We start from the raw sequence: 56,237 nt of genomic DNA, 5'->3' as shown, positions 1-56,237 counted from the left end.
CAGCGCCTGCGCCTGGATGCCGTAGTAGTCCATGAACGCCAGCGCCTGCTCCGGCGACCAATCCGGCGTCGGGTACCCGCCGATGGTGACGTGACCGTGCTCGAGCAACGCCGCCCGGTAGTCCGGCGGGAGGAAATGCGCGTGCAGGTCGATCCGGTAGGTGCCCGAAGGCGCAGGTTGCCGAGTGCGAAGCGGAGTCGCCCGCGCGACCGTCGCCATCGCGGCGGCGCCGAGCGTTCCCGCGAGAGCGCCGCCCAGCGCCCCACGCCTGCTCATCTTCCTGCGGAATCGGGAATCGGTCATCGAAGTCCTCACTTGTCCGGACGGGGAGCGGCCGAGCCGTCGATGCTCGCCCTCACCACCCGCCACGACGTTATCCGAGGAAATCATCAACTAAGACGAAATCGTCGTCAAGAGTCGATGAAGAAATACTCAGGACCGTGGAGAGTCTCAACAACTCTCCCTTGCGGCGAGGCTTCGAGACGAAGCGGCGAACCCTTCCGGGAACTGTCCCGCGTGAACCGCCTCCCAGCGGGACGGCTCAGCCCTGCACGGCATGCGGCGCGGCGTCCGCTTCGTATCGGCACGGCCGTGGACCAGCCGTAACGACTCGGTGTCCGCCCTCGATTGCCACATGACCTTCGAAAGGAATTCGAATGAGCTCTACGACAATCGCCGCCGCACGAGTCGCGGCCGCCGCCGTGTCGGTTCTGGGCTTCGCCACGGTAATCGGTTCGGGCGCAGCCCAAGCCGCGCCACAGGACTGTGTCGTCACGCGAGACCTGTTCAATGCGACGGCGACCTGCCACGACGAGGATGCGCCCCCCGGCAGGGAGTACACCCTGGTGGTCGAGTGCGTCGGCCTGCACGGGGTACCGAACGCGTTCCCGCTCATGGCCATCGGCCCTTACCGAGGTTCATGGAGCGGCTCCTTCAGCCCCTCCGGCCAGGGCACCGCCTCCTGCTTGGGCCCCACCAGCATCGGCACCACCACCAACGCCTACGTCGCGATCTACCGCGACTGATCGGATCGCGGCCGGACTGCTGTTCGGCCAGGGAAATGGCCAGTCCCACAGTGCTTTTCATCTCAGCGACTGCCCACGCTCGAAGGCGGGAAGCGAAAGTCGGGGTGCGCTTCCCGCCGACCAGCCGAACAGCTGGCGAGTCGCGCCGTGCCGCACCAAAGAACCGCCTCGAGATACCCAAAGCCTGACCGGCAACCCATCGAATGGTGTGCAGAGGAGCACACGGACCGGGTGGATCGCTGATGCGACGGCGTGGGTGCGCGACGCGGTCACGGGGGGGAAACCGCCGTAGCCGTTTTCAGCGCTGGTCGGTTCAATTGTCGTAGGACGCGACGCCGATCGGGCCGACTCCCACGCACAGGTTCAGGCCCGGTGTGGCGGTGGTGATTCGCAGTGCCGAGCCGCTGCCGATGAGGCGAACGAAGACGGTGTTGGGGCCCTTTCTGACCGGCGCGGTCACCGTTTCGCCTTGTTCCAGGGCGACGGTGATGCGGCCGTCGCGGCTGGCGAGGTAGTTGAGTTGCGCTGTCCATTTGTTCCCGAGCATCGGGCCGTCGAGGGGCAGGCGAACCGGGGTGGTGCCCTCGATCCGGTAGCCGCAGCCGGGCTCCGGGCCGGGGAGGATGATCCGGTTCCACCAGACCGCCGCCTCGACGATCTCACCGTTGTCGGTGATCATCCGCAGATGGGGTGTCGAGTCCGCGAAGGTGCCGGGAGCGGCTATGGGAGCCAGGACGTTCCTGGTGAGATTCTGCGGGTAGGCCAGGGGATTCAGCACATTCCACGGCACCTCCTGCTCGAGCAGGGGCGCGCCGTCGGATGCGCTCAGCCCCGATTTCACGTTGGTGATGTAGGTTTCGGTCGGGCCGGCACGCCAGGATCGCACGAACGTCCAGGTGGACCAGAGACTGCTGACGACGAACACCACCGTCACGGCGATCGTCACGGACCGCCCGGGAAGCGCCGGGCCCCGGCACGGCCGGGGGCGGGCCCGCAGCATCAGCGCACCCGCGGCCGCCGACACCACCGCCGTGTCGGCGAAGTAGCGCAGCGACTGCATCAGCTCCCCCGCGGTGTTCGGTCCGCCGCGAGCCAGCGCCACCGCCAGCTGAGCGATCAGGATGTACGCCGCGGACGTCAGCCAGACCGCTCCGATCCGCCGCCGGGCGCGCATCGTCAGCGCTACGACCGCGCCCAGCGCGAGCCAGGCCGACACCACCGCCCACCCCGGCGGATCCGCCCACGGCGTCGAGGGTAGCCACCGCTCCCACACCCAGGGGCCGCCGAACAGGGCGGGCACGACCCCCAGGGAGGCGGCTCCGGGCAGCAGGTCGCGCAACTCGTCCCACCTGTCGGGCAGGCCGGGACCGTCAACCACCACGAGGTAGATGATCGACCAGCAGGCCAGCACCGCGCCCGATCCGACCCACAGCGCCGCACCCCGCCGGGCTACGGTGCGCATCGGGGCCGCGCCCCCGTCGACGTAGCGGCCCAGCGCCGTGATGGCGAAGGCGACGAAGGGCACGACCGCCGACTTCTCGAAGAACAGCAGCGCCACCGCCAGCACCGCGACCCCGGACAGCGCGTATCGGCGGCGACCGGTCCGGACGAGCAGCACCGCGTCCCCGATCACCCAGGCGAGGGCGAACTGTAGCGGCAGTGCGTTCAGAGCGGCGGCCCACCAAGCGAACGCCGGGATCGTCAGAGGGCAGAACAGATAGAAGACCAGCGGAAGCAGAATCGGCCATCGTGGGCCCACCACCAGCAGCAGCATTCGTACCACGGCTACCGACGCGCCGAGCTGCATGATCAGCAGCACCGTCACCGGTCCGGCCCAGGCCAGCGGCGCCACCGCGTTCACCGCCCAAGCCGTGGCGAATGCCAGCGGCATGAAGTGCCCGTCGTGGTCGTGCAGCAGCAGGTCCGTAGACCACAGCCCGAATCGGGCCGCCCGGCCGACCAGGATGAAATCGTCCCAATAGAAGTAGCCGCTGCCCGCTACCCACCAGCGGACCGCCAGCTGCAACACCACCAGGCAACCGGCCACGATGACCAGTGGCCGCGCGTTCCGGATCCGCCGCAGCCGACCGCCGGCCGCCGCGGGCCGAGGGGCGCGCGCGGGCTCCGGCACGGCGAGCACAGCAGTATCCATGTCATCCCACCGTAGCGGGGGCCCGTCGCTTCGCGGCGATGGGAATTGCCGGTCGCGCCGATACGACAGGCCGCGCGAGGGCAATGCGCGGAGTATTCGCGCGCGAGAACAGCGACGGCCGCTAGGTGAGTGTGTCCATCACGTACGCGGCAGCTTCGGCGAGGAGAGCCTGATCGTAGGCGGCATCTCGGGTGGCTTTACTGGACATGATCGCGACGACGAGTGGCGCGGCATCCGGGGGCCACACGACCGCTATGTCGTTGAGTGTGCCGTAATCGCCGGTCCCGGTCTTGTCGGCCACCCTCCATCCCGGTGGGGTGCCGGCCCGGATCCGCTTGGCGCCCGCGATCGTGGCGTTGCGTTCCAGCAGATCGCGGAGGAAGTCGCGCTTGTCGGCCGGAAGGGCGTCGCCCAGCACGATCCGGTGATAGAGCTCGCCGAACGCCCTCGGCGAAGTCGTGTCACGCGGGTCCCCGGGGGTGGCTTCGGTGATCGCGGGCTCGATCCGGTCCATCCGGGTGACCGGGTCGCCCAGACTCCGGGCGTAGGCCGTCAGCTCGGCCGGGCCACCCAGATCGCGGAGCAGGAGATTGCCCGCGGTGCCGTCGCTGTGCCGTATCGCGGCGTCACACAGCTGACGGATCGTCATTCCCGTGTCCACGTACCCAGGGGTGACGGAGGCGTTCTTCAGCAGATCTTCGCGGGTGTAGGTGACGACGGTGTCCAAGTGCGACAGCGGATTACGCTGTAGCACCGCCGCCGCGGCCAAGCCCTTGAACGTCGAACAGAACGCGAAGCGTTCATCGGCTCGGTGCGCGATGGTGACGCCCGTGCCGGTGGCGCGGGCGTAGACGCCCAGGCGTGCGTCGAACCTTCGTTCCAGCTCGATCAGCTGATCGTGGCGCTCGTCCGCCTGGGCGGTGGGCGCGGCGGAGGAAGAAGGCCCCTTCTCCGCAGCGCACCCCGCCAGCGGTAGGAGTGCCGCCGCGGCCAGAAGCGTCCGGCGGCCGATGGGCGACTGCGTCATACTCGTCCTCTCCCGGGGTCGATGTCGCGGTGAACGGGCTCACCACCGCGACCATCGTCCGCTGTCCCCACCGACGAGAGCCGAGGGTCAGTGTCCCAGCACACCGCTCACTTCGTTCGGCGTGCTCGGCAGCGTGACGCTCGCCGTCTTCGCTCCGGTGCCCAGGTCGATGCGGTGCACCTGCTTCGTCCCGGGGTCGGAGACATAGGCGGTGGCGCCCCGGACGAACAGCGCGGGTCGAGGCTTCTGCCATTCCAGCGGCTCCTGCCAGGGATCCGTGACCGGGATCGTGCGCACGACCGCGCCCGCGACGGGATCGATCACGTGAATGCGGCCATCGGTGCCGAGGACCACGGCTTCGCCGTGCGGGCCCCGCGCCAGCGACCGGAAGGTGTAGCTGGTGCCCAGATCGACCAGGCGCAACGTGCCGGTGACCGTGTCGATCAGTGCGACCTTCCGCGGGCGTTCGAGTTCGGCGTCCTTGTCCTGCTTGTAGTCGCCGAGGACGACCGGCGAGGTTTCGCTGCCCGCCTGGTTGCCGATCCGGCCGTACTCGGTGGGGCTGGTCACCTTGGTGATCGCGCCGTCGCGATAGACGAGCACGCCGTTCTCACAGCCGATCACCACGGCCTCGCCCGCGGCGGTCGCCTCACCGTGCACGCCGGGGCAGTTCTCGTTGCGCGCCCTCTCCCTGCGGTTCTCGTCGAGCACCACGATGCCGGTCCGCTTCTCCTCGGTGCCGAGGGTGAGGACGAGTTCGCCGTTGGCCAGTTCGATCGCTACGCCGTGGTGCGGGGCGGCCGCGCGGTAGGTGTCGGTCTTCGGCGCGCCCTTCGCGAGATCGGCGGAGTCGAACGCGACGACTTCGCCGGTGCCGTCGCTGAAGAGCACGGTCCGCCCGGCATGCCGGACCACGTGCCCGGAATGGGGGCCGGGAAAGTCCGTGCCGGTGAATTCGGCTGTGACGGCGTCGAAGACCCGGAAGCCCGCTTTGGTCGAGACGATCAGGTGCCGGTCGTCACCAGCGGGGTTGAGCCGGTTGAAGCCGTCGAGCTCGACCGTGCGCGCGAGTTCGAGGGTGGTTCCGTCCAGTACGTGGATTCCGCCGTCGTAGGTGATCGCGACCGGATCGGTGATCGGTGTGCGCCGGGTGTCTTGTTCCGGGGAGGCATCGGCGCCGCATCCGGCGACGGTGAGTACCGCGGTCAGCAAGCCGGTCAGGGCGGCCGATTTCGTGGTTGTCGATCGAACAAGCATGGGCGACTCCGTCTTTCGTTGCATGGGTCGGGCTAGGGGGTGGCGAGGCCGCGCACGATCGACTCGGTGTTGGCCCGCATCATTTCCAGGTAGGTGCCCGCGCCGCCGCCCGGCTCGGTGAGCGACTCGGAGTACAGGGAGATCACCTGGACACGCACCCCGGCCTGGTCGGCGAGCACCCGGGCCAGGCGATCGGGTTGCGAGGCGTCGGCGAAGATCGCGCCCACCCCGGCGGCCCGGATGGTCCCGGCGAGGGCGGACAGATCCGACGGGCTCGGTGACGCGAGGGTGGTGCCACCCGGAATCACCGCGCCGACCACCTCGAAGCCGAATCGCTGTGCCAGGTAACCGAAGACGTGATGGTTGGTGACCAGCTTCCGCCGTTCGACGGGGATCGTCGCGAACCGCTCGGTCATCCAGCGATCCAGCCGGTCGAGCTCGGTCAGGTAGCGGTCGGCTCCGGCGCGGACCGCCGCGACGTCCACGCCGGGGACGTGGTCGACGATCCGGTCCCGGATGACCTCCACCGCCCTGCGCACCCGGCGCGGATCGGTCCAGAAGTGCGGATCCGGTCTGCCGTTCGCTTCCTGCGCCGCGTAACCGATCGGGTCGATGGCCGCGCCGACGGATAGGCCCGCGACCCCGGACTTCTCGGCCGCCTCGACGTTGCGCAGCACGCTCTCCTCGAGACCGAGACCGTTGTAGACGATGAGGCTCGCGCGTTCGAACCGGGCGGCCTGCTGGGCGGAGATGGCGAAGAAGTGCGGGTCCGCGTTCGCCTGCATGAGCACGGTGACCTCGACCGCATCCCCTGCGACGGCGCGGGTGAGATCGCCGAGGATATTGGTGGTGACGAGGACTCCGCCTCGGTGGGCGGCGGAGTTCGAGCATGCGGTCAGTGCGAACAGCGCGGCGACGATCAGCGCGCACAGGCGGGCAGCGAGTCTCATCGGCCGGTCTCCGCCATCGAGGTGGGCATGATGTCGAGGCGGAACGTGCGCGCGGTGCGCAGGTTGTCGGTGTAGTCGATCTCGTGGATCGCCCGCGCCACGGGATCGTTGAGGTAGGCGCGGTGTTCGTCGACGAGGATCAGCGGCGCGGGCGTGCCCTCGGCTACCGGGGCGGTCAGCGGGCGCGCCACCGCCGACTCGCGGCCCGACGCGGCGTCGTAGCTGTGCAGCAGGCCGTCCGCGGTCAGCACCAGCAGTGCGGCGCCCTCCCCCGCCGTGTTCGCCGCGACCACCGGACCGGTGTCGACCGATGTCCAGGTCTTGCGCCTGATGTCGAGCACCCACACCCCGCGCCGACCGGCCGCGGCCACGAGCGTCGCGCTGCCGCGGCGGTGGCGGAACTCGACCGCGCGGTCGGCGTCCACGGTGCCGGGCGGATAGGGGATCTTCTCGGCGGTGAACGCCGCGTCGCGTGCCGTCACCAGCAAAGCACCGTCGGCGCAACCGAAGACGACGCCCCGCCTGGTCACCGCCGAGCCGCGCGGATGCGGGCACGGCTGCGCGAGGTCCGAGGCGTGCGCGCCGTCTCGGGTGCGGACCTCGACGCGCGCACGGGAGGGCACGGCCACGAGCAGGTGCTCGGCGTACGGCACGGCGGCGGCGTCCGCGATCACGCCGCGCTCGCGCACCGACCCGGTGCCGAGCGCCGACCGGTCCAGCAGCGTGGTGCTACCCGCGTCGGAAACGATCGCCGTGATCGCGCTGTCGGCGTGCGCGACCGACACCGGGCCGCCGGTGCCGACGCCCAGATCGCGGGCGGGTGCGCGGTAATAGTGCACGTGATCGCCGTGGTCGACCGTCCACGCACCCGCGTCCACGATCCGCATCCGGTCGCGGGCGGACAGGAACGCGAAGCGCCCGTCGGTGCTCATCCGGTCGACGCCTTCCATCCGGCCGAGATCGATCACGTCCTCGGTGACGAGGTCGACCACCCGCACGTCACCGGTCGCGTTGTCGGCCACCACCAGACGCGGCTGCGCCTCGTCGGCCTCCTCCGCGCCCGCCACGTACCCGTGCGGCGTCGGCTCCGCAGGCTCGGATTGTTTTGTCGCGCAACCGATCAAGGGCATGATCGCGGCGAGGACCAGCCCGAGCGCCAGTGGTTTCGTGGTCGTGCGGGAGGCGCGGATCCGCTCGCGCAGCCAGGACGACAGCGCCGAGACGAAGAACAGCGCGACGGCCGTCGCCGCGATGGTCGCCCCCGCGGCGGTGCTCGCGTGCCACGAGATCAGCAGCCCGGCGAAGGTGGACAGGGCGCCGAGCGCCGCGGCGGTGAGCATGATCAGCGGGATGCGATGCACCCAGTAGACGGCGGCCGCGGGCGGCGCGATGAGCAGACCGAAGACCAGCAACGTGCCGACGATGTGGAAGGACGCGACGATCGCCAGGGTCACCAGGCCGATCAGGGCGATGTTCGCCATCCTGGGCCGCAACCCGAGGGTGTGCGCCTTGCGCGGGTCGAAGGTGAGCGCGACGAACGCCCGGTAGCCCAGCACCGAGATCACCGCCGCGAGCACCGCGGCCGCGACCAGATACCAGAGGTCACGCGCCCCGACGGCGAGTACGTCACCGAAGAGGAAGCCGGTCAGGTCCACCGCGAACGAGGGCGAACGCGACACGATGATCACGCCCGCCGACAGCATCCCGACGAACAGCAATCCGATGCCGGTGTCGGCGGCGAACCTGGTGCCGCGGCCCAGCACCGAGACCCCGACCGCCATCGCCGCGGCGCTGCATGCCGCGCCCAGCACCAGGTTTCCGCCGAGCAACGCGGCGATCGCGACGCCCGGCAGCATGCCGTGCGCCATCGCGTCGCTGAGAAAAGCCATGCCGCGCAGCACGACCCACGTGCCGGCCAGCGCGCACAGGCACGACACGAGCAATCCGCCCCACAACGCCCGCTGCACGAACGAAACCTCGAACGGGGCCAACCACTCCATGAGGCAGCACTCTACAATGATAACGGTTTTCATTTCAATGAGGTGATCGGAGTTCGCCCATGCCGCCGTCCGCTGTCCATCTCGCCGAGGTGACGGCCGGTTACCGGGGAAGCCCGGTACTGCGCGCGTTCACCGCCACGATCCCGGCCGGACAGGTGACCGCCCTCGTCGGGCCCAACGGGTCCGGCAAGTCCACCCTGCTCGGCGTGCTGGCCGGCGTCGTCACGCCCACTGCGGGAACCGTTCGCCGACATCATCTCCGGCGTCCGGCATTCGTCGTACAGCACAGCGGTGTCCCCGCGACGCTGCCGATCACCGTGCGGGACACAGTCGCCATGGGACGGTGGGCGCATCGCGGCGCCTGGCGGCGTCTGACCCGGCAGGATCGAACGGTGGTGCGCGCGTGCCTCGACCGGATGGCCATCGCCGACCTGAGCGAGCGCCGGCTCGACACCCTCTCCGGCGGCCAGCGCCAACGGGCGCTGCTCGCGCAGGCTCTCGCGCAGGAGTCGGACCTGCTGCTGCTCGACGAACCGGCCACCGGCCTGGACTCCGCCGCGCAGCAGGAGATCTCCGAGGCCATCCGCCGCGTCGGCGCGCGTGGCGTGACGGTCGTGCACGCCACGCACAGCCGCGAGGACGCCCTGCGCGCCGACCACTGCCTGCTGTTGCGCGACGGTCGGCTCACCGGCCAGGGCGATCCGCACGACGTCCTACGCGAGCAGATCACCGAGGCGGTCGACTAACGCGGCACCCCGGGCATGCCCGCGAAAAGGATCTGGAAGACCTTGGGCGCGTTGGGCACGACCGCGCTGGACGGAGTGAACGGCGCGCCCGCGTTGGTATCGGTGACCACGTAATCGGCGTGGCTGCCGGGAACCCGGTCGAGGATCCCGTCGCAGCGGGGCCCACCGGTCGCGTTCACCTTCGGCAGGTCGTCGGGATACCGATAGGGCCGCGCGCCGTACATGAAGCTCGCGTTGAAGATGGCTCCCGGCTCGTACCCCCCGATGATGGCTTCGGCCGCGGGAAGAGCTTTCGCGATGCCGACGACTACGCAGTAGAGCACGGGTGAGTACGTATCCAGCAGCGAACTGGTGGGCCGCAGGAGCGCGGTCACGGCGGTGAGATCCCCCTCGTTGTCCGTGAGCACCGACCGGGTCGTGTCGGCCAAGCCGATGAGATCGAGCAACACCGCGTCCAGGTCCTGCGCACCCTGGGCGACCGTCGCGCCGGTCGCAGTAGCGTTGCCCGCCGTGCGCAACAAATCGGAGGTGGTGTCGGCGTAGAGCCCGGTGACCTGACCGGCAGACGACAGGTCCCGCCGCAGTGCGGGCAGGCTCGGATTGATCTGCCGCAGGTAGTCGTCCGCACGAGCCAGGACATCGCCCAGCCGGTCGCCGCGCCCTTGCAGTGCGGTGCCCAATGCGGCCAGGGTGGCGTTGAGCTTGCCCGGCTCCACCTCGGCCAGGATGTCGCTGAGACGCTGGAACAGCGTGTTGTATTCGACGGTGACCGATTCCGCGCGGATCGTCGCCCCGGGCCGCATCGGCGTCGGCGAGGGCACGCCCGGCACGACGAAATTCACGTATTTGGCGCCGAATACGGTGGTCGAGCGGATGTTCACCGTCGCGTTGGCGGGCACCAGCCGCAGCAGCGCTGGATCGAGCGCGAGACGCAGGCGCGCCCGGTCACCATGGAACTCCACGGCGCTGACCCGACCCAGTTCCACCCCCCGCATCCGCACCTTGGCGTCGGGGTCCAGAACCAGTCCGGTTCGGGATGTCTCGACGGTGACGGTCTCCGTGGAGCGGAAGCGTCCGGCGTACATCGCGACGGCGACCGCGACCAGCGCGGCGACGAGCAGGATCAGCACCGCCCCGGCGACCTTCAATCGCACAATCCGCCACGTCACCGACATGGCCTGCCTGCCGACATTCATCTTCGAATCCACCGATCACTTCTCGGCGCGGGCTGTGCGGCGACGGCGGCACCCGCGGTCCTGACGCCCGGCCCGCACGACGGCGAACGTGGCCCTGCCTTGCCGGACGCTCGCTAGCCGTAGTACTGTCCAGACACGTGTCCATCATAAAACTTGGACACTTATCTGGGGAAGGATTTCCAATGACTCTGGTGAAACCACGGCGGGTATCCGGAGGCGACCACGAGCACGGTCATCTGGAGGAGTTCCGCGTCGACCCGATCGGCCTGATGCGCCGGGTCCGCGCGGAGTGCGGCGACGTCGGCTCGTTCGATCTGGCGGGGCGCCAGGTCATCCTGCTGTCGGGCGCGGAGGCCAACGAATTCTTCTTCCGCTCCGGCGACGAGGACCTCGACCAGGCCGCCGCCTACCCCTTCATGAAGCCCATCTTCGGCGACGGCGTCGTCTTCGACGCCAGCCCGGAACGCCGCAAGGAAATGCTGCACAACCAGGCTCTGCGCGCCGAGCACATGCGCGGGCACGCCGCCACCATCGCCCGCGAGGTCGAGCGGATGCTGGCACGCTGGGGCGACGAGGGCGAGATCGACCTGCTCGACTTCTTCGCCGAACTGACCATCTACACCTCCTCGGCCTGCCTGATCGGCGTGAAATTCCGCAACGACCTCGACGACCGCTTCGCGCACCTCTACCACGATCTGGAACGGGGCACCGACGCACTGGCCTACGTCGACCCGTACGCCCCGATCGAGAGCTTCCGCCGCCGCGACCAGGCGCGGGCCGAGCTGGTCGAGCTGGTCCAGGCGATCATGGATCGCCGGGCCGCCGCCCCGCCGACCGGCAAGGACGACCGGGACATGCTCGACGTGCTCATCTCGATCCCCGGCGACAACGGCGAACCGCGCTTCAGCGCCAGCGAGATCACCGGCATCTTCATCTCGATGATGTTCGCGGGCCATCACACCACCTCCGGCACGGCGGCCTGGACGATCATCGAATTGCTGCGCCACCCCGAGGTGCTCGGCCGGGTCGTCGCCGAACTCGACGAGCTCTACGCCGACGGCTCCGACATCAGCTTCGGCGCGCTGCGCCAGATCCCGCACCTGGAGTCCGTGCTCAAGGAGACGCTGCGCCTGCACCCGCCGCTGATCATCCTGATGCGGGTGGCCCGTGGCGAGTTCGAGGTCTGCGGGCACCGCATCGAACCCGGCGACCACGTCGCGGCCACACCCGCGATCTCGAACCGGATCCCGGAGGACTTCCCCGATCCGGACGCGTTCGATCCCGGCCGCTACATCGATCCCGGCCAAGCCGATCTCGTCAACCGCTGGACCTGGATTCCGTTCGGCGCGGGCCGGCACCGCTGCGTCGGCGCTGCGTTCGCGTTGATGCAGTTGAAGGCGATCTTCTCGCTGCTGTTGCGGGACTGGGAGTTCGAGATGACCCAGCCGTCGGAGACCTACCGCAACGACCACTCCAAGATGGTCGTGCAACTGGCGCAACCGTGCACCGTTCGCTACCGCAGGCGCCGCAAGGAAGGCAACGGCTGAGAGCACGGCCTGCCCCACGCGAGTTCCCCGCCACCCGGTGACGGGGAACTCGCACCCGGACCTACTCGTAGCGCACTCGCCAGCTCTTGATGCCGTTGATCCAGCCCGACCGCAGCCGCACCGGCTCGGCGACCTGCCGCAGATCGGGCATCACGTCGGCGATGGCGTTGAACATCAGATCGATCTCCAGCCTGGCCAGGTTCGCGCCCACACAGTAGTGCGCCCCGGTGCCGCCGAAACCCACGTGCGGGTTCGGGTTGCGCAAGACGTCGAAGGTGAAGGGATTCTCGAAGCCCTCCTCGTCGAAATTCGCCGAACTGTAGAACAAACCGAGCCGCTCACCCTGCCGGATGCGCTGCCCGCCGAGTTCCAGGTCTTCGGTCGCGGTGCGCTGGAAGGCGGTCACCGGGGTGGCCCAGCGCACGATCTCGTCGGGCGCGGTGCGCGGACGCTGCTGCCGGTAGATCTCCCACTGTTGCGGGTTGTCCACGAACGCCTTCATCCCGTGCGTGATGGCGTTGCGCGTGGTCTCGTTGCCCGCCACCGCGAGCAGGATGACGAAGAAGCCGAACTCGTCGGAGCCGAGCGCCTCGCCGTCGAGGTCGGCGTGCACGAGTTCGCTCACGATATCGCCCACCGGGCAGGCGCGGCGCTGCTCGGCCATGTTCCAGGCGTAGCCGAGGATCTCGGCCGAGGCCGTCGCCGGATCGCCGTACTCGGGGTCGTCGTAGTTGAGCATCTGATTGGACCAGTCGAACAGCTTGCGCCGATCCGCCTGCGGCACGCCGATCAGCTCGGCGATCGCCTGCAACGGCAGTTCACAGGCCACCTGTTCGACGAAATCGCCGCCGCCGGATTCCTTGGCGCCGTGCACGATGCGCGCGGCGCGCTCGGTGAGTGCGGCGCGCAGGTTCTCGACCGCCCGTGGCGTGAAGCCTTTGGAGATGATCCGCCGGATCTTCGAGTGCTTGGGCGGGTCCATGTTCACCAGCAGCGCTCCGGTGAGCGCCATCTGCTCCGGCGTGATGTCGCCGGGCAGCCGGATGATCGCCCCTTTCCGCTCCGAGGAGAACAGTTCCGGATGCTTCGAGATCTCCTTGATGTCGGCGAGCTTGCTGACCACCCAGTAGCCGCCGTCGCGGAAACCCCCGGAGGTCTCGTCGGATTGCGCGTTCCACCACACCGGGGCGGTCCGTCGCAGCTGCGCGAACTCTTCCACCGGACTTCGGTTCTCCCACAGCGCCGGATCGGTGAAATCGAATCCGACAGGTAATGCCGATGCGGCCATTGCTACCTCCTAGATGAAACGGGCGAGCCGGTCAGCGCGGCGCGGTCCGCCGCGCGAGGTCGGGATCGGCCACGGCGGACGAAGCGCCGTCGGCCCAGCGCAACGGGGCGGCGGCGCGACCCGCGACGAGCGGCAGGTCGAGAAAGGTCCGCACACCCGGTTCGGCGGCGACGACGTAGGGAATCGAGTTCACGCAGTGCATGGCCGTGGCGACGATGCCGGGGTTGCGCGCCAGACCGGCGGCGGCGCTGTGCGCGTGCATGCCGGTGAAGGTCACCGTCGCGCCGGGATCACCGACGATCTCGACCTCGTACCGCTCACCCGCCGGTCCGAATGTCCATGGTGGATCGAGGTTCTCGGTGCCCATGAACCAATTCACCGCCGCCGTGATCACCGGTGCGCCGCGGACGGTCCCCTGCCAGCGGAAGCGTTGCGCGGCGACGCGTCCCGGCGCGATCGGCCCGATCGGCGAGTCGATCGGTGCGGTCGCCAGCGCCGTCTCGTGCGTCACCCGCAGTCGCTCGTCGAGCGCGATGCCCAGCGCCTCCGCGATCATCCACACCGATTGGCTGTAGCCGCCCGCGAGGACGTCCGCCATCACGCCGGTCGCGGCCTGCTCCGGTGTGGCGCCGAACCGCATCCAGTCCCGGACCACATCCGGCGCGCCATAGGTGCGGATATCGGAGAATTCCTCGGCACGCACCTCGGTGATCGCCCCTGACAGCGCCGACACCACCAGCGGAATCTTCTCGGTGATGCCGCCGGGATGGATTCCGGCGCCGTGCAGAGTGACTCCGGCGGCCCGGCACAGCTCGTCGTACCGCTGCCGCTCCGCGCGGCGCGGATAGAACCAGCCCAGCGGTGTGACGATGTTCTTGCCGGACCGCAGGATCGCGCGCACCGTCTCGGTGTCGGCCATGAACGGGCTGTACAGCACGCACTCGGCCGGTGTGGCGAGCAGACGCTCGGCATCGGTGCTCGCGCGCACTCCGATCGGCGCACGGCCGACCAGCTCACCCAGATCCACACCGTCCTTGTCCGCGCTGTGCACCCAGGCCCCGGCCAGTTCCAGATCGGGATGGTCGAGAATGCCCTCGATGGCGGCCCGCCCGACTCCGCCGGTCGCCCATTGGATCACCCGGATCATGTCAGTCCGCCTTGTGGTCGGGGCCTCGGCCGGCCACGTACTGCTTGGCCCACCGATAGTCGGGCTTGCCGCTGGGCGCGCGCACGATGGCATCGGCGACCCAGATCTGTTTGGGCACCTTGTAGCCGGCCAGGAATTCGCGCACGTGCGCGTGCAGGTCGGTGAACTCGACCGGCCCTGCTCCGGACAGCGACACCACGGCGGCGACCTGATGGCCCCAGCGTTCGTGCGGCACGCCGAGCACCACCGCGTCGTAGATCGCGTCGTGACTCTTCACCACGCTTTCGACCTCTTCGACGAACACCTTCTCGCCACCGGTGTTGATCACCATGTTGCCGCGACCGATCAGCGTGATCGATCCGTCGGTCTCGGCGCGGGCGCGGTCGTCGGTGACGACCATGCGTGTGCCGTCGACGGTCTTGAACAGTTTGTCGGTCTTGCCGGGGTCTTTGTAGTAGCCGATCGGCACATTGCCGGTCTTGGCCAGCCAGCCTTCCGAACCCGGCGCGACGGGGTGGCCGTCGTCGTCCACGACGACCGCGCCGCGACCGGTCTGCACGCGGGGCCCGCGGGCGGGATCGTCGTGCTTCTGGGCGAAACCGATACCGCCGAAACCGGTTTCCGACGATCCGATGGAGTCCGAGACGACCGCCCACGGGAACAGCTCCAGCAGCGCGTTCTTCACCGGCTGCGACAGCAGCGCGGCGCCGGAGGCGATCGCCAGCAAGGACGAGGCGTCCACCGGCTCACGCTCGAACGCCTCGAGCAGCGGTCTGGCCATGGCGTCACCGGTGATCACCATGACCTGGGGACGCTGCTGGGCGACGGTCCGCCAGACGCTACCGGCGTCGAAGCGGGATTCGAAGATCACGGTGTTACCCGACCACAGCGCGGTGAAGGTGGGCATCATGGCCGCGGCGTGGATCAGCGGTGGCAGCACCAGCCAGGCGCTCGGATCGACCTGGGCGCCGGTGCGGGACTGCTGGAACTCGTCGGCGACCGGTTCGCCGGTGTAGAAGTCGATGCCGCCGCCGAGGACCCGCCACATGTCCTCCTGCCGCCACATGACGCCCTTCGGCATGCCGGTCGTCCCGCCGGTGTACATCATGAACAGGTCGTCGGGACCGCGGCGGACCACCGGGCGGTCCGTCGGCTCCCCGGCGAGGGCGGCCTCGTAGCCCGTCGACGCGGAATCCGTGTCGCTGAACTCGTCGGCTACGCAGAGCGTGTGCCGCAACGCGGTCGTCCGGGCTTCCTGGACGGCTGCGGCGTAACAGGAGTGGTGCACGAGCACCTCCAGATCCGCGTTGGCGTAGACGTAGGCCAGTTCCGCCACGCCGTACCGGTAGTTGATGTTGATCGGCACGGCGGCGAGCTTGAAGCACGCGATCAGCGTCTCCATCGTCTCGATGCTGTTGTGCATCTGGAAACCCACGTGCGTTCCCGCGCCGACGCCGAGGCTCGCCAGATGGTGTGCGAGCTGGTTGGCGCGGGCGTCGAGCGCACGGTAGGTCACGCGGCGGCCGGACTGGATCAGCGCCACCCGCTCGGGCATGGCGTCCACGGAGTGCTCGAAGAGGTCGGCGAAGTTGTTGGCCATCTCGTTCCATCTCTGGGTGGGGCTGTCACACGACGGTGAGCGGAAGGGGGATCCCCCGGTCGGTGAAGGTGAAGGCGGCGCCGGTGCTGAACCGGGTCAGCGCGACCTCCGTCGCCTCCCGGAACGCCTTGTCGCCGAGCGTGACGGCGGCGCGCCACCCGTCCGCGTCCACCGCGACGACCTCGGCGGAGAAACGCGGGTTCACGCCGCGGACCAGGGCGTTCAGCGGCTGAAGGTGCTCGGGGTCGAGCATCGACGGCCACACTGCGTCGGTGTGCGCGCCGCTCGCGGCCGGGAACGTCACCGTCACCGTGTCGCCGGTCTCCGCGATCTCGATACCGGTGTAGGGCAGGGGATTCAGAGCGGGATGTAGCCGCAGTACCGTCGCGAGCGCGGCGGCGTCGTCACCGAGGCCGAGGCAGTTGCGCAGGCGCTCACTGGTGAGCCCGGCGATCCCCGCGAACTGTTTGCGTCCGATCTCCAGCGCCGCGGCGGCGTCGGTGCGAGCCCGCACCGCGATCATGAAACCGAGGGTGAGCAGATGATGTTGCAGGCAGACCTCGTCGGCGAGACGCACCAGCGCGGAGCGGGAGAAGTCCGCGAATCGCACATCGCTGAGCAAGGGGCCCGTGTAGTCCGGCCGTCCCTCGTCGTCGCGATCGATCGCGGCCAGCTCCAGGCCCGCCGCCACCGACCCGGCGACCAGCTCGGCGTTGGGCGGCACCGGCGGCGGCACGTGCCCGGGATCGATGACGACCGTCCACGCGCACACCGGCTTCCGGTCGGCCGGATGGCGGGGCGGGCGGTGGATGGGCCGGACCTGCGCGTGCGGGTTGGTGGCCAGCGCGGTCGCGTCGAAGGTCGGGTCTTCGATGTCGTGGCACATCGACACGACGAAGTCCTCGCCCATCGGTTCCACGTCGGCCAGCGCACCGCAGTGGTCGAGCCAGAACTCGCCGTGGTGGTGGTCTTGCACCCGGAAACGGAAGTCCATGAACTGCGGTGGAGCGCCGATGTCCAGTTGCAGGCCCTTGAAGATGGTCTCCACGCCGTCGCCTGCGAAGCCCAGCGCCCGCTGCATGCGCCGGGTGTAGACCGGGCTGGCCACCTGCCACTCCTCGATGGCGATCTCGGTCATGCCCTCCCGGCCGAACGCGGCGATCGAATGCGCCATGCCGGAGCGGTCGATGAGGTGCCCGCACAGGAGCAGTTCGGGAATCAGCGCAGCCAGGGTGTCCCGGTCCAGGTCGGCGAATCGGCTGTGTGGTTCGGCCATGTCGGTCACCACAGCGGGACGGGGGATTCGCCGATGCGGTACCAGCCGGGCAGCGGTTTGCCGGAGACCGAGCGCTCGATGCGCTTCTGCATGCCGGGTGTCAGCGCCTTGTTCGTGATCATCTCCAGGAACATCGCCGAGACGTTGCCGAAGTCGAAGAAGTCGCGCTGCCAGGACCATTGGAAGTCACCGCCGTAGCGGAACCAGCTGCCGCCGATCCCTTCGGGCGAGTAGTTGCGCCCGTCCGGCCGCTCGGCCTCGCTGATCTGCTTCCAGAGTCCGATGACGTTGCCGGTGCGGTCGTCGACCACGAACTCCTGGTAGGGGTAGGTCCAGCCCTCCAGTCCGGCCATCTCCTGGCCGAGGGCCAGATCGCGGATCTCGTCGCGTCCGACGGCCATGAACTCCTGGGTGGGGCCGTAGTTCCAGCCGTAGGTGGCGTCCTCGGTGTACATCTGCGCGAGCGGCTTCCAGTCGCCCTTCTCCTCGCAGCGCTGGTTCTCCACGATCCAGCGCTGGATCATCTCGTCGAGCTCGGCGCGGTCGAAAGCTGGCATCAGTCGGTACCTTTCGGGGAGTGGTCGGTCGCGTCTTCGTCGGCGATCGACAGGGCTCGAGTGGGGCAGTAACGGATCGCGTCCGCCACGGCGGGCCGCAGACCGGCGTCCGGCACGTCGTCGAGGATTTCGACCCGGCCGCGTTTGGGCACGGTGAACACCTCCGGCGCCTCGGCCTGACAGACCGCGTGCCCCTGGCACAGATCGAGGTCGGCCAGGATTCTCATGACCGGCTCCGCACGGCCCGGCTTCGCGACCCGGGTATCCGCATTCGTTCGGCTCATCGGGTCTCCACGGTGACGGGAAGGTGGGCGAAGCCGCGCACATTGGACGAATGCACGCGTTGGATGCCGTCCGGAACGATGTCGAAAGCGGTGACGCGAGAGGCGAATTCCTGCAACGCGACGGTCGCTTCCAGCCGCGCCAAGTGCGCGCCCAAGCAGAAGTGCACTCCCGCACCGAAGCTCGCCAACCCGGACTTGTCGGCACGATCGATACGGAAACTGTCACCGTCATCGAACACCGCGGGATCACGATTGGCCGAACCGATCAACAGCAGCACCTTCGCCCCCGCCGGAATCACCCCGTCGTGGTAGGCCAGGTCCGTGGTGGCCGTACGGGCGACCATCTGACTGGAGGTGTCGTAGCGCAGCGTCTCCTCCACCCAATCCGCCACCAGATCGGGAGCCGCGACGACCTTCGCGTACTCCCCCGGATTACGCGCACCCCAATACAAGGCATTACCCAGCAGTTTCGTAGTGGTCTCGTTCCCGGCCACCACCATCAGGAACAAGAAACCGATGATCTCCTCATCGGACAACCGATCCCCTTCGATCTCGGCATCCAGCAACGCCGACGTCAGATCATCCCGCCGCGCACGCCGACGCTCGGCCACCATCTCCGCGTAATAACCCAGCAGCTTGACCGACGCCTCGACCGCCGCCATCGGGACATCCAGCACGCCGTCCTCCCGGTGCACCACCAGATCCGCCAACCGCCGAATCTCCACCCGGTCCGCGGCCGGAACACCCATCAACTCGGAGATCACATCCATCGGCAACTTGCCCGCGACCTCATCGATCCAGTCGAAACCCGCACCGGCCAGCGCCGGTTCCAGATACGACACCGTCAACTCCCGGATCCGCACTTCCATCTCCGCGACCCGTTTCGGCGTGAACCCCTTGAACACCAACCGCCGCATCCGCATATGCCGCGGATCATCCATCGCCAGAAACGACATCACCCGATGCGCGTGCGGCCCCCACGCCGCCGGATCCAGCGACACCCCATTCGCACTCGACAAACGCACACTGTCCCGAAACCCCGAGACCACATCCGCGTGCCGCGACAACGCCCAAAACCCCAGATCCGCATTGTGATACAGCGGCGCCTCGTCACGCAGCCGCCGATACGTCGGATACGGGTCCTCGTGAAACCCGTAGTCATACGGATCGAACGTCACCGGTTCCACCGCGGCGGTCATCACCCACACTCCGAATCCGATAACACGTTCTCAACGGGAAGCAGCCCGGCTTCCACTCGCAGAGACACATAGCTGGACATGTGTCTGGACGGTACCACCGACAGATTTTCAGGACAATCCCGAACGAACGATCTCTTCGAAACCGCGACCCGGTGCTGCGGCGCACGCACCGCCGGACCGCAAAACGAGAACGCGTTCTTGCAGGCGGTATACGATCGGACTAGTGTCCGAACAGCTGTCCATACCGTGGGCTGCCGAGCCGCACCGGTGTCCCCCACCCGGTACGCGCGCCATCAGCAGCGCCGAGGCGCTTACCGGCAGAAGACCGAGCACCACACCGAACGACCCGACAAGACAGGGGTACCCATGCGATTCGGCATAGTCCTGTTCACCAGCGACCGTGGCATCGCCCCCGCCCCGGCCGCCCGCGCAGCGGAGCAGGCGGGATTCGACTCCTTCTATGTCCCCGAGCACACCCACATCCCGGTGGCGCGCAGCGCGGCGCATCCGCAGACCGGCGACGCGTCGCTACCCGACGACCGATACCTGCGCACGCTCGACCCCTGGGTGGCGCTGGCCATGGCAGCCGCCGTCACCGAACGCATCGAACTGGCCACCGCGGTCGCACTCCCGGTCGAGCACGACCCGATCACCCTGGCCAAGACGATCGCCTCACTCGACCACCTCAGCGGCGGCCGGGTCCTGCTGGGCGCCGGATTCGGCTGGAACACCGACGAACTCGCCGATCACGGCGTGCCCGCGAACAAGCGGCGCACGGTGCTGCGCGAGTATCTGGCGGCGATGCGGGCACTGTGGAGCCAGGACGAGGCCTGCCACGACGGCGAGTACGTGAGCTTCGGGCCGAGCTGGGCCTGGCCCAAACCGGTGCGCCGCTCGGTGCCGGTGCTGATCGGCGCGGCGGGCACCGAACGCACGTTCCGGTGGATAGCCGAGTCCGCCGACGGCTGGATCACCACACCGGGGGAAACGGAGATCTCGGATCGACTCGCCCTGCTGCACGACATCTGGCAGCAGGCGGGGCGGACCGGACGTCCGCGCGTGGTCGCTCTCGACTACAAACCCGACGCCGCGCGCCTGGCCGAGTGGGAGCACGGGGGCGTCACCGATGTGGTGTACGGCCTGCCGGACAAGGACGAGCCCGCGATCCTCGGCTACCTCGAGCGGTTGTCCGGCAAACTCGCGGACATCGGCCGGCCACTCGGCGTGCGATAACCAGTCGCGCGGTGCACGCACCCGTCGAACAATTCCCTCGTGGCCGGAAACACAACGATTTCCGCAGCGTGCACGTTGCTCGAACAGAATAACGACACTACTATCTAGACACATGTCCGAAAGCGATTCCAGAACCGTCGAGGCGACGCGGCGGCGCTTGTCCGGAAAACAGGCCGACACCGTCGAGAAGCTCACCAGGTCGGCGCTGGAAGTGCTTTCCCGGGAGGGGTTCGCGGGCATGACCATCCGAATGGTCGCCGCCAACGCGAAGGTCGGCACCGCCACCGCGTACACCTACTTCTCGTCCAAGGAACACCTGGTCGCGGAGATCTTCTGGCGCAGGCTGCGCGCGACGCCCTCGCCGGTGAGCGAGGACGCGGATGCCACCGTGCGCGTGATCGCCGAGCTCCGCGGCATCGCGTTGCTCGTCGCCGACGAACCGGAATTGTCCGGCGCGGTCACCAGCGCGCTGCTCGGCCGCGATCCGGATGTCGAACATTTGCGCGCGCGTATCGGTTTGGAAATTCGCGCCCGTCTGGCGCATGCGCTGTCCGGAAGTCCCGACGAGGATATTCTGAAATCGCTCGAATTACTCTACGCGGGCGCGCTGGTGCACGCCGGGATGGGCTACGAATCGTATTCGGACATCGCGGACCGCATCGAGCGGTCCGCGATGCTCATTCTGAAGTGACGCAGCGCGTTTCGCGTCACTGCCCCGCGAGCCCCAGTTTCAGCGACGCCCCGCCGTCGACGAACATCTGCAAGCCGGTCACATAGCGCGACTCGTCGGAGGCCAGGAACGTGACCGCGTGGGAGATGTCCGAGGCCTCGACGAAGGGAATCGGCATGGCCTGCATGAACGGAAAGGTGACCTCGGCGTCCTCCCGCGTCGGGTGCTGCACGTCCGGACGGAAGATCTGGTACATGCCGGGGTTGTGCAGCATGTCGGTGTCGACGTTGGTCGGGTGCACCGCGTTGATCCGGATCGAGCTCGGCCCCAGCGTCAAGGCCAAAGTCTGCGTGTAGGAACGGATCATCTTCTTCGACAGACCGTAGCCGTCGCCGCCCGGGCCTTGCAGCGCCTGCTGGCCGTTGAATCCGGTCTGCGGCACCAAACCCGCCACCGAGCCGGTCACGATGATCGAGGCGCCCGCCCCCAGATGCGGCAGCGCGGCGTGCACGGTGTTCACCACGCCGACGAAGTCGACGTCGAAGGCGTCGACGAATCCCTGCAGCGGCACGTGGTGGCCGAGCGGGCAGATCCCGGCGTTGGCCACCACCACATCCAAGCGCCCGAGTTCGGCGACGGCGGCCCCGATCGCCTCGTGCAGCGCGGGACGGTCCCGCACGTCGACCTTCCGGGCCACCACCCTGCGGCCGGTCTTCGCGACAAGGTCCTCGGTCTCGGCGAGGTCCGCCTCGGTCGCCAGCGCGTAGTCGTTGCTGGCGATGTCGGCGCAGATGTCGAAGGCGATGATGTCGGCGCCCTCTTCGGCCAAGGCGAGTGCGTGACTGCGGCCCTGCCCCCGCCCCGCGCCGGTCACCAGGACGACCTTGCCGCTGACCCGATTCATGTTTCCTCCACCGTGCTCGTCACCGGTTTCCGATCCCCCCGCGACGCGCGCCGCAGGTCTATGGAATAGTAACCGGACATCTGTCTGGACGATACTACGGACAAAGGTATGGATCAATCACTCTTCACCGCGGCCGATTCGAGCTCCGCACCCCGTTCCCGCCCGGCCGAGCGGGGCGTCCGATGACGCCGAACCGCCCGCGCAATCTCGATTCGCCGCTCGTCGGGGCGCTCATCAAGTACATGTCGAAGGCGCAGGTCTGGGTCTTCCGCCGGACCGGAGGACGCATCGGCGGGCGATGGCGGATCGGCGCCGGCTTACGGAAGCCGGTGCCGACCTTGCTGCTCGAGCATCGCGGCCGCAAATCGGGCAAGGTGTTCACCGTCCCGCTGCTGTATCTGGTGGACGGGCCCGACCTGGTGGTCGTCGCCTCGCAAGGGGGGTTGCCGAACCATCCGCAGTGGTACTTCAACCTCTCGGCGCATCCCGACACCCGGGTGCAGATAGGCCCCGAGCACCGCCGCGTTCGCGCCCGCGTTGCGACCCCGCAGGAGAGGAAGCGCCTGTGGCCCTTGCTCGTCGCCCTCTACGCGGACTTCGACGCCTACCAATCCTGGACGGAACGCGAGATACCGGTGCTGATTCTCCAGCCGGGAGACCAGGCGCACTGACCTCGCGCCCGGCGCGTCGAGTGGGGTCCGCACCCACACTCCCCCATGATGTTCAGCGTTCCCGGCGCGGCGGGGCTCGCCCGCCGCGGCAGTGCGACGCAATCGATCGACTCGACAGAGGATGGGAGAGCGTGTGGCGAAAATGGGTAGGCGGAAACGGTCCAGGCTGATCACCAGCGGAATGCTGCGGGAGAAGCGCCAGGCCGAAGAGCACGAAGCGCCTGCGGCACCGGAGGTCATCGCGGACGAGGCCGAGGCGGCTTTCGGGCTCGATCTCGACGCGCTCGCCGCGCGCGTGCGCGCGCGGCGGCGGGAGATGAAGTGGACCCAGGCGGACGTGGCGGGCAACGGCGGCCCGCCGGCCAAGGTGATCAGCGAGATCGAGCGGTCCCGCAATCCGCGGCCCAGCGCCGAGGTGCTCGACCGGCTCGACGCGGCACTCGATTGGCCCCCCGGCACCAGCGCGACGATCCTGGGCGAGCAGCAGGCGAGCGAACTCGCCGCAGCGCGCTGATCGCTCGAGGCGAAACCCGGCCGGTCGGAGAATTTTTCGATATCTCCGACCGGCCGAGCCGGAACGCTCATAGGTAGCTGTAAGCGCTGCTAGGCTGCTCAGCGACCTAGACGACCGCTCTTGCGCCGCCGGAGTGCGCGGGTCCGGCCGTGCTGGACGCAGGTGTGAACCCGATGAAGGAATGGACGAATCATGCAACTCCGCGGCATCACTGCGGCAGCGATACTCGCCATCGGCTCGCTGACCATCGGCTCCGGCGTCGCTCACGCCGAGCCGGCTCCCGACATCACCTACTCGGCCAGGATCGTCGAACAGACGGTGGTCGCCGCGCTCCGGGGCGGAACCTTCGAATTGTCCAAGGCGCTGCGCGATCAGCCCGCCGGCGAGGAGAACGCTCGACTAACCGAGCGCGACGGGGTGCTCGTCGACCACACCGGGGCCCCCGCCGACATCGCTCGAGTGATCGACGTGGTCGACATCCGCGACGAGGACGGCCACGTCGCCATGACATTGCCGCTGGACTTCCGGATCGCGGGCACCGCCATTCCCGTGCATCCCGAAGTGAAGAAGGACAGCACGGTGCTGGAGCTGAAGCCGACCAGGCCGGAAGGCATCGCCCCCACCGAAACACTGGTCGCCAAACCGGTCGCGTCCATGACCGAGAACCAGCGTGCCCGTGACGAATTCGCCAGCCAGTTCGGACTCGCCACCGCCATCGGCGGTTTCATCGGCACCGCCATCGGCGCCACGATCGGCTGCCTGGTCACCATCCCCGTCGGGTGCGTGGCCGGCCTGCTGACCGGCGCGAGCCTCGGCGGCATCCTCGGAACCATCGCGGTCGGCGGACCGACCCTGGTCGTGGCGGGTGTCGACCTGCTCACCACGCTGCAGGCAGCCGAGGGCACCACCCGCTTCGCCGACAAGCCGGTCCAGGTCACGCCCGCACCGCCCAAGTGACCTCGTCGCGGCGGCGGCCACGCCGCCGGGACGAGACCTCCGACGACCGCGCCGCTACAGCGGCGCGGTCGTCGTGTTCGAGCGGCCTACGCGCTCATCGTTGATCAGGTGGTAGGCGCGCCCCAGGTCGTCGAGCGCTCGCTCCCATCTGGTGTCCGCGTCGTGGCCGCGCGGGTTGCGGCTGAGCAGCAGCAGTGTCTCGGCCGCGTCCGTCGACCGTGCGGCGGCGTCCAACAGGACCGGCACCGGTTCCACGGTGGTGCCCGCCGCCAGCGCGCCGATCCGGTCGTGCAGCCAGTGCGCATCGAAACGCACCTGCTCCGTGGGGTTCTCGCCGTTCACCGGGAAGGTGCTCACCGCGGCGGCCTTGGCGGCCTCCTCCTCGTCCATCGTCGTGGTGACGACCTGACGCAGTTCGCTGCTCGCGATCCGGTGTAGCAAACCGATCAGCAGGACCCGTTCGGCGTCCGGACCGCGCAGACCCGTGCCACCCAACCACCCGCCGACCTCGTCCGGGTCGACGCGCAGAATCGACAGAACCGCTCGTAACTGCGCAATCGTTACCACTTCGTCCGCCCCTCCTCATCGTCGCGGCCCCACCATCACACCTCGGCGACAGCCTGCCAAACCCGAGGCGCGTTAACCGTCCGGTAGCCCTTTTGCCGATCCGGCGTGTCTCCGCTCTGCGGCCCAGGTCACCTCGAACCGCAGGATAAACCGGGGGCCTACTTGGGTACTCCAGAATCCATGAGAGCGATACCGGCGCGGGTCACTGGTGACACGACCACGTCCGCAGTGCGCGAGTCCGAACACGGCGGTGCGATCGCGAGCACGAAATGGCGACGTATCAGGGAGGTGATCGCCACCAGAACCGTCGCCGATGCCACCCGAGAAGTGTCGATCGAGGTGGGGAAGCCGCAGATGGCACCGGGCGCCACCGGCGTCGTGTGCGGATTCCGCATCCAGGGCATCGGCGAGCGATGGGCGCACGGCCCCGACTCCATCGCCGCGCTGTACCGCGCTTTCCAGGAGATCGCGCAGGAGCTGCGGCAAGCCAACAGCCACGGCGCGCATTTCGCGGTGACCGAACCGTGCGACCCGGGCTTCCCCGCCGCCCCCACCCGCCCTTCGTGCGCCGCCACGACGGCCGAGCACGAGTCGCAAGCTCTGATCGCTGCCCGTACGCTGCGCGATGCCGACAGCTCGTTGTCGATCATCATCGGCAGGCCCTACCTCGCGGCCGACCGGCGCGAGCATCTGTGCCGGTTCCACATCAGCGAGCAGGGTGCCTCGCTGGCCAGCGGTGTCGACGAGATCCAGGCGCTGCACTCCGCGATCAGCATGATCAGCGAACGCCTCGAGCTACCGCAGGATTGGCCGGTCAGCCGCCTGTCCTGAGCCCGAGACGCACAATCCGCGGCGAACCGCCCAGCCGGTCCGGATTCGGCATCGAATCACCGGTTGGTGGATCGTCGTTCGACCGGCGTGGGTAGCCGCGCCATGAGCAGTCCGGCACGTCCGTCGCCGACCTTCCCCACGTCCTGATCCAGACCGTGGCGGAGTCGCGGCGTCGCCAGGAGGGAACTGCCCATGGAATTCATCTCGCCGGTCGACGCCCTGTTCCTCATCGCGGAATCACGCGAGCACCCGATGCATGTCGGTTCGCTGTCGATCTTCGATCCCCCGGACGGCACCGGATCGGAGTTCGCCCGCCGCGCGCACGCGACGCTGGCGGCCGACCAGGACTTCCACCCGATGTTCCGCAAGCGCCCTGCTCGCCTCCTCGGCACTCCCCAGCTGGCCTGGACCGTGGACAGCGCCGTCGAACTGGACTACCACGTCCAACGGTGGGCGCTGCCGGAATCGGGTGGCCTGGACGCCCTCACCGAGATGGCCGCCGGCCTGCACAGCACCCTGCTCGACCGGCACCGGCCGCTGTGGGAGGCGCACCTGATCGAGGGGCTCGCCGGCGACCGGGTCGGGTTGTACGCGAAGATGCACCACGCGCTCATCGACGGCGTCGGCGCGCAACGCCTGTTACAGCGCACGCTCAGCACCGATCCCGAGTCCGGCACCGCGCTGGTGCCCTGGCATCTGCCGCCGTCGACGGAGCACCGGGAGCGCGCACCGCGCAGGCACACCCTCGGCACCCGCGCGCGTGCGCTGCTCGCCGCGGCGGGCTCGGCCTCTTCGGCGCTGCGCCTGGCCCGCACCGCGCTCGTCGAGCAACAGCTGACGCTGCCCTTCGCCGCGCCGCGCACCATGTTCAACGTCCCGATCGGCGGAGCCCGCCGCTGCGCCGCCCGCTCCTGGCCGCTGGACCGGATCCGCCAGGTCAAGAAGATGACCGGCACCACGCTCAACGACGTGGTGCTGGCCATGTCGGCGGGCGCGCTGCGCACCTATCTGCTCGAACACCTCGCCCTGCCGGACAAGCCGCTGATCGCCATGGTTCCGGTCTCGCTGCGCCCCGAATCCGACGACGGGGGCAGCGGGGGCAACGCGGTGGCGGCGCTGCTGTGCAATCTCGCCACCGACCTGCCCGACCCGGCCGCGCGGCTGGCGGCGATCAGCTCGTCCATGCACCGCAGCAAGGAGATCTATCGCACGCTCTCCCCCGTGCAGGCGGTCTCGCTCTCCGCGCTGACCCTCAGTCCGCTCGCCCTGTCGCTGCTGCTCCCTGCCACGGTCGCGCTGACCAGCCCGCCGTTCAACATCGTCATCTCCAATATCCCGGGCCCGCGCGAACCCCAGTACTGGAACGGCGCGCGCGTCGCCGCCAGCTATCCGCTGTCGATCCCCCTGGACGGGCAGGCGGTGAACATCACCCTCACCAGCAATGCCGACAGCCTGGACATCGGCATCGTCGCCTGCCGCCGCAGCGTGCCGGACGTGGCCAGGCTGCTCGACCACCTGGAATCCGCGTTGGCCGAGCTGGAGGACACCGTCTACTGACCGAACCCCCAGTAGCGAGCCGACACGGCGGCCGGGCGGCCGGATCGCCGCTCGGAGGTCAGGACGAACTCGCCGTCCCGAGCCCGTTGATCGACGGCGGCAGCTCCGGCTTCGCCGCACCGGGGCCGGCCAGCAGGCGCTTGAGGATCTTGCCGGTGTCGCCGCGTGGCAGCGCCGAGAGGAAGGTGACGTCACGCGGGACCGAGAAGCGGCTCAAGCGGTTGCGGATGTAGGTGCGGACCATGTCCGAATCGAGCCCCGATCCTTCGCGTTTGACCACGAAGGCCACCAGCCGCTGACCGAATTCATGGTCCGGCACACCGACCACCGCGACGTCGCTGACCTGCGGTAAGTGCGCGAGCGCCTCTTCGACGGGGCGCGGGAAGACGTTCTCGCCGCCGGAGATGATCATCTCGTCGTCCCGGCCCGCGATGAACAACCGGCCCGAGGCGTCCAGATAGCCGAGGTCGCCGGTGTCGAGCATGCCGTGCGCCTCGTCCGGCGGCGCCGAGTTGACGTAACCGTCGAACAGCATGTGATTGCCGACGAAGATGTGCCCGGTGGCGCCGATCGGCAACCTGCGGTGGTCCGGCCCGAGCACGGCGACCTTGGTGCCCAGCGGGGGGCGCCCGGCCGTGGTCGGCGAGGTGTGCAGGTCATCGGGGGTCGCGATGGTCGCCCACGAGACCTCGGTGGAACCGTAGACGTTGTAGAGGACGTCGCCGTATGCCTCCATGAATCGCTCGACGGTCGCGCCCGCCAGCGGCGCGCCGCAGCTGATCATGTGCCGCAGGCTGGAGGTGTCGTAGCGGGCGCGCACGTGCGCGGGCAGATCGAGGATGCGCTGCACCATGGTCGGCACGACGATCACCGTGTTGACCCGGTGCTCGGCGATGCTGCGCAGGCAGTCCTCCGCGTCGAACCGTCCCGTGAGCACCACGGTCGCGCGCAGCGCGGTGCTCAGCTGTAGCCCGGCCAGCCCCCAGGTGTGGAACAGCGGCGCCGGGATCAGCATGGTCTCGTTCATCTGCATCGGGATGCGCGACAACAGGGCCGCGATGGACCCGAAGCCCTTCGGGTGCGGCCTGCGCGCTCCCTTCGGCGTCCCGCTGGTCCCCGAGGTGAGCACGATGAGCCGCCCAGGCTGGGCGGGCGTGCGGAAGGTGGTGTGCCCCTCGGCCACGAGTTGATCCACGGTTGTCCGCTCGGGCACCGGGGGGCGTTCGTCGGTGTTGTAGCGCGGGATGTCGGCGTGCAGGTAGCGCACCAACTCCTCCAGGTCGCCGTCGACGAACAGCGCCGAAAGGCGGTCGCGCTGGACGATCTCCTCGATGGTGCGGCCCGCCAGCCCGGCGTTCAGCAGGGCGACGTCCACACCGAGTTTTCCCGCGGCGACCATGCATTCGACCATCGCCGCGTGGTTGCGTGCCAGCAGTCCGATGGCGTCACCGGGGCCGAGACCGTGCGCGGCCATCGCCCCTGCCAGCGCATTGGTCCGCTCGTGCATGTCGGCGAAGGAGCGGGTGCCGTGGTCGTCGATGATCGCGACCCGGTCCGGGGCGTACGCCGCGCCCGCCGCGTATCCGCCCGCCAGGTTGAAACCCCACTTCGCCAGTGAACGCAGTTGTTTGAAGCTGCGATCGAGGCGAACCGGCAGCACGACGCCGCTGGCCACCATCTGCCGCGCGACGCCCGCGTTGCGCCGGATCGGCGAATCCTCCCCGTTGACCACCAGGGAGGTCCGCGCGCCCTTGGCGACGTCGGCCACCCGCTTCAGTCCGCTCTTGGTCCATTCCGCGATCGCCACATTGGACAGCTCCGCCACGCGGGGGTGCACGCGGCTGGGCGCGAAATAGGTGATCGTGACCTTGGTGCGCTCCTCGTCGCCGTGTAGTCGCACCGACGCGAAGCTGCCCAGCGCGGCGTACTGCATCTCGAAGCTCTCATACCAGCGGCCCACGCTGATTCGGATCTGGTGGGTGCGGATACCGGACTCGTAGGTGCCGACGCGCATCTGCCAGACCACGTTCCCGTCGGCCGACTGGATCTGCTCACACGCGCCGATACCGGTGAACATGCGCGGATACGTCTGCGGTTCGAGCAGCAGGTCCCAGATGGTCTTGCGGGCGATAGCGAATTCGGCGACTACATCGATGACGTCGGTAACCAACTTGTGCACTTCTCGTCGGCCGGTTCGAAGAACTTCGGGTCGGCGGGTAGCTCCTTTGTAACGTCAGTCACAGGTAAGGTCAAGTAGCTCGGGGCTCGCCGCCACTACCAGCGATACGCAGGAAATACCCTGCGATTGCCCAGCATTCACCTGGGGCTGGGAACCGGCCCAAATCCCTCGCGCGACGCCTGTGAATGAACCCAACGATCACCGAAACTCCCGCCCGGCGGCGACGGCCGATCCTAACGTCGCAGACGCCTGCTCGGCAGGACCGCCCGCTGGCTGGAGAGATTATGGACCACAACCCCGCACGACGCATCGCGCACTCCCGCGCCGAGGAGATCCTCGACTTCTTCGGCAAATGCCGAGCGTGCGGCTATCCCGCTTACGCGGAGAGCACCACGCTGTACTACGACAACGGCGACATGGAGACCAAGGTCATCGCCGGCTGCGCTTTGCCGTGCGGCTGGACGGACGAGGTGTCGGCCACCCCGATGACCGGCTCTGCCGCCCACCCCCGCACGTAGGGAGGTCAGGCCGCGCGCGAGGCGAGTTCGTCGGAACCGAGCGCGCGCTTGCGCAGCTCACCCAGGATCCGGGCGAGGATGCGCGATACCTGCATCTGGGACACGCCCAGCTCTTGCGCGATCTGCGTCTGGGTCCGGCACTCGTAGAAGCGCATGATCAGCACCTGCCGATCGCGCGGTGGCAGCTCGGCGATCAGGGGACGCACCGCCATCGCCTGCTCCAGCAGGTCGTAGCACGGCTCCTCGGCGCCGAGCGTGTCGGCGAGCGCCTGCGGCGCGCCGTCGCCGTCGTCGCGGCCGCCGGCATCCAGCGAGTTGGTCTGGTAGGCGTTGCTCGCGATGAGCGCCTGGGTGACCTCGACGAGTTCGACGTCCAATTCCTCGGCGATCTCCCGCGCCGTCGGCATCCGCCCGAGTCGGTGCGACAACGTCTCGGTGGCCGGGCCGATGCGCAGCTGAATCTCTTTGAGCCTGCGCGGAACTCGCAAGGACCACGTGTTGTCCCGGAAGTGCCTGCGCACCTCGCCCATGATGGTGGGGACCGCGAAGCCGAGGAAGGAACTGCCGCGGGAGACGTCGAAGCGGTCCACCGCGAGCACCAGCCCGACCCGGGCGATCTGCAACAGGTCCTCGTAGGACTCACCGCGGCCGGAGAACTTGCGGGCGATGTGTTCGGCGAGCGGAAGACACCGTCGCGTCACCTCCTCGCGCAGCGCGGCGCGATGCGGATCGCCCTCCTCCATGGAGGCCATCTTCTCGAACCACGGCTCGATGTTGTCGTAGCTGTCCCCTGCGCGCTTACGGCCCGTCGCGACATTCCCGTCGGTCGTGAACTCACGTGTCATCAAATGGTCCTCGTTCCCAACTGAATTCGATAACGGTCGGATACCCGCCGATCTCGGAATCAAAAGGGTCACGAGAAATCGACAGCGAACTGGTGAGCATGCGCACGAGTTCCCAGCTCAGCGGATCGCCTTCGGGCACCTCGTCACCGAACGCGGCGACGGAATCCACGCGCACGCTCATCCGGTCCGCGCCGTAGGTGAACGCGCAGCCGAGCATCGAGCCGGGCGCGGCGCCCACCAGCAGCATGGTGGCCGCCTCGTTGATCGCCAGGCGGATGTCCGCGGCCGCGTCGAACGGAACGTCGGCGACCAGGCAGACGGTGTCCGTCATCGCACGGATCAGGGCCAGGTGTCGCGCGTCGGCGGGGATCCGCACCGCGACCGTGGTGGTCTCGGTGGCGGGCGCGCCGAACGCGCATGTGATCACCCGCATCAGACCGTGGCGAGCTGCGCTTGCCACATCCAGTGCAACTGCTCCAGTCGCGCCGCGATCGCCAGGAACAGATCCTGGGTTACCGGATCGGCCTTCTCGGTGGCCGCGATCCGCTCACGCAGCCGCTTGATCACGGCGGCGAGGTTGCCGACGATCGTGTCGATGATGTCGGTGTCCTGCTGCCAGCCGTCACCGATTCCGATCGCGCCGGAATCCTTGGCCACGGTTCCCGCGCGACCGTCCGGGCTGATCCCGACGGCGGTGGCGCGTTCCGCGGCCGCGTCCGTGAAGTCCCGTGCCACGGTCACCAATTCGTCCAGCGCGAGGTGCACCGACCGGAAGTTCGAGCCGACGACGTTCCAGTGCGCCTGCTTGGCGATCAGCGACAGGTCGATCAGGTCGACCACCGTGTCCTGCAGGGTCTCGCCCGCGATGCGCTGCTGCTCCGGGTCCAAGGTACTGGTGATGGGTTGGGACATCGTTCTGAACCTTTCTGCCGTTCATCCGGGTCATCGACGGTCTACCCAGTCATGCCGCGATAAACCTCCCGCTAGGTCCCGCGGACGGGAAACGGGGTGCACGCCCCGGCGCCCCGCACGGGTCTCCGCCGGCTCGTGCGGGGTGCAGGGATGACCCAGGCGCGACCGCTCCGCACCGCGTCGTCGGTGGCGATCCGCGCGGTCCGCGACCGCCGCTGCACTATGGTGTGATCCACACAACACGGGGAGGTGCGTGATGGCGGAGCGGACCGCGACGCCCTTACGGGCGGCGACCTTGACGGAGTTCACCGGTCGCGTCTCGACACCGACCTACGACCGTTCCCGGATCTCGACCGGCATAGCGCATTTCGGGGTCGGCGGGTTCCATCGAGCGCACCAGGCGATGTACGTCGACCGCCTGCTCGAGCGCGGACTCGGGCAGGACTGGGGCATCTGCGGTGTCGGCGTACTGTCGGGCGATCGCCGGATGCGCGATGTGCTGCGGGCGCAGGACGGCTTGTACACGTTGTCGACGGTCGCGCCGGACGGCGCCTGGACCACGCGCGCGATCGGCTCCCTCGTCGAGTACCGGTACGCGCCCGATGATCCCGAGGCCGTCGTGGCGAAGCTCACCGATCCGGTCACCCGGATCGTCTCGCTCACGATCACCGAGGGCGGCTACCACATCGCGGCCGCCACCGGCGAATTCGACGCCGACGACCCCGGCATCCGCGCCGATCTCGCCGGGAGCGCCCCGCCCGCCACCGTTTTCGGGCTCGTCACCGAAGCGCTGGCGCGGCGCCGATCAGCGGGTCTCGCGCCGTTCACCGTGCTGTCCTGCGACAACATCGAGGGCAACGGCGACGTCGCGCGCCGGATGTTCGGCGCGTTCGCCGCCCTGCGCGATCCCGGGCTCGGATCCTGGGTGGCGGAGCAGGTGCGCTTCCCGAATTCGATGGTGGACCGGATCACCCCGGTGACTCCCGCCGGGGCGACCGGCGAGGTCGAGCGGCGGTACGGTCTCATCGACCGCTGGCCGGTGGTGACCGAGCCGTTCGCGCAGTGGGTGCTGGAGGATTCGTTCGGACTCGGCCGCCCGGCCTTCGAGGAAGTCGGGGTACAGGTCGTCGACGACGTCACCCCGTACGAACTGATGAAACTGCGGTTGCTGAACGCGAGCCACCAAGCGCTGTGCTACTTCGGATATCTGAGCGGCTACCGGCTCGTCCACGAAGCCGCCCGGGATCCGGTCTTCCGGCGCTTCTTGCTGCGCTACATGGACGCCGAGGCGACGCCGACGCTGCGACCGGTGCCAGGGGTCGACTTGGACGCCTACAAGCGCACGCTATTGGACAGGTTCGCCAACCCCGCGATCGGCGACACCATCGCCCGGCTGTGCGCGGAATCCTCCGACCGGATCCCGAAGTGGCTGCTACCGGTGGTCCGGGCGCAGCTCGCCACCGGCGGCGAGGTCGACTGCGCGGCGGCGGTCGTCGCGAGCTGGGCGCGCTACGCCGAGGGTGTCGACGAGGACGGGGCCCAGATCGAGATCATGGACCGGCTGGGTGACCGGCTGACTCCCCTCGCGCGGCGCCAACGCCAACAGCCCACCGCCTTCCTCGGCGAGCGCTCGCTGTTCGGCGACCTGATCGACCATCCCCGGTTCGTGACCGCGTATCTGGCCGCGCTGGACAGCCTGCACACCAGAGGCGCCCACGCCACCGTCGAGGAACTGGCCCGCTAGCGCGGGGTGACGCGGGCGACCGCCCGGCAGTCGGCGCCGACCGCGAACCAGACATCCAGGCTGGAGTCGGTGCACCGGGCCACGAGCTCGACGTCCTCGCCCGATCGCACCGGCTTGCCGTACTCGACCACCACGCGGTGCGGGCCGGACTTGAGTTCGGTGTGATCGGCCAGCACTTCCTCGAGCGCGGTGAGGTAGACCGCGTTGTTCATGTGGTCGAGCAGATCGATGTCGGTCGCTCGCAGCGGAAAACGCCTGCACTCGACGCCGGGATCCCCTGGGGCGGGCATGGGGTCGGTGAGTTCGGCTTTCCAGCGCAGCCGATGCTCGGTCGTGCAGGCCAGCATGGGTGCGAGAAACCGGTCGCTCATCCGGGCGGGGACCCCCGATTCGGTGCCGAAATGGATCAGGAAGCTCTCGGTCTCCACCAGCCCGCCCGCGCTGCCGCAGATCTGGACCCGCATCGTGCACCACCGGGTGGATGTCGCCGAGGGCCAGCGCCGCAGGGTCGCCGCCTCACCGAACGCGAGCGGCTTCAGCGCGTCGACCACCGTCCTGCGGATCACCCACAGCCGATGGATGTCGCCGTCCTCGAGGACGTCGAGATGGTCGTAGCCGACGTCCTGCAGGTAGCGCGCGACACCGTCGAGCCGCAGCCGCTGGTCGCGATCGGTGTCGGCGAGACGCACCGGCCATCCCGTCTCGAACGGAGTCAGGACGGCCGGTGATTCCGGCAGCACGCTGGGAATGGCCATAAGCGGATGATGCCAGCCATTTGCCACAATCGCACTGCTACGCGCAGATCGTCATCGAGCCGAGAAGATAAGGTCTCCCATTAGGTAACTTTACCCGAGGCGTGCTGCCGAAATTGATCGCTAATAGTTAGCTCGACTGCTCTCTACTTCTTGCGATCCCGCTTCTCCCGCACCCGCACCGAGATGCGCACCGGCGAGCCGTCGAAGCCGAACTCCTCGCGCAACCTGCGTTCCAGGAAGCGCCGGTAACCCGCCTCCAGGAAGCCGGTGGTGAACAGCACGAACGTGGGCGGCCGGGTGGTCGCCTGGGTGGCGAACAGCACGCGGGGCAGCCTGCCGCCGCGCATCGGAGGCGGGGTCGCGGCGATCACTTCCTTCAGCCAGGTGTTGAGCCTGCCCGTCGAAATGCGCTTGTCCCAGGACTCCAGTGCGGTCTCCATGGCGGGCACCAGCTTCTGCACCGCGCGGCCGGTGTGCGCGGAGATGTTCACCCGCTGCGCCCACGGCACCCGGACCAGATCGCGGTCGACCTCGCGGTCCAGTTGCAGACGGCGATCCTCGTCGACCAGGTCCCACTTGTTGAACGCCAGCACCAATGCCCGCCCGGAATCGGCGACCATGCTGATCACCCGCAGATCCTGCTCGGTGATCGGCTGCGAGGCGTCGATCAGCATGATCGCCACCTCCGACGCCTCCAGTGCCGACTTGGTGCGCAGCGAAGCGTAGAACTCGGTGCCGCTGGCATTGCTCACCTTGCGGCGCAACCCGGCGGTATCGATGAACTTCCAGATCTTGCCGCCCAACTCGACGAGGGAGTCGACCGGGTCGACCGTGGTGCCCGCGACATCGTGCACCACCGAACGCTCGTCGCCGGCCAGCTTGTTCAGCAGGCTCGACTTGCCGACGTTCGGCTTGCCGACCAGCGCAACACGACGCGGGCCGACACCGCCGGTCCCTTCACGCGGCGTCTCGGGGAGCACCGCGAGCACGTCATCGAGCAGGTCGCCGGTGCCGCGGCCGTGCGCGGCGCTGACCATGCGCGGCTCGCCGAGCCCGAGCGACCACAGCGCCGCCGCTTCCGCTTCCACCCGCTGGTCGTCGACCTTGTTGGCGACCAGGATGACCGGGACGGCGGAGCGGCGCAGTTTCCGCACCGCGGCCTCGTCGGTCGCGGTCGCGCCCACGACGGCGTCGACCACGAGCAGGATCGCGTCGGCGGTCTGCATGGCCAGTTCGGCCTGGCGGGCCACCGATTGCTGCAGCCCCTTCGCGTCGGGCTCCCAGCCACCGGTGTCCTGCACGAGAAAACGGCGGCCCGCCCAATTCGCCTCGTAGGAAACGCGGTCGCGGGTCACGCCGGGAATGTCTTCCACGACCGCCTCGCGGCGGCCGAGAATCCGGTTCACCAGCGTCGATTTGCCCACGTTCGGGCGGCCGACCACCGCGAGCGTCGGCATCGCGACGTGCGCTCGGTCCTCGAATTCGCCCTCGAGTTCGGCCAGCTCCCAGTCGGCCTCGTCGCTCCAGACGCCGTCGCCGGCGAGCACATCCTCGTTCATCGGTCACCTCCGGTCCGGTACGCCGAGACCTGCTGCGCGACAACGCGATACAGCTCGTCGATGACCTCATCCATGGACAGTTCGCTGGTGTCGACGCCCACCGCGTCCTCGGCCGGGCGCAGCGGGGACACCTTGCGGGTCGAGTCGAGGGTGTCACGGCGCTGCACGTCGGCGAGCACGGCCGCGTAGTCGTCGCCCCGGCCCTCGGCGATGTTCTGCTGATTGCGCCGGTGCGCCCGCGCCTCGGCGGACGCGGTCAGATAGATCTTGGCGTCCGCGGCGGGCAGCACGACCGTGCCGATGTCGCGGCCCTCCACCACGATCCGCCCCGCGGCCGCCGTGATGTCGCGCTGCATGGCGACGAGCAGGTCACGCACCTCGGGCACGGCGGACACCGCGGACACGGCCTTGGTGACGGCGTCGCCGCGAATCTCCGAGCGCACGTCCTCCCCGTCGAGCTCGATCACCTCGCGGCTGGGATCGGTGCCGATGGACAGCGGCAGTTCCTTGACCGCGGCGGCGATGGCGACGGTGTCGGTCAGCTCGATGCCCGCGCGCAGCACGCGCAGCGTCGCCACCCGGTACATCGCGCCGGTATCGAGGTAGCGGGCGCCGAGGCGGGTGGCCAGGCGCCGCGAGACGCTCGACTTCCCGGTGCCCGACGGCCCGTCCATGGCGACCACCAGCGGGCTCGTACCGGCCGGCCGCGCCGGCTCCTGCACCGGGATCTCCACACCGTTCACAACGACACCGCCTCGTAGAGTTTGCCGATCTCATCGCGCCCGAGCACCCGCAACGTGCCGGGCCGTTGGTCGCCGAGCGCGACCGGGCCGATATTCGTGCGGACCAGCCGGACGACCGGATGGCCCACCGCGTCGAGCAGGCGGCGCACGATGTGCTTGCGCCCCTCGTGCAACACGATCTTCACCAGGGAACGTCCCTCCCCCAGCTCGAGCACCTGGAAGCGGTCGACCTTCGCGGGACCGTCCTCCAGTTCGACGCCTTCCTTCAACCGCTTGCCGACCGCGCGGTTGTTCACCTCACCCTGCACCGTGGCCAGGTAGGTCTTCGATACCTCGAAGGACGGGTGCATGAGCCGGTGCGCCAGATCGCCGTCGTTGGTGAGCAGCAGCAGGCCCTCGGTGTCGGCATCCAGCCTTCCGACATGGAACAGGCGCTGACCAGCGGCGATCCGCTCCGCCACGATGTCACCGACGCAGGGGCGCCCCATATCGTCGGACATGGTGGACTGCCAGCCCTTGGGCTTGTTCAGCGCGACGTGCACCAGTTCCTCGCGCACCACCACGCGGGTGCCGTCGACGCGCACCACGGCGTGCTGCGGGTCGATGCGCAGGCCCTGCTCGCGCACGATCATGCCGTCGACCTCGACGCGGCCCTGCGCGATCATCTCCTCGGCGGCCCGCCGCGACGCGACGCCCGCCTTGGCGAGGACCTTCTGCAACCGCTCCCCCTCGCCCCAGGGGAGTTTGGCGTGACCGCCGGACGCGTCGGGCTCCACGTTCTGGTGGCGCGCGGGCTTGGCGTTGCTCAGCAGCGGCGGCGCTGTGACCTGACGCTGCGGCTTGGGCTTCTTCTTGCCGGCCGGGGCCGGGTGTCGCTGCGGGCTCGGGGCCTGCGCCGATCCGCGCTGGGCGGATCCGCGGCCCGCGCCCGCCTGCTGGGCGCCACGGGCGCTGGTGCCCCGTTGGGCCGAACGGGCGTCGCGCGAACCCGAGCTGCGGCTCGCGCCGCCCCGTTCGGGCTGTGCGCCGCGTTTCCTACGATCCGGTGTGCCATCTCGGCGAGCGGGCGTATTCATGATGTCCTGTCACTCTGCGGTACCGAGGTCCAAATCGGCCTCGGCGGGTTTCCTCGACCTGGTGTAACGGGGGTCCGTCTCCAGGCTCTCGTTGATCTCATCGATCAGGTCGACGCCCGGAAGCAGGGGCGCCAGTGGCGGCAGGTCGCTCAGCGAAGCGAGCCCGATCCGTTCCAGGAACAGCTCGGTGGTGCGATACAGCGTTCCGTTGGTCTCCGGGTCGACGCCTGCCTCGGCGATCAAGCCCCTGGCCAGCAGGGTGCGCATCACCCCGTCGACGTTCACGCCACGCACCGCGCTGACCCTGGTCCTGGTCACCGGCTGACGGTATGCCACCACCGCCAGTGTTTCCAACGCCGCCCGCGTCAGTTTCGATCGGGAGCCGTCGAGCAGCATCCGTTCCACATACGGCGCGTACTCGCTGCGAGTATAGAAGCGCCAGCCGTCACCGACGAAACGCAGATCTATCCCGCTGGACCGCGCCGACAGCTCGGCGGACATCGCACGCAGGGTGTGCTCGACCCGCTGCGGGCTGTCGCCGAGGGCGGCCGCGAGCTGGTCCACCGGCGCGGGAGCGTCGACGACCAGCAGCATGGCCTCCAGCGCCGAACGCAGATCGGCGTCCTCCAGCGGCTCGGAGGTGAGTTCCACCACTGCCTCACTCACGACTGCCCCTCGCCGCAATCCGGGCGCGATCGCGCGCTGTGCTCGCTCACCCGTAGTCCTCCTCGATTGTCACGGTGTCCGTCTGTTGCGCGGCCTCGTCGCCGATCCAGCTGACCGCCAAGGGACCGAGCGGATCGGGCTGGTCGAACTCGATCGTCTTGCCGCGATACAGCTCGAGCAGCGCCAGGAAGCGGGCGACGATCTGCACCGGGAGCTCGCAGTCCGCGACCAGCTCGCCGAAGGAGGTCCACGCACCCGCACCACGCTGTTTGAGCCGCTCCAGCACCAGTGCCGCCTGCTCGGCCACCGAAATCGCGTGCGTGTGCAAGTGGTCGAGCCCGACCTTGGGTACCGGACGGGGCCGGAAGGCCGCCGCGGCGATCTCGGCGAACTCGGCCGCCCCGACACCCAGCCTAACCTCGGGCAGCAGGCCCGCGTAGCGCTCCTCCAGGCCGACAGCGCGCGGATAACGGCGCAGCGCGGCCGCCTCCAGCTCCCCGAGCAGTTCGGCGACCTGCTTGAACGCGCGGTATTGCAGCAGCCGGGCGAACAGCAGGTCGCGCGCCTCGAGCAGCTCGAGGTCCTCGGCGTCGGTCATCTCCCCGGACGGCAGCAGCCGCGCCGCCTTCAGATCGAGCAACGTGGCGGCGACGACCAGGAATTCGGTGGTCTGATCCAAGATCTTGTCCGCACGCAACGTGTTCTGCCGCGCCATGCTCGCGGTCAGGGCCTTGGTGTAGGCGATGAACTCGTCGGTGACCTTGTGCAACGCCACCTCGGTGACGTCCAGCTTGCGCGAGCTGATCAGGGTCAGCAGCAGGTCGAACGGCCCCTCGAAGTTGCTCAGCCGCAGATGGAACCCGGACCCCCGCTGCTCGTCCGCCTGCGCCTCCTTCTCCGGCTGCGCGTCCGGCTCGGAGCCGGGTGTGGCCGAAGCAGCACCGGGCGCGTCGGGCGCGGAGCCGGACACTTCTGGACCGGAGCGGGACACCTCAGGCACCGGACCGCGCGTCCCCCGGTCAGAACCGGACACCTCTAGGCCGGAGCGGGACACCTCAGGCACGGGATGCCGGTCTGAGCCGTACACCTCCGCCACAGGACGGGGTGCGTCCGCCTCTGGACCGACCGGCGCCTCTGCTCCTGGTCCGACCAGCTCCAGCGCGGAGTGCGGCATGTCCGCGTCGGCGGCCCGGGCGGCGTTCGCCTCGGCGAACTCCTGCGCGACCGCCTCGGGGCGCTGCGTGCCCGGTTCGTCCGCACTGTCCCGGGAAGGTGGGGCGTCCCGGTCCGGTTCCGGAGCGGTCGGTCCGGCGACGCCCCCGACGACGGCCGGGTTCGGTCGCGCGGGCGCCGCGTCCCGGCCCGCCGCGATGAACGCGGCTGCCGCGTTACCGAGCGCGGGTGCGTTCCCCGGAGCGGTCGGGTCCGGCCCGGCGGCATCGGGCTCGCGGTCGTCCGGTGTGGAGGTCGATCCGGCCGGGGAAGACCCCTGGCCGGACGGGTTGTGATGGGACGCAGACGAGGGGTCGGAGCGGCCGCTCACCGGCCGGATCGGTGGATGACTTCCCGGGCCATCGACCGATACGCTTCGGCGCCACTCGATTTCGGCGCCCATGTGGTGATGGGCTCACCCGCGACACTGGCGTCCGGGAAACGGACGGTGCGCGCGATGGCGGTGTCGTACACCAGCTCACCGAACACCTCGACGACGCGCGCCATGACCTGGCGGGAATGCAGCAGTCGAGAGTCGAACATGGTGACCACTATTCCGTACAGGCTCAACCGCGGGTTCAGCCGGTCCCGCACCTTCTCGACGGTGTCGTTGAGCAGCGCGAGCCCGCGCAGCGAGAAGTACTCGCACTCCATCGGGATGATCACGCCATCCGAGCAGGCCAGGGCGTTGACCGTGAGCAGGCCCAGCGAAGGCTGGCAGTCGATGAGGATGTAGTCGTAGCGGTTGCGCACCGGCTCCAGCGCGCGGCCCAGCGATTGCTCCCGGCCCACCTCGTTGACGAGCTGGATCTCCGCGGCGGAGAGGTCGATGTTGCTCGGCAGCAGGTCCATGTTCGGGACCCGCGTCTGCATCAGCACGTCATCGATGGACACCTTGGAACCGATGAGCAGGTCGTGCACGGTCGAGTCGAGATCGTGGTGGGCGACGCCGAGACCGGCCGACAGCGCGCCCTGCGGGTCCAAGTCGACGAGCAGCACCCGGCGGCCGTATTCGGCCAGCGCGGCACCGAGATTGATGGTGGAGGTGGTCTTGCCGACTCCGCCCTTCTGGTTGCACATGGCCACGATCAGCGCGTCACCGTGCTCGCCGACCGGCGGTGGGTCCGGCACCAGCCGCAACGGTCGTCCGGTCGGGCCGAGCGTCGCGTCCTCGGGGACCGGCTCGACTCCGTGGCCCCACAGCGTTTCCGCCGCGGCGTCCGAGTACGGACCCGGTCGCGAGCCCGTAAGCGGCTCCGCCCCAGCACCCATCGGCGGCTCTGCCGCTCCGGCTGTCGTCACGATCCGCTGCTCCTTATACGTTCCTGCCCGTTGCCTCGCCGAGCGTAGCGAGGCCGATCAGGGCCGACCTCGCTTTCGTGCGGTCCAGCTCTGGATAGACGCTACCGCTTGACGGCACTCGAGTGCCGCGCCTGCGCGCGGCGTGTTCGTCCGGCGCTGGTCAACGCCAACGCGCGATTCGATCATGCTGTCCCAGTCCGCCTCCCCGCGCGCGATCCGGCCGCGTCGCCGGAAGTATTCGAAGCGGACGATACCGGGTGTGCGCACACCCGAGGAACTTCGCGGGCCCGTCGGCGGCGGCGCCGAAGGCGTGCAGGACGCCCGGCGCAAGCACCACCAGGCCATCTTTGCCCCGAAAAACTTTGCCGAGCAACTCGTTTGGCGTCATGGTCGGCCGCGAAACGCGAAGACCTCACCGGGCGCGGGGGTGTGCGGTCGCCCAGACTTCGCGCAAGGTGTTGACCGTGACCAGGGTGTAGATCTGGGTCGTGGTCACGGAGGCGTGGCCGAGCAGTTCCTGCACCACCCTGACGTCGGCGCCACCATCGAGCAGATGGGTGGCGAAGGAGTGGCGCAGCGTGTGCGGCGAGACCGCCGCCGCGATGCCCGCGCGTTCGGCGGCGGTGTGCAGGACCTGCCAGGCGCTCTGCCGCGACAGCCGGGCGCCGCGGGCATTCAGGAAGAGGGCCCCTGCGTTGCCCTTTCCCCGCGCGGCCAGCACGGGCCGTCCCCGGACCAGGTAGGCGTCCACGGCGGCGAGGGCGGGCCGTCCGATCGGCACCAGGCGCTGTTTCCCGCCCTTGCCGCGCAGCACGACCGAACGTTCCCCGAGGTCGAGATCGTCGACGTCCAATCCGATCGTTTCCGAGATGCGGGCGCCGGTGGAATACAGCATTTCCAGCAGCGCGCGGTCGCGCAGGCCGCGCGGGCCGCCGTCGACACCCGCCGCGGGATCTCCCGAGCCACCGCCCGCCGCCTCCAGCAATCGCAGCACCTGGTCGTAGGGCAGCGCCTTGGGCAACCTGCGCCCCGGCGCGGGCGGCTTCACCGCGTGCGCCACGTCGGTGTCGGTCAGCCCCTCCGCGGCGGCGAAGCGATGCCAGCCGCGCACCGCGATCAGTGCGCGGGCCACCGAACTCGCCGCCAGCGGCGGGTGCCCTCGATCGCCCGAGCGCAGCGCCACGGTGAACTCGGCGACATCGGACTCGGCGACCCGGTCGAGCGAACGGATGCCGCGTCCGGACAGGAAATCCAGATAGCGACCGAGGTCACGCCGGTAGGCGCCCAAGGTGTTGGGCGCGACGCCGCGCTCGACGGCGAGATGGTCGAGATAGGCGTCGAGCTCGCGACCGAGCACGTCCGGTCAGTCTCCGGACTTCGCGGCCGCCTTGCGGCGGAGGAAGGTCGTGGGCTGACCGTCCCAGGGTGCGTCCGGCGGCCGCAACTCGATGCCGCCCGCCCGCGCGGCCGCCAGCGCGAGCACGCCCGCGACCGCCGTGGCGTTGACGATCTCGCCGCTCAGCGCCGCGCGGACCGCCGCGTCGACCGGCATGCGGACCACTTCCAGATCCGCCTCCTCGAATTCCGGCTCCGGACGGTCGGTTTCGTACAGTCCGCGCGCCAGGTACACCCGCAGCGCTTCGTCGGTGAACCCGGGCGAGAGCGCCACGTCCACCAGCACCGCCCATTCCCTGGCGGCCAACCCGGTTTCTTCGGCCAGCTCGCGGCGGGCCGCGAGCAGTGGATCCTCGCCGGGCACGTCGAGCAGACCGGCGGGCAGTTCGAGCAGCCGCCTGCTGATCGGGTGGCGATATTGATTGATCAGCACCACATTGCCGTCGTCATCGATCGCGGCCACGGCGACGGCGCCGTGGTGCTCGATCACCTCCCGCTCGACGACCCGGCCGCCCGGCATACGCACCTGGTCGAGCCGCAACGCGAGGATCGCGCCGCTGTACACGGTCTCGGTGGAAACTGTCTCGAAGTCGTGGCTGCCCGGCTCGGCAGCGCCCCCGTCGGTCATGCCGCTACGCCTGTTCCGCCGCACCCGCCAGTTCTTCACCGGGGATGTCCACCGGGAGCCGTTCGGCCGCCTTGTATCGCAGCGCCGCCGAGATGAGCGCCGCGAACAGCGGATGCGGGCGCGTGGGGCGGCTCTTCAACTCCGGGTGCGCCTGTGTGGCGACGAAGAACGGATGCGCGTCGGCGGGCAGCTCCACGAACTCGACCAGGTGCCCGTCCGGCGAGGTGCCGCTGAACTTCAACCCGCTCTGCGCGATCTTGTCGCGGTAGGCGTTGTTCACCTCGTAGCGGTGGCGATGACGCTCGGAGACCTGTTCGCTGCCGTAGGCCTGGGCGACGACCGAGCCCTTCTCCAGGATCGCCGGGTAGGCGCCCAGCCGCATGGTGCCGCCGAGATCGGCCTCGCCGGCCACGGCCTGCTCCTGGTCGGCCATGGTGGAGATGACCGGATGCGGCGTGTCCGGCTCGAACTCGGCCGAGTTGGCCTCCGCCAGCCCCACCCTGCGCGCCGCCTCGATCACCACGCACTGCAACCCCAGGCACAAGCCGAGCAGCGGGATGCCGCGGGTGCGCGCGTAGTGGATCGCGCCGACCTTGCCCTCGATGCCGCGGATGCCGAAGCCGCCGGGAATCAGGACGGCGTCCACGTCACGCAGGGCGTGCTGGGCGCCGGAGGGGGTCTCGCACTCGTCGGAGGGCACCCAGCGGATGTTCACCTTGGCGCGCGAGGCGAACCCGCCCGCGCGCAGCGCCTCGGTGACCGAGAGGTAGGCGTCGGGCAGGTCGACGTACTTGCCGACCAGCGCGACCTCGACCGTCTCGCGCGGCGAGTGCACGCGGTCGAGCAGGTCGCCCCACACGGTCCAGTCCACGTCGCGGAACGGCAGGCCCAGCCTGCGCACCACGTAGGCGTCCAAGCCCTCTCGGTGCAGCACGCGCGGGATGTCGTAGATCGACGGCGCGTCCGGCGTGGAGATGCACGCGTCCACCTCGACGTCGCACATCAGGGCGATCTTGCTCTTCAGCGCCTGCGGGACCTCGCGGTCACAGCGCAGGATCAGCGCGTCGGGCTGGATACCGATATTGCGCAGCGCCGCCACCGAGTGCTGGGTCGGCTTGGTCTTCAGCTCACCGGAGGGCGCGAGGTAGGGCACCAGCGACACGTGCAGGAAGAAGACGTTGTCGCGTCCGACGTCGTGGCGGATCTGGCGGGCGGCCTCCAGGAACGGCTGCGACTCGATGTCGCCGACGGTGCCGCCGATCTCGGTGATCACCACGTCCGGGGTCTGGCCCTGCAGATCCGGGCCGCGCATGGCGAGGATCCGGTTCTTGATCTCGTCGGTGATATGCGGGATCACCTGCACCGTGTCGCCGAGGTACTCGCCGCGGCGCTCCTTGGCGATGACCGACGAATAGATTTGCCCGGTGGTCACATTCGCGTCCCGGGACAGGTCCCGATCGAGGAAACGCTCGTAGTGACCGACGTCCAGATCGGTCTCCGCCCCGTCCTCGGTCACGAACACCTCGCCGTGCTGGAACGGGTTCATCGTGCCGGGATCGACGTTCAAGTACGGGTCGAGTTTCTGCATCGTGACGCGCAGCCCACGCGCCGTCAGCAGCTGACCGAGGCTGGAGGCGGTAAGACCTTTACCCAATGAGGAGGCGACACCACCGCTGACGAAGATGTGCTTCGTGGCCGTTCGCGCCTGAATCCGTGTTTGACCCACGGGTCTTCACGGTAACACGAATCCGCCCGTCCGTTCGAATGCCACGCACGTTTGCCCGCCGATCGCCCGAACGGCGATCAGAGCACTCGGAGCCGAAGTGTGAGCCGGGTCGCGTCCCGGCATCCTCCGGACGTCCGCCGGCGGCCGCGCGCCAGGTCAGCCCGGAACCGCGGCCAGAGTGAGCGCGGTGGCCTTGGCGCCGGTGCCGTAGCGTCCTGCGCCACCGTTGAGCTGCTCACCGAGCGCAAGCACGGTCGTGACCCGGCCGAGTTCCCGCTCGACATTGTCGACGGTGCTCACCTGGGCCGCGAGCGCGGCGTCGGCGCGGACCACGGCGATCGGCCCCTGCTGGTCGGCGGCGCCCGCGCGGCCCGCGAGGACCACGCCCGCACCGCGGCCACGCAGGGCGCCCGCGAAACGCGCGCTGTTGGCGCCCACGCCGTTCTCGGCGGCAGCGACGCCGTTGCCGGTGATCACGACCGCGAGCTGCGCGGGCCGCACCGGCGTTTCGACGTAGGCGAGGAAGCCGCCGCCGCGCAGAGTCTCCAGGACCAGCCCGAGCTCCTCCGGGGTGCTCCGGGTTTGCCCGGTGGCCGGGTCGAGCAGGAGCACCAGGCCGAGCAGATCACCGGCCATACTGCCCTGGTCCACCGCGCCGGTCCGCAGCTGCGCCCCGGCCGGGATGACGTTCGTGACGGCCGAGCGCATCCGGTCGCCCTCGGTGGCGTCGACGAACGCCTCGGTGAGCGCGATCCGGCCGGTGACGCCCGCGCCGGCGACCTCGACCGCCTTGGTCACCGCGTCGACGTCTGCGGGATCGGCGTCCGGGGTCGTGAACACGACGACGCTGCGGTCGGTGAGCGCACCGCCGAGAATGCGGCCCGACGATCCGGCGATGAACCGATCGGCGGCCACGGCCTGCTCGCCGAGCCGCCGGTTCTGCTCGGTCAGGACGTCGACCTGCTGGCGCAGGTCGGACTTGTCCGCCCGCAAGGCCGACAGCAGGTCGGCCGCGAGCGTCTGGGATCCGAGCACCACACCGATCGCGAGCGCGAGGAAGATCGCGACGATCGAGACGGCGTGCTGGCGCAGCGAAATCATCGTTCTCCTCAGAGGTTCAACGATCCGGCTTGCCCCTGCGCCCATCGCGCGAGGCGGTTCCAGGCGTCCACGCCCCAATCCATGACATCCCCGCCGCTGTTGGACGCCAGCAACACGACGATCACCGCGACCAGCGCGGCGAGCACCACCAGTGCGACGGCGACTCCGGACACGCGGTTGCGGTACAGGGTGGCCACCGCCTGCGCGTCCATCAGCTTCGTACCGACCTTGAGCCGGGTGAGGAAGGTGGCCGGATTGCTGTCGCGCCGACCGCGGTCGAAGAAGTCGTCGAGCGAGGCGGGCGCCCCCGCGGTGACGATCAGCGCGGCGCCGTGATGGTCGGCCAGCAGCAGCGCCAGATCTGCGGCCGAACCCGAGGAGGGGAAGGTCGTCGCGCCGATGCCCAGGTCCTGGATGCGTTCGAGTCCCTTGGCGTGCCCGTCGGTGTCGGCGGGCAGGATCACCTCGGCGCCGCATTTCATGGTGGCGCTGGTGATCTCCTCCGGGTCGCCCACGATGACGTCGGGCCGGTATCCCCGCCTGCGCAGGGTGTCGGCGCCACGGCCGACACCGATCAGGATCGGGGTGTACTCCTTGATGAACGGCTTGAGCCGCTGCAGATCCTCGGCGTGCTCCGGGCCGTCGGCGACGACCACCACGTGCCGGTGCTTCATCACCAGATCCAGCTCGGGAACGCCGAACCCGTCGATGAGCAGCGCGCTCTCGGTGCGGATGAACTCGATGGTGTTGCCCGCGAACGCCTCGAGGTGATCGGCCAGGCCGTTGCGCGCCTCGAGCATGCGCTCCGCGATGGCGGTCTCGGTGAGTTCGATGCCCTCGACGAGGACCTCCGGCTCCTTCTTGATCAGCTTGTCGGCGTAGACCACACCCTCGACCACGCGGACCTTCACACCGTCCTTGATCTTCTTGAACGCATCCGAGCTCACCGTGTCCAGCAGCAGGATCCCGTGGGCCACGAGCGCCTCGGGGCCGAGGTTCGGGTAGCGACCGGAGATGGACGGCGAGGTGTTGATCACCGCGCCGACGCGGGCCTCGACCAGCCGGTCGGCGGTCATCCGGTCGAGGTCCATCTCGTCGAGAACGACGATATCGCCCGGTCCGACCCGGCCGAGCAGCCGCCGGGTGTTGCGGTCGACCCTGGCTGTCCCGATCAGACCAGGCAGCGTTTCGGTGTTTCGCGACAACAGCGCCGGCATCCTCATGAGGCGATGATGAGCGCAAACTCTCAACCATTGATGGAGGCGCGCCGTCGCACCGAGCGCATGAGGCCTCTGCGTTATCTGTTGGCAATCCGATCCGCACCGTCGCTCACACCCACACGGAAGACGCCCAACATCCCTCAGGGCAGATCAATCCCCTTGAAAACCTCGGTCGCCACCCGCGGATGTGCCAAATTATGCGCAATGAGACCTGACCCCCGAAGAAACACCAGAGTCAGCAATCAAGGCGCGAATATTTTGCCAATCCACTTTGACGTGCATAAACCCTCCCCTCCAGCAGACAGCGAATCCAGCGCTACCCATAGCGACAAGCGGACCGGATCAGGTCAGATTGCCCTCGTCGCAGAGACTTGCCGAGCGCCACGACTTCGCCGGACCGGTCGCGCCCGGGTCGAAGCGCCACTGCTCGATCGGAGCGACGGCCTTCCAGGACAGGGTGCCGTCTCGATGGGTGACCACCTGGTAGACATCCTCGGCGCCTTCGACGAGCTGGCTCCCCACGCAATAGTCGTTATACGCCGTTCCCGGCTGCCGGGCTCCCGCGCTGAACCGGCCGGTCGGACGCTGCGCCGCGCCCGGATTGGGCACCGTGCTCGGCTCGCGCACGACCGCACCGCGCAACCAGTACGGCGCGCCCCGCTCGTCCGTGCCGCACCGGAAGCTCCAACCACCGGCGGCGATCGAGCTCCCTTGCCTATGGGCGGCGCCCGCCCACAGGCAGTCCGCACCCATGTTGCCCCCGGTCGCCGCGGCCGTAGCGGAGCCGAACACCGATCCGGCCGAAGCCACGGCGCCGATCACCAGCAGCTGAACGAGTTTCCATCCCCGCGTTTCGGCGCAGCCGCCGACAACTCCCGTCTCGATCATCGATCAGCACCACTTCGCCTGCGGGCGGCACACGGTCCAGCCATTGCCGTCCGGCCGCTGCGTGCGCGTCCACGCCGATTCCCCGGCACCGTTTCCGGCACTGCTCTCGTCCGGACGGGGCTTGCTCCGCCGGTGATACTCGCGCAGCGCATGCTGATGTTCGTTCTGCCGCAGTGGATTCGGATCGGAGTGTTGATATCCGAACGGGTCGATCGCGTGCCACCCCGTAGAGTCGCCGTGCGAATCCGAGCGACCGGAGTGGTCGGAGCCGGACAACGACTCGGCGGCCGCCCCGCCCGCCGCGGCCACCGTCCCCGCGGCGAGACCGGCGACGATCAGCACGAACGCCCTCTTCGATGATTTCCGGCCGCGCCCGGACACCAGTCCGGAGCGCCGCGCTTCGCCCGTCCTGATCCTTGCTGGGAGAACGCTGCACATGATGGCCCCTTCGCCTCGGTGCTTCCCGCTATCCGACGGAATTCATCCGCCGTTCATCTACTGAGTTCCATAGTAGATCAGAAATCGGACATTGCGGACATCAATCGGGTGCGACGCAGAGGTTGAATTCGAAATGCCTTGATCGAGACCCTGTTTGCCGAATCGAACCACCCCCGGGCGCGTACACTCTCAATCGCAGCCGACAACGAGCACCGCACTATCACCCGTCGTTTCACGGACGCCATCCGTAGTTCGACATACCGTTTCCGTGACGCACGCCGCTACCTCACACCGACCTCGGCTCCGGCGCCTCCGCCGCACCGGCTCGGTAGAGCCGACCACGCGGGCGGCTCGCCGCCGATTGTGATGCGGACGACACGATCACCGAGCCGCGCCCGCAGTAGCTATATGCTGCCGGTCACACGTAACTGGAAGAGGAGATCTCATGGCCAGCACCACCGTCGACGCCGTCATCGCCGCCCCGCGCGAGGTCGTGTACCGGCTCTTCGCCGACCGCGAGAGCATCAGCCCCTACATCCCGGTCCAGGTCAAGCTGGTCAAGCCCGGCCTGACCGAGCGAGAAGGCGTCGGCGCGCAGCACCTGATCGGCCTCGGCCCGGTCGGCGTCACCGAGGAGATCACCAACCTCGTGCCCGGTGAGCGGATGGAGTACAAGATCGTCAAGGGCGCGCCGGTGAAGCGGCACGTCGGCATCGTCACCTTCGCCGACGCCGACAACGGCACCCTGGTCTCCTACACCATGGAATCGGACCCGTCGCTGCCGGTGCCCGCCAAGGTGCTGGAATTCGGCCTCAAGAACCTGATCGGCACGTTCATCAAGGGTGCGCAGAAGGCGGTGCGCTGACCGGCGCGCTCAGCGCGCGGCCACCTCGGCGCCCGCCTTCTCGGCGCGTGCCGTCGCCAGCAGTTCCTCCGCGTGCGCGCGGCCGGTCTCGGTGTCGTCGAGACCGGCCAGCATGCGCGCCAGCTCGACCACCCGCTCGTCATTGGTGAGCGCCCGGACGCCACTGTTGACGGCGCCCTTGCCGTCGTCGGATTTGTCGACCACGAGATGGGTGTCGGCGAACGCCGCGACCTGCGGCAGATGCGTCACCACGATGACCTGGTGAGTGCGCGCCAGCCGGGCCAGCCTGCGGCCGATCTCCACCGCGGCTCGCCCGCCGACGCCTGCGTCGACCTCGTCGAACACCATGGTCGCTCCGTGATCGGAACCGGCGAGCACCACTTCCAGCGCCAGCATCACGCGCGACAGTTCACCACCCGACGCACTCTTGCTCAACGGCAACGACTGCGCACCCGAATGCGCCGCCAGCCGGAACTCGGCCTCATCGGTGCCCGTTGCGCCGGCATGTAATTCCCGGCCGTCGACGGTGAGCGGCGCCGAGTCCTGGGCTCCCGCGAGCAACGGCCGCACCTCGACCTCCAGACGCGCCTTGCCCATCGCCAGGCCGCCTAATTCGGCGCTCACCGCGGCCGCCAGCTTCCCCGCCGCTTTGCTCCGCGCCGCGCTCAGCTTCTTCGCCGCCTCCCGCACCCGTTCGGCGGCGGTGTCCACTTCGGCGGCCAGTTTGCCCAGCGCCTCCTCGGATACGTCGAGCGAGCCGAGCCGGGTGCGCGCCTCCTCCGCCCAGGCCAGCACACCGTCGATGTCGGGTGCGTACTTGCGGGTCAGCGACTTCAATTCGGCCTGCCTGGTGAGCAGTGAATCCAGCGCTCCCGGATCGGACGGCAGGTCCGAAAGATATCCGCTCAGGTCGGTCGTCACATCCACCACCACGGCGATGGCCTCGGCCAGGCGCGGCGCGAGCGCGACCAGCGCCGGGTCGTCGGCGGCTTCGATGCGGGCGCGTGCGGCGCCGAGCGCTTCCAGGGCGCCGGAACCGTCTTCGGGCGCTTCGGCAGGTCCGGCCAGCGCGTCGTGCGCGGTGGCCGCCGCCTCCCGCAGCGAATCCAGATCGCTCAGCCTGCGCACCTCGTCGACGATGCGCACGTCTTCGCCGGGTTCGGGCGCGATGGCGTCGATTTCCTTCAACGAGTGCTCGAGCCGCTCGGCCTCGAGGGCCAATTCCCTGCTGCGCGCAGTTCGTTCGAGCAGCTCGGTGCGGGCGTCGAGCCATGATCGGCGCAGCACCTGGTATTTGCGCAGCAGAGCGCCCACGGCGTCGCCCGCGAACTGGTCCAGCGCCGACAACTGCTGGTCGGGGCGCTGCAAACGCAGCTGATCGTTCTGGCCGTGCACGGTCAGCACAGGCGCGGTGAAATCGGCGAGCACCGAGGCGGGGACGCCGCGGCCACCGAGATGCGCGCGGGAGCGCCCATCGCTGCCGACCGTGCGGATCGCGATGACGCTGCCGTCGTCGTCCTGCTCGGCCGCGGCCGCTTCCAGCACCCGCGCGACCTCGGCGCGCGCGGCGTCGTTGACGTCGTCGATGGTGAACCGGCCCTCCACCACCGCGCGGGAGGCGCCGAGCCGGACCCGGCCCGCGTCCGCGCGGGCACCGCTGAGCAGATGAAGGCTGGTCACCACCATGGTCTTGCCCGCGCCGGTCTCACCGGTCAGGCAGGTCAGTCCCGCATGGAACTGCGCGGTCGCGGTGGAAATGACGCCAAGCCCGTCAATCCTGATCTCTGTCAGCACGTGTGCTCTCCGTTCGCCGTCGGCCACGCCAGCCTGTCACGGGCAATTGGAACTTGCGCACCATCCGGTCGGCGAACGGTGCGGAGTCCAGCCGCACCCAGCGCACCGGTCGAGCGCCGCGAACCGCCTCGACCCGGCCACCGCTGGGGAGTGCGAGCGTGCGCCTGCCGTCCAGGAAAACTATCGCATCGTGTCCGGTCGCCACAGACTCGACCGCGATACGCGAATCCGGGCTGGTCACCAGCGGCCGCGCGAACAGGGCATGGGCATTGCTCGGAATCACCAGCAAGGCTTCGAGTTCCGGCCACACCACCGGACCGCCCGCGGAGAAGGCATAGGCGGTCGACCCGGTCGGCGTCGAAACAAGGATGCCGTCACAGCCGAACGACGACACCGGGCGGCCGTCGACTTCCAGCACCACTTCCAGTACGCCCATGCGCGAGGCGTTTTCGATGCTCGCCTCGTTCAGCGCCCAACCGCTCTCGACCACTTCGTCCTCGACCCGGACGGTGACATCGATGGTCATCCGATGCTCGATGGTGTAATCGTGACGCACCACCTGGGCGAGCGCCTCGTCCAGGTTCTCGGCCTCGGCTTCGGTGAGAAACCCGATGCGTCCGAGGTTGATTCCCAGCACCGGCACCCCCGCCGGGCGCGCCAGTTCGGCCGCGCGCAGGAACGTTCCGTCGCCACCGAGCACGAGCACCATCTCGCAGCCGACCGCCGCGTCCGGGCTGTGCGCGACCACGCGAACGGGGTAGCCGCCCGGCTCGGCGGCGAAGCGCGTGCTGTCCGCCTCGTCGGCGAGCACGCGCAGGCAGATACCCGCGTCCGCGAAGATCTTCGCCACCCGGTGGGCGGTCTCGATGATCTCCGCGCGGCCGGGGTGGGAGACCAGCAAGATCTCCCTGCCGCAGGGTTGGGCCGGCGCGTTCACTGTGGACCCTCCTCAACCGCACGCTCGACCAGCGCGGCGACCTGTTCGGCGTCGTATTCGAACGGCCCGTCGTTGCGCAGCCACAAGAAGTATTCGACATTGCCCGACGGGCCCGGCAACGGGCTCGCCACAACGCCGGCGGTGCGCATGCCCAGCTCCGCGGCCGCGGCCGCCACCGTGCGCACCGCGTCGGCGCGCAGCGCGGGATCACGCACCACGCCGCCGGAGCCGACCCGTTCCTTGCCGACCTCGAACTGTGGTTTCACCATGGGCAGCAGATCGGCGCCTGGCGCCGCGCAGGCGGCCAGCGCGGGCAGCACCAGGCTCAGGGAAATGAAGGACAGGTCGCTCACGACCACTTCGACCGTGCCGCCGATGGTTTCGGGCGACAGGTTGCGCACGTTGGTCCGGTCGAACACCCGGACCCGCTCGTCGGTGCGCAGGCGCCACACCAGCTGGCCGTAGCCGACGTCGACCGCGACGACCTCCCGTGCTCGCCCGGCCAGTAGGACGTCGGTGAAACCGCCGGTGGAGGCGCCCGCGTCCAGGCAGCGCTTGCCCGCCACCGACAACCCGTCCGGCTCGAACCGCTCCAGCGCGCCGAGCAGTTTGTGCGCGCCGCGCGAGGCCCAGGACACCTCGTCGGGCTCCTCGCGGACCACCAGCGGCGTGCCCGCCTCCACCGCGGTCGCCGCTTTGACCGCGACCGTTCCAGCTATCAGGACGCGGCCCGCGCCGATCAGCTCGACCGCGTGTTCTCGCGATCGCGCCAATCCGCGGCGAACCAGTTCCGCGTCCACCCGTGCGCGCCTGGCCACCTCAGATCTTGTCCACCGTGGCCAGGGCCTGCACCAGCACGTCATGTGCCTGCTCCAGGATGCGAGCCCGGCGGGTGATGTCGACGCCCGCCTCGGCGCTGTCGGTCGCCGGCGCAGACCGGCCGGGGCGGTCGAGTTCGGCGAGCAGGCTGTCGACCTCGCCGCGAATTCGATCCGGGTCGGCAGGCTCCGGACGGCCTTGCGTACCCGGCAGATGCTGACCGGGCAGCGGGACCCCGGGGCGGGGACCTTGCGCACCGGCGGAGCCGGGACCGTTCGGACGAGGTATAGGACTAGTCATCGTGGCGTCAACGCTATCGGATTTCCGAATCGGACGCGCGGACCGTCACAGCTCGTCCCGGGTTCCGCCGCAGCATCTCGCCGAGGTCGGCTTCCGGCTCGGCGGCGACGGCCGCGTGGTTGAGGGCGTCGAGCGAGTCGGCGACATAGGTCGGGATCTGCAGGTCCGGGGCCTTGCGCAGTTCATCGATTGTGCTGACACCGGTGAGCACCAGCAACGAGTCGAGGCCGACCCGGTTGGCGCCCTCGATATCGGTGTCCAGCCGGTCGCCCACCACCAGGGCGGAACGGGAACCGGCCCGGACGAGCGCGTCCTCCAGCAGGGGCGCGTACGGCTTGCCCGCGACGATCGGCTCCCGATCGGAGGCGGCGCGCAGCGCGGCGACCATCGCACCGTTGCCGGGTGCGAGACCGCGTTCGTTCGGCAACGTCCGGTCGGTGTTCGCCGCGACCCACAGTGCGTCCGTGCGCAGGGCGTAGGCGGCTTCGGCGAGGTCCGGCCACGCGGTGTGCGGTGAATGTCCTTGCACCACAGCGGCGGGCGCGTCGCCGTCGGAGCGCCGGATCGGCCGCAACCCGACACCCTCGACCTCGGCGGCCAAGTCGTCGGTGCCGACGACCAGGACCGGCGCGCCACGGTCGAGCCGCTCGGCCAGCAACCGCGCCGCCGCCTGTGCGCTGGTCACCACGTCGTCGGCGGTCGCGGCGAAGCCGAGTTCGGACAGATGCGCGGCCACGACCTGTGGTCCACGGCTGGCGTTGTTCGTGACGTACACCAATCGCCGGCCCGCCTGCCCATCCGCGGCGAGTGCCTCCGGCGCTCCCTCGATCACCTCGTGCCCGCGATACAGCGTGCCGTCCAGGTCGAGCAGCAGGGCTCGGTAGCGATCTCGTAGTCGCTTCACACCACTCTCACTCCGTGTCACCGATCGGCCGCGCCGACCCATCACCGCCGGGCCCTCCGGCAGCCCATCCGCTCGGCAGATCCGAGACACTCGACACTACGCCGACGCGCGAGCCGGACAGACGTGGCGTCAGCCACTCCGGCCGCACCGGATCCCAAGCGCGCCAGCACAGATCCGCAGATCTCGAGTTTCATATCGCGGCCACCCCGATGATCCGATCGACCCACCCTTAGCGCAGGTACGGGCCGACCGTCGCGACCACGACCTTGGTGCGCGCCGCAAGCTCGTCGGATTCGGCGGCACGATCGCGCACATCGTGCTCAGCGGCGTCGACCCGGCCCCGTCCGATCATGCCGAGCACTTCCCGATTCTGCTGACGCTCGCTCGCCACGTGGCCCACGACCGCGGCGAAATTCGCGCAGGCGCAGGCCCCCGGCCACGTCCCGAACCCCTCCGCGCGCCTGGCACCGGGCGCGGGCAACGTCCTCGGAGGCCAGCCACCCGCAAGGCGCGGCAACCGCGAGCGGCGACAGGTTCGGATCTCTGTCACCCGTCAGTTAGGCGGCGCGTTCCGGCGTCCGAGTCACCGTCTCGGGAGCCAGCCACCCCCGAGGCGCGGCAACCGCGATCGGCGACAGGTTCAGATGCCGCTGTCACCCGACAGTTCGGCGGCGCGTTCTCTTCGGCGTCCGAGTCACCGTCGGGAGCCAGCCACCCCCTAGGGCGCGGCAACCGGCGACAGGTTCAGATGTCGCTGTCACCTGTGAGTTCGGCGGCGCGTTCCTCGGCGTCCGTGTCACCGTCGAGGTCGGCCGAGGCGGCGTTGAGGAACCAAGTGAGGCCCTCGTCGGTGCGACCCGCGGCGACGAGGGCGTCGGCGTAGGCGTAGAAGAGGCGGGCCGCGGCGGAGCCGGTCCTGGACGGGTCGAGATCCGAGGTCTGCAAGGTCACGACGGCTTGGTCGTACTGGCCGAGGTCCATTCGCGCGCCCGCGACGACCATACGCAGTTCGGTGGCATCGTCACCGCGCAGGGCACGCGCCTCCTCGCTGCGACCGAGCTCGATAGCGCGTTCGGGACGGCCCAAACCACGCTCGCAGTCGGCCATGACGGCCAGCAGCCCGGAACCACCGGACATCCGGCGCGCCGTGCGCAGCTCCGACAAAGCCTCCGCCCATTCGCCGGCATGGTAGGCCACCACTCCCGCGGTCTCGCGGACGACCGCGATCCGCCCGGCCCGCTGCCGCGCGGCCCTGGCATGGGCGAGAGCGAGGCCGGGATCGTCGTCGACCAGGCGCACCGCCATCACCAAGTGCCGGGCGACCGTCTCCGCGTTCCCCTTGTCCAAACTGAGCAGGTCTCGCCGCACGGCGGAATCGAGATCGGCTGCCTGCACCTCGTCCGGCAGATCGGGTTCCTCCGGCCGCGGCGGACGACGGTCGAGGGAACGGCCCCCACCGACATGGGCGCCTTCGCCGCCACGGCGGCGATCCGGTGCAGAGTCGTCGCGCGGTGTCCGATCCCCGCGATCCGCGCCCCCGCGCTGCCCGGGGCGATCCGATCCCTGGCCACGTCGATCATCATCACGGCGCTGGAATCCGGACGCGCCACGCCGACCCGCGTCACCGCGCTCGCCGGAATCGCCCCGACGCTTGAACCCGCCACGATCGCCCGGTTCATCGCGACGGGCATCGCCTCGATCACCGAAATCGTCCCGGCGACGAGGGAATCCACCACGATCGGATCCGCCGCGCGCGCCGGATTCGCCGCCGGGGCGGAATCCGCCCCGCGAATCGTCGCGCCGCTCTCCGGAATCACTCCGGCGTTTGAAGCCGCCGCGTTCACCGGAGCCCTCGGAGCGCTTGAATCCGCCCCGATCGCCCGATCCGCCTCGGCTTGTGGAACCGCCACGATCCGCGGACTCGTCCCGCCGCTGGAAACCACCGCGCGTGGGTGCGTCGCCGCCGCGACGGAAGCCACCAGTGTCTCCACTCCGGTCGCCGGAGTCCGGACGCTTGAACCCGCCGCGCTCACCCGAACCGCCGCGCTGGCCAGAACCGCCAGTATCGCCCCGGCGGTTGAACCCACCGGAATTCTCGCGTCGCTGGTAACCGCCTCGGTCGGACGTATTGTCGCGGGAGCCGGAGCCACCCGAGTCACCGCGGCGACCGAAGCCTCCGCGTTCCCCCGCGTCACCGCGACGGTTGAACCCGCCGCCGCGACGGCTCGCATCCTGCTGGTTGTCATCTCGCCGGCCGGACCCGGAGTCGGGAGCGCCGCGCCGGAAGGGCTTCCGATCGTCATTTTGTTCCGGCACGGTGCTCCCTTTCTTGGTATCGCGAAAGTCTGTATCCCACGAATTCAATCACGTACCCGTCGTGGGGCGCGGGGTACGGCAAGTTCGCCGGAGCACCGCATTGGTGCTCAAACGCCGATAGGGGACCCAGATTCTGGGTCCCCTATCGTGAAGGATGTTCCGGCGGTGTCCTACTCTCCCACACCCTGTCGAGTGCAGTACCATCGGCGCTGGCAGGCTTAGCTTCCGGGTTCGGAATGG

The 56,237-nt window shown here is 69.2% G+C and carries 54 protein-coding genes and 1 pseudogene (1 of these 55 running past the window's edge); 13 read left to right on the top strand and 42 right to left on the bottom strand.

Going from position 1 to position 56,237, the window contains the following annotated elements:
- Positions 1-303, bottom strand: partial view of an amidohydrolase family protein gene (locus ABZ803_RS33460; RefSeq protein WP_357045553.1) — the beginning only. It extends 822 nt beyond the left edge of the window; the window shows 303 of its 1,125 coding nt (coding positions 1-303); its start codon is at positions 301-303; its stop codon lies beyond the left edge, outside the window.
- A 353-nt stretch (positions 304-656) separates the two neighbouring features.
- Between ABZ803_RS33460 and ABZ803_RS33455 the strand changes: the two genes are divergently transcribed.
- Positions 657-1,025 carry a hypothetical protein gene (locus ABZ803_RS33455; RefSeq protein WP_357045551.1) on the top strand — a complete coding sequence of 123 codons (369 nt, stop codon included), beginning with the start codon at positions 657-659 and terminating at the stop codon, positions 1,023-1,025.
- 313 nt (positions 1,026-1,338) lie between these two features.
- On the opposite strand, the gene ABZ803_RS33450 is transcribed toward ABZ803_RS33455, so the two are convergent.
- The 5 genes from ABZ803_RS33450 to aztB all read right to left on the bottom strand — a co-directional run bounded on the left by ABZ803_RS33450 (position 1,339) and on the right by aztB (position 8,411).
- Positions 1,339-3,177 carry a hypothetical protein gene (locus ABZ803_RS33450; RefSeq protein ID WP_357045549.1) on the bottom strand — a complete coding sequence of 613 codons (1,839 nt, stop codon included), beginning with the start codon at positions 3,175-3,177 and terminating at the stop codon, positions 1,339-1,341.
- 121 nt (positions 3,178-3,298) lie between these two features.
- Complete coding sequence (bla, locus tag ABZ803_RS33445) at positions 3,299-4,204, bottom strand: class A beta-lactamase (protein ID WP_357045547.1); 906 nt, start codon at positions 4,202-4,204, stop codon at positions 3,299-3,301.
- Between the two features lie 87 nt (positions 4,205-4,291).
- Positions 4,292-5,461, bottom strand: coding sequence for a zinc metallochaperone AztD (gene aztD, locus ABZ803_RS33440; RefSeq protein ID WP_357045545.1), 1,170 nt, complete (start codon positions 5,459-5,461; stop codon positions 4,292-4,294).
- A 32-nt stretch (positions 5,462-5,493) separates the two neighbouring features.
- Entirely contained in the window at positions 5,494-6,411 is a 918-nt protein-coding gene (gene aztC / locus ABZ803_RS33435) for a zinc ABC transporter substrate-binding protein AztC (protein WP_357045543.1), read from the bottom strand.
- On the bottom strand, positions 6,408-8,411 hold the full coding sequence (gene aztB, locus ABZ803_RS33430) for a zinc ABC transporter permease AztB (RefSeq protein ID WP_357045541.1): 2,004 nt from the start codon (positions 8,409-8,411) through the stop codon (positions 6,408-6,410). Before aztB ends, aztC begins: the two co-directional genes overlap by 4 nt.
- Before the next feature lie 59 nt (positions 8,412-8,470).
- Here aztB and aztA point away from each other — a divergent pair, with 59 nt between their 5' ends.
- Entirely contained in the window at positions 8,471-9,157 is a 687-nt protein-coding gene (gene aztA, locus ABZ803_RS33425; RefSeq protein ID WP_357045539.1) for a zinc ABC transporter ATP-binding protein AztA, read from the top strand.
- Here the strand turns inward: aztA and ABZ803_RS33420 are convergent.
- Positions 9,154-10,332: an MCE family protein gene (locus ABZ803_RS33420; protein ID WP_357045583.1), complete on the bottom strand. Its 1,179-nt coding sequence runs from the start codon at positions 10,330-10,332 to the stop codon at positions 9,154-9,156. The genes aztA and ABZ803_RS33420 overlap by 4 nt on opposite strands.
- Positions 10,333-10,535: 203 nt before the next feature.
- Between ABZ803_RS33420 and ABZ803_RS33415 the strand changes: the two genes are divergently transcribed.
- Positions 10,536-11,900: a cytochrome P450 gene (locus ABZ803_RS33415; protein ID WP_357045537.1), complete on the top strand. Its 1,365-nt coding sequence runs from the start codon at positions 10,536-10,538 to the stop codon at positions 11,898-11,900.
- A 61-nt stretch (positions 11,901-11,961) separates the two neighbouring features.
- On the opposite strand, the gene ABZ803_RS33410 is transcribed toward ABZ803_RS33415, so the two are convergent.
- From ABZ803_RS33410 to ABZ803_RS33380, 7 genes are read right to left on the bottom strand one after another with little or no spacing between them, the layout of a single operon-like run.
- Positions 11,962-13,188, bottom strand: coding sequence for a cytochrome P450 (locus tag ABZ803_RS33410; protein WP_357045535.1), 1,227 nt, complete (start codon positions 13,186-13,188; stop codon positions 11,962-11,964).
- 31 nt (positions 13,189-13,219) lie between these two features.
- Entirely contained in the window at positions 13,220-14,335 is a 1,116-nt protein-coding gene (locus ABZ803_RS33405; RefSeq protein ID WP_357045533.1) for a dihydrodipicolinate reductase, read from the bottom strand.
- A 1-nt stretch (position 14,336) separates the two neighbouring features.
- On the bottom strand, positions 14,337-15,935 hold the full coding sequence (locus ABZ803_RS33400; protein WP_357045531.1) for an acyl-CoA synthetase: 1,599 nt from the start codon (positions 15,933-15,935) through the stop codon (positions 14,337-14,339).
- A gap of 25 nt (positions 15,936-15,960) precedes the next feature.
- Positions 15,961-17,211, bottom strand: a complete 1,251-nt coding sequence (locus tag ABZ803_RS33395; protein WP_357045529.1) for a hypothetical protein — start codon at positions 17,209-17,211, stop codon at positions 15,961-15,963.
- A 5-nt stretch (positions 17,212-17,216) separates the two neighbouring features.
- Positions 17,217-17,768 (bottom strand): nuclear transport factor 2 family protein, encoded by a 552-nt coding sequence (locus tag ABZ803_RS33390; protein WP_357045527.1) that lies wholly within the window; start codon positions 17,766-17,768, stop codon positions 17,217-17,219.
- Positions 17,768-17,995, bottom strand: a complete 228-nt coding sequence (locus tag ABZ803_RS33385) for a ferredoxin (protein WP_357045581.1) — start codon at positions 17,993-17,995, stop codon at positions 17,768-17,770. The genes ABZ803_RS33390 and ABZ803_RS33385 overlap by 1 nt, the downstream gene beginning before the upstream one ends.
- A gap of 53 nt (positions 17,996-18,048) precedes the next feature.
- Positions 18,049-19,251: a cytochrome P450 gene (locus tag ABZ803_RS33380; protein ID WP_357045525.1), complete on the bottom strand. Its 1,203-nt coding sequence runs from the start codon at positions 19,249-19,251 to the stop codon at positions 18,049-18,051.
- Between the two features lie 366 nt (positions 19,252-19,617).
- Here ABZ803_RS33380 and ABZ803_RS33375 point away from each other — a divergent pair, with 366 nt between their 5' ends.
- Both ABZ803_RS33375 and ABZ803_RS33370 read left to right on the top strand, forming a co-directional pair.
- Positions 19,618-20,484, top strand: a complete 867-nt coding sequence (locus tag ABZ803_RS33375) for an LLM class F420-dependent oxidoreductase (RefSeq protein WP_357045523.1) — start codon at positions 19,618-19,620, stop codon at positions 20,482-20,484.
- 112 nt (positions 20,485-20,596) lie between these two features.
- The gene (locus ABZ803_RS33370) at positions 20,597-21,175 is read left to right on the top strand and encodes a helix-turn-helix domain-containing protein (RefSeq protein ID WP_357045520.1); all 579 of its coding nucleotides are present in this window, start codon (positions 20,597-20,599) and stop codon (positions 21,173-21,175) included.
- A gap of 16 nt (positions 21,176-21,191) precedes the next feature.
- On the opposite strand, the gene ABZ803_RS33365 is transcribed toward ABZ803_RS33370, so the two are convergent.
- Complete coding sequence (locus ABZ803_RS33365; RefSeq protein WP_357045518.1) at positions 21,192-22,058, bottom strand: mycofactocin-coupled SDR family oxidoreductase; 867 nt, start codon at positions 22,056-22,058, stop codon at positions 21,192-21,194.
- Between the two features lie 182 nt (positions 22,059-22,240).
- On the opposite strand from ABZ803_RS33365, the gene ABZ803_RS33360 reads away from it, so the two are divergent.
- The 3 genes from ABZ803_RS33360 (at position 22,241) to ABZ803_RS33350 (ending at position 24,200) form a co-directional block, all read left to right on the top strand.
- Entirely contained in the window at positions 22,241-22,729 is a 489-nt protein-coding gene (locus tag ABZ803_RS33360; protein ID WP_357045517.1) for a nitroreductase family deazaflavin-dependent oxidoreductase, read from the top strand.
- Positions 22,730-22,910: 181 nt separating this feature from the next.
- Entirely contained in the window at positions 22,911-23,243 is a 333-nt protein-coding gene (locus ABZ803_RS33355) for a helix-turn-helix domain-containing protein (RefSeq protein WP_357045515.1), read from the top strand.
- 192 nt (positions 23,244-23,435) lie between these two features.
- Positions 23,436-24,200 carry a hypothetical protein gene (locus ABZ803_RS33350; protein ID WP_357045513.1) on the top strand — a complete coding sequence of 255 codons (765 nt, stop codon included), beginning with the start codon at positions 23,436-23,438 and terminating at the stop codon, positions 24,198-24,200.
- A gap of 54 nt (positions 24,201-24,254) precedes the next feature.
- Here ABZ803_RS33350 and ABZ803_RS33345 read toward each other — a convergent pair whose 3' ends face one another.
- Positions 24,255-24,767, bottom strand: a complete 513-nt coding sequence (locus ABZ803_RS33345) for a hypothetical protein (protein WP_040866182.1) — start codon at positions 24,765-24,767, stop codon at positions 24,255-24,257.
- A 228-nt stretch (positions 24,768-24,995) separates the two neighbouring features.
- On the opposite strand from ABZ803_RS33345, the gene ABZ803_RS33340 reads away from it, so the two are divergent.
- Complete coding sequence (locus ABZ803_RS33340) at positions 24,996-25,598, top strand: hypothetical protein (RefSeq protein ID WP_357045510.1); 603 nt, start codon at positions 24,996-24,998, stop codon at positions 25,596-25,598.
- Between the two features lie 56 nt (positions 25,599-25,654).
- Here the strand turns inward: ABZ803_RS33340 and ABZ803_RS33335 are convergent, their stop codons facing one another.
- On the bottom strand, positions 25,655-25,792 hold the full coding sequence (locus tag ABZ803_RS33335) for a hypothetical protein (protein ID WP_357045508.1): 138 nt from the start codon (positions 25,790-25,792) through the stop codon (positions 25,655-25,657).
- On the opposite strand from ABZ803_RS33335, the gene ABZ803_RS33330 reads away from it, so the two are divergent.
- A complete protein-coding gene (locus ABZ803_RS33330; protein ID WP_357045507.1) occupies positions 25,791-27,155 on the top strand; it encodes a wax ester/triacylglycerol synthase family O-acyltransferase in 1,365 nt (454 codons plus the stop codon). The genes ABZ803_RS33335 and ABZ803_RS33330 overlap by 2 nt on opposite strands.
- Before the next feature lie 58 nt (positions 27,156-27,213).
- On the opposite strand, the gene ABZ803_RS33325 is transcribed toward ABZ803_RS33330, so the two are convergent.
- Positions 27,214-29,232, bottom strand: a complete 2,019-nt coding sequence (locus ABZ803_RS33325; RefSeq protein WP_357045579.1) for an AMP-binding protein — start codon at positions 29,230-29,232, stop codon at positions 27,214-27,216.
- Positions 29,233-29,618: 386 nt separating this feature from the next.
- On the opposite strand from ABZ803_RS33325, the gene ABZ803_RS33320 reads away from it, so the two are divergent.
- On the top strand, positions 29,619-29,852 hold the full coding sequence (locus ABZ803_RS33320; RefSeq protein WP_357045505.1) for a hypothetical protein: 234 nt from the start codon (positions 29,619-29,621) through the stop codon (positions 29,850-29,852).
- Positions 29,853-29,857: 5 nt separating this feature from the next.
- Here the strand turns inward: ABZ803_RS33320 and ABZ803_RS33315 are convergent, their stop codons facing one another.
- From ABZ803_RS33315 to ABZ803_RS33305, 3 genes are read right to left on the bottom strand one after another with little or no spacing between them, the layout of a single operon-like run.
- Positions 29,858-30,697, bottom strand: a complete 840-nt coding sequence (locus ABZ803_RS33315) for an RNA polymerase sigma factor SigF (protein WP_357045503.1) — start codon at positions 30,695-30,697, stop codon at positions 29,858-29,860.
- Complete coding sequence (locus tag ABZ803_RS33310) at positions 30,687-31,130, bottom strand: anti-sigma factor (protein WP_357045501.1); 444 nt, start codon at positions 31,128-31,130, stop codon at positions 30,687-30,689. Before ABZ803_RS33310 ends, ABZ803_RS33315 begins: the two co-directional genes overlap by 11 nt.
- Complete coding sequence (locus ABZ803_RS33305; RefSeq protein ID WP_357045499.1) at positions 31,130-31,609, bottom strand: DNA starvation/stationary phase protection protein; 480 nt, start codon at positions 31,607-31,609, stop codon at positions 31,130-31,132. Before ABZ803_RS33305 ends, ABZ803_RS33310 begins: the two co-directional genes overlap by 1 nt.
- 256 nt (positions 31,610-31,865) lie before the next feature.
- On the opposite strand from ABZ803_RS33305, the gene ABZ803_RS33300 reads away from it, so the two are divergent.
- Positions 31,866-33,353 carry a mannitol dehydrogenase family protein gene (locus ABZ803_RS33300; RefSeq protein WP_357045497.1) on the top strand — a complete coding sequence of 496 codons (1,488 nt, stop codon included), beginning with the start codon at positions 31,866-31,868 and terminating at the stop codon, positions 33,351-33,353.
- On the opposite strand, the gene ABZ803_RS33295 is transcribed toward ABZ803_RS33300, so the two are convergent.
- The 14 genes from ABZ803_RS33295 to ABZ803_RS33230 all read right to left on the bottom strand — a co-directional run bounded on the left by ABZ803_RS33295 (position 33,350) and on the right by ABZ803_RS33230 (position 47,966).
- Positions 33,350-34,108, bottom strand: a complete 759-nt coding sequence (locus ABZ803_RS33295) for an acyl-ACP thioesterase domain-containing protein (protein ID WP_357045495.1) — start codon at positions 34,106-34,108, stop codon at positions 33,350-33,352. The genes ABZ803_RS33300 and ABZ803_RS33295 overlap by 4 nt on opposite strands.
- Before the next feature lie 143 nt (positions 34,109-34,251).
- Complete coding sequence (gene der, locus ABZ803_RS33290; RefSeq protein ID WP_063053696.1) at positions 34,252-35,667, bottom strand: ribosome biogenesis GTPase Der; 1,416 nt, start codon at positions 35,665-35,667, stop codon at positions 34,252-34,254.
- On the bottom strand, positions 35,664-36,341 hold the full coding sequence (cmk, locus tag ABZ803_RS33285; RefSeq protein ID WP_357045577.1) for a (d)CMP kinase: 678 nt from the start codon (positions 36,339-36,341) through the stop codon (positions 35,664-35,666). Before cmk ends, der begins: the two co-directional genes overlap by 4 nt.
- A gap of 65 nt (positions 36,342-36,406) precedes the next feature.
- Positions 36,407-37,486, bottom strand: a complete 1,080-nt coding sequence (locus ABZ803_RS33280) for a pseudouridine synthase (protein ID WP_357045493.1) — start codon at positions 37,484-37,486, stop codon at positions 36,407-36,409.
- A gap of 9 nt (positions 37,487-37,495) precedes the next feature.
- A complete protein-coding gene (gene scpB, locus ABZ803_RS33275) occupies positions 37,496-38,152 on the bottom strand; it encodes an SMC-Scp complex subunit ScpB (RefSeq protein ID WP_357045491.1) in 657 nt (218 codons plus the stop codon).
- A 46-nt stretch (positions 38,153-38,198) separates the two neighbouring features.
- Complete coding sequence (locus tag ABZ803_RS33270) at positions 38,199-39,005, bottom strand: segregation/condensation protein A (protein ID WP_040866193.1); 807 nt, start codon at positions 39,003-39,005, stop codon at positions 38,199-38,201.
- Between the two features lie 686 nt (positions 39,006-39,691).
- Positions 39,692-40,666 carry a ParA family protein gene (locus tag ABZ803_RS33265; RefSeq protein WP_245548908.1) on the bottom strand — a complete coding sequence of 325 codons (975 nt, stop codon included), beginning with the start codon at positions 40,664-40,666 and terminating at the stop codon, positions 39,692-39,694.
- A gap of 412 nt (positions 40,667-41,078) precedes the next feature.
- Entirely contained in the window at positions 41,079-42,023 is a 945-nt protein-coding gene (gene xerD / locus ABZ803_RS33260; protein WP_357045488.1) for a site-specific tyrosine recombinase XerD, read from the bottom strand.
- A gap of 6 nt (positions 42,024-42,029) precedes the next feature.
- Positions 42,030-42,689, bottom strand: coding sequence for an NUDIX hydrolase (locus tag ABZ803_RS33255; RefSeq protein ID WP_062977095.1), 660 nt, complete (start codon positions 42,687-42,689; stop codon positions 42,030-42,032).
- Positions 42,690-42,693: 4 nt separating this feature from the next.
- On the bottom strand, positions 42,694-44,415 hold the full coding sequence (locus ABZ803_RS33250; protein WP_357045486.1) for a CTP synthase: 1,722 nt from the start codon (positions 44,413-44,415) through the stop codon (positions 42,694-42,696).
- Positions 44,416-44,571: 156 nt separating this feature from the next.
- A complete protein-coding gene (locus ABZ803_RS33245) occupies positions 44,572-45,516 on the bottom strand; it encodes a copper transporter (RefSeq protein WP_357045484.1) in 945 nt (314 codons plus the stop codon).
- Between the two features lie 8 nt (positions 45,517-45,524).
- Positions 45,525-46,739: a putative cytokinetic ring protein SteA gene (steA, locus tag ABZ803_RS33240; protein WP_357045482.1), complete on the bottom strand. Its 1,215-nt coding sequence runs from the start codon at positions 46,737-46,739 to the stop codon at positions 45,525-45,527.
- A gap of 339 nt (positions 46,740-47,078) precedes the next feature.
- Complete coding sequence (locus ABZ803_RS33235; protein WP_357045480.1) at positions 47,079-47,624, bottom strand: hypothetical protein; 546 nt, start codon at positions 47,622-47,624, stop codon at positions 47,079-47,081.
- 3 nt (positions 47,625-47,627) lie between these two features.
- Complete coding sequence (locus ABZ803_RS33230) at positions 47,628-47,966, bottom strand: hypothetical protein (RefSeq protein WP_357045478.1); 339 nt, start codon at positions 47,964-47,966, stop codon at positions 47,628-47,630.
- A 541-nt stretch (positions 47,967-48,507) separates the two neighbouring features.
- Between ABZ803_RS33230 and ABZ803_RS33225 the strand changes: the two genes are divergently transcribed.
- Entirely contained in the window at positions 48,508-48,927 is a 420-nt protein-coding gene (locus ABZ803_RS33225; RefSeq protein WP_040866165.1) for an SRPBCC family protein, read from the top strand.
- 9 nt (positions 48,928-48,936) lie between these two features.
- Here ABZ803_RS33225 and recN read toward each other — a convergent pair whose 3' ends face one another.
- The 7 genes and pseudogenes from recN to ABZ803_RS33190 all read right to left on the bottom strand — a co-directional run.
- Complete coding sequence (recN, locus tag ABZ803_RS33220; RefSeq protein WP_357045476.1) at positions 48,937-50,721, bottom strand: DNA repair protein RecN; 1,785 nt, start codon at positions 50,719-50,721, stop codon at positions 48,937-48,939.
- Complete coding sequence (locus ABZ803_RS33215) at positions 50,699-51,658, bottom strand: NAD kinase (protein ID WP_357045474.1); 960 nt, start codon at positions 51,656-51,658, stop codon at positions 50,699-50,701. Before ABZ803_RS33215 ends, recN begins: the two co-directional genes overlap by 23 nt.
- A complete protein-coding gene (locus tag ABZ803_RS33210) occupies positions 51,655-52,476 on the bottom strand; it encodes a TlyA family RNA methyltransferase (protein ID WP_357045473.1) in 822 nt (273 codons plus the stop codon). The genes ABZ803_RS33215 and ABZ803_RS33210 overlap by 4 nt, the downstream gene beginning before the upstream one ends.
- Position 52,477: 1 nt before the next feature.
- Positions 52,478-52,777, bottom strand: a complete 300-nt coding sequence (locus ABZ803_RS33205; protein WP_357045471.1) for a hypothetical protein — start codon at positions 52,775-52,777, stop codon at positions 52,478-52,480.
- Between the two features lie 13 nt (positions 52,778-52,790).
- A complete protein-coding gene (locus tag ABZ803_RS33200) occupies positions 52,791-53,681 on the bottom strand; it encodes an HAD-IIA family hydrolase (protein ID WP_357045469.1) in 891 nt (296 codons plus the stop codon).
- A 229-nt stretch (positions 53,682-53,910) separates the two neighbouring features.
- Positions 53,911-54,072 carry a hypothetical protein gene (locus ABZ803_RS33195; protein ID WP_357045467.1) on the bottom strand — a complete coding sequence of 54 codons (162 nt, stop codon included), beginning with the start codon at positions 54,070-54,072 and terminating at the stop codon, positions 53,911-53,913.
- 353 nt (positions 54,073-54,425) lie between these two features.
- Positions 54,426-55,307 (bottom strand): annotated as a pseudogene (locus ABZ803_RS33190) (hypothetical protein); the annotation flags it as partial.
- Positions 55,308-56,237: the final 930 nt, after the last annotated feature.

It is taken from the genome of Nocardia sp. NPDC047648 (assembly GCF_040642815.1).
GTDB lineage: Bacteria > Actinomycetota > Actinomycetes > Mycobacteriales > Mycobacteriaceae > Nocardia > Nocardia gamkensis.
The sequence above is the reverse complement of the archived record's forward strand: the minus strand, read 5'-3'. Positions and strand labels throughout refer to the sequence as shown.

Coding starts and splice junctions, on each gene's coding strand:
- ABZ803_RS33455 (WP_357045551.1), top strand. CDS start 657: ATGAGCTCTACGACAATCGCCGCCGCACGAGTCGCGGCCGCCGCCGTG.
- ABZ803_RS33450 (WP_357045549.1), bottom strand. CDS start 3,177: ATGGATACTGCTGTGCTCGCCGTGCCGGAGCCCGCGCGCGCCCCTCGG.
- bla (WP_357045547.1), bottom strand. CDS start 4,204: ATGACGCAGTCGCCCATCGGCCGCCGGACGCTTCTGGCCGCGGCGGCA.
- aztD (WP_357045545.1), bottom strand. CDS start 5,461: ATGCTTGTTCGATCGACAACCACGAAATCGGCCGCCCTGACCGGCTTG.
- aztC (WP_357045543.1), bottom strand. CDS start 6,411: ATGAGACTCGCTGCCCGCCTGTGCGCGCTGATCGTCGCCGCGCTGTTC.
- aztB (WP_357045541.1), bottom strand. CDS start 8,411: ATGGAGTGGTTGGCCCCGTTCGAGGTTTCGTTCGTGCAGCGGGCGTTG.
- aztA (WP_357045539.1), top strand. CDS start 8,471: ATGCCGCCGTCCGCTGTCCATCTCGCCGAGGTGACGGCCGGTTACCGG.
- ABZ803_RS33420 (WP_357045583.1), bottom strand. CDS start 10,332: ATGTCGGTGACGTGGCGGATTGTGCGATTGAAGGTCGCCGGGGCGGTG.
- ABZ803_RS33415 (WP_357045537.1), top strand. CDS start 10,536: ATGACTCTGGTGAAACCACGGCGGGTATCCGGAGGCGACCACGAGCAC.
- ABZ803_RS33410 (WP_357045535.1), bottom strand. CDS start 13,188: ATGGCCGCATCGGCATTACCTGTCGGATTCGATTTCACCGATCCGGCG.
- ABZ803_RS33405 (WP_357045533.1), bottom strand. CDS start 14,335: ATGATCCGGGTGATCCAATGGGCGACCGGCGGAGTCGGGCGGGCCGCC.
- ABZ803_RS33400 (WP_357045531.1), bottom strand. CDS start 15,935: ATGGCCAACAACTTCGCCGACCTCTTCGAGCACTCCGTGGACGCCATG.
- ABZ803_RS33395 (WP_357045529.1), bottom strand. CDS start 17,211: ATGGCCGAACCACACAGCCGATTCGCCGACCTGGACCGGGACACCCTG.
- ABZ803_RS33390 (WP_357045527.1), bottom strand. CDS start 17,768: ATGCCAGCTTTCGACCGCGCCGAGCTCGACGAGATGATCCAGCGCTGG.
- ABZ803_RS33385 (WP_357045581.1), bottom strand. CDS start 17,995: ATGAGAATCCTGGCCGACCTCGATCTGTGCCAGGGGCACGCGGTCTGT.
- ABZ803_RS33380 (WP_357045525.1), bottom strand. CDS start 19,251: ATGACCGCCGCGGTGGAACCGGTGACGTTCGATCCGTATGACTACGGG.
- ABZ803_RS33375 (WP_357045523.1), top strand. CDS start 19,618: ATGCGATTCGGCATAGTCCTGTTCACCAGCGACCGTGGCATCGCCCCC.
- ABZ803_RS33370 (WP_357045520.1), top strand. CDS start 20,597: ATGTCCGAAAGCGATTCCAGAACCGTCGAGGCGACGCGGCGGCGCTTG.
- ABZ803_RS33365 (WP_357045518.1), bottom strand. CDS start 22,058: ATGAATCGGGTCAGCGGCAAGGTCGTCCTGGTGACCGGCGCGGGGCGG.
- ABZ803_RS33360 (WP_357045517.1), top strand. CDS start 22,241: ATGACGCCGAACCGCCCGCGCAATCTCGATTCGCCGCTCGTCGGGGCG.
- ABZ803_RS33355 (WP_357045515.1), top strand. CDS start 22,911: ATGCTGCGGGAGAAGCGCCAGGCCGAAGAGCACGAAGCGCCTGCGGCA.
- ABZ803_RS33350 (WP_357045513.1), top strand. CDS start 23,436: ATGCAACTCCGCGGCATCACTGCGGCAGCGATACTCGCCATCGGCTCG.
- ABZ803_RS33330 (WP_357045507.1), top strand. CDS start 25,791: ATGGAATTCATCTCGCCGGTCGACGCCCTGTTCCTCATCGCGGAATCA.
- ABZ803_RS33335 (WP_357045508.1), bottom strand. CDS start 25,792: ATGGGCAGTTCCCTCCTGGCGACGCCGCGACTCCGCCACGGTCTGGAT.
- ABZ803_RS33325 (WP_357045579.1), bottom strand. CDS start 29,232: ATGTTCACCGGTATCGGCGCGTGTGAGCAGATCCAGTCGGCCGACGGG.
- ABZ803_RS33320 (WP_357045505.1), top strand. CDS start 29,619: ATGGACCACAACCCCGCACGACGCATCGCGCACTCCCGCGCCGAGGAG.
- ABZ803_RS33315 (WP_357045503.1), bottom strand. CDS start 30,697: ATGACACGTGAGTTCACGACCGACGGGAATGTCGCGACGGGCCGTAAG.
- ABZ803_RS33310 (WP_357045501.1), bottom strand. CDS start 31,130: ATGCGGGTGATCACATGCGCGTTCGGCGCGCCCGCCACCGAGACCACC.
- ABZ803_RS33305 (WP_357045499.1), bottom strand. CDS start 31,609: ATGTCCCAACCCATCACCAGTACCTTGGACCCGGAGCAGCAGCGCATC.
- ABZ803_RS33300 (WP_357045497.1), top strand. CDS start 31,866: ATGGCGGAGCGGACCGCGACGCCCTTACGGGCGGCGACCTTGACGGAG.
- ABZ803_RS33295 (WP_357045495.1), bottom strand. CDS start 34,108: ATGGCCATTCCCAGCGTGCTGCCGGAATCACCGGCCGTCCTGACTCCG.
- der (WP_063053696.1), bottom strand. CDS start 35,667: ATGAACGAGGATGTGCTCGCCGGCGACGGCGTCTGGAGCGACGAGGCC.
- cmk (WP_357045577.1), bottom strand. CDS start 36,341: ATGGACGGGCCGTCGGGCACCGGGAAGTCGAGCGTCTCGCGGCGCCTG.
- ABZ803_RS33280 (WP_357045493.1), bottom strand. CDS start 37,486: ATGAATACGCCCGCTCGCCGAGATGGCACACCGGATCGTAGGAAACGC.
- ABZ803_RS33255 (WP_062977095.1), bottom strand. CDS start 42,689: ATGACCGACGGGGGCGCTGCCGAGCCGGGCAGCCACGACTTCGAGACA.
- ABZ803_RS33245 (WP_357045484.1), bottom strand. CDS start 45,516: ATGATTTCGCTGCGCCAGCACGCCGTCTCGATCGTCGCGATCTTCCTC.
- steA (WP_357045482.1), bottom strand. CDS start 46,739: ATGAGGATGCCGGCGCTGTTGTCGCGAAACACCGAAACGCTGCCTGGT.
- ABZ803_RS33235 (WP_357045480.1), bottom strand. CDS start 47,624: ATGATCGAGACGGGAGTTGTCGGCGGCTGCGCCGAAACGCGGGGATGG.
- ABZ803_RS33225 (WP_040866165.1), top strand. CDS start 48,508: ATGGCCAGCACCACCGTCGACGCCGTCATCGCCGCCCCGCGCGAGGTC.
- ABZ803_RS33205 (WP_357045471.1), bottom strand. CDS start 52,777: ATGACTAGTCCTATACCTCGTCCGAACGGTCCCGGCTCCGCCGGTGCG.